General features: G+C 49.0%; 52 protein-coding genes and 2 pseudogenes (1 of these 54 running past the window's edge). 19 read left to right on the forward strand and 35 right to left on the reverse strand.

All coding sequences use genetic code 11. The features are described from left to right. Positions 1 to 138: 138 nt before the first annotated feature. Positions 139 to 669 (reverse strand): DinB family protein, encoded by a 531-nt coding sequence (locus FPL14_RS00005; protein WP_182301100.1) that lies wholly within the window; start codon positions 667 to 669, stop codon positions 139 to 141. Between the two features lie 209 nt (positions 670 to 878). Here FPL14_RS00005 and FPL14_RS00010 point away from each other — a divergent pair, with 209 nt between their 5' ends. Continuing rightward, on the forward strand, positions 879 to 1,268 hold the full coding sequence (locus FPL14_RS00010; protein WP_182301101.1) for a YmaF family protein: 390 nt from the start codon (positions 879 to 881) through the stop codon (positions 1,266 to 1,268). A 198-nt stretch (positions 1,269 to 1,466) separates the two neighbouring features. Here FPL14_RS00010 and FPL14_RS00015 read toward each other — a convergent pair whose 3' ends face one another. Then, entirely contained in the window at positions 1,467 to 1,574 is a 108-nt protein-coding gene (locus tag FPL14_RS00015; RefSeq protein WP_182301102.1) for a sporulation protein YjcZ, read from the reverse strand. Positions 1,575 to 1,699: 125 nt separating this feature from the next. Beyond that, the gene (locus FPL14_RS00020) at positions 1,700 to 2,833 is read right to left on the reverse strand and encodes a serine hydrolase domain-containing protein (protein WP_182301103.1); all 1,134 of its coding nucleotides are present in this window, start codon (positions 2,831 to 2,833) and stop codon (positions 1,700 to 1,702) included. Between the two features lie 298 nt (positions 2,834 to 3,131). Here FPL14_RS00020 and FPL14_RS00025 point away from each other — a divergent pair, with 298 nt between their 5' ends. From FPL14_RS00025 to FPL14_RS00040, 4 genes are all read left to right on the forward strand, one after another. Next, positions 3,132 to 3,647: a hypothetical protein gene (locus tag FPL14_RS00025; protein ID WP_182301104.1), complete on the forward strand. Its 516-nt coding sequence runs from the start codon at positions 3,132 to 3,134 to the stop codon at positions 3,645 to 3,647. 186 nt (positions 3,648 to 3,833) lie between these two features. After that, on the forward strand, positions 3,834 to 4,343 hold the full coding sequence (locus tag FPL14_RS00030) for a hypothetical protein (RefSeq protein WP_182301105.1): 510 nt from the start codon (positions 3,834 to 3,836) through the stop codon (positions 4,341 to 4,343). A 283-nt stretch (positions 4,344 to 4,626) separates the two neighbouring features. Continuing rightward, the gene (locus FPL14_RS00035; RefSeq protein ID WP_182301106.1) at positions 4,627 to 5,262 is read left to right on the forward strand and encodes an SCO family protein; all 636 of its coding nucleotides are present in this window, start codon (positions 4,627 to 4,629) and stop codon (positions 5,260 to 5,262) included. Between the two features lie 24 nt (positions 5,263 to 5,286). Continuing rightward, positions 5,287 to 5,649, forward strand: coding sequence for a c-type cytochrome (locus FPL14_RS00040; protein ID WP_182301107.1), 363 nt, complete (start codon positions 5,287 to 5,289; stop codon positions 5,647 to 5,649). 179 nt (positions 5,650 to 5,828) lie between these two features. Here the strand turns inward: FPL14_RS00040 and FPL14_RS00045 are convergent, their stop codons facing one another. The 10 genes and pseudogenes from FPL14_RS00045 to FPL14_RS00090 all read right to left on the reverse strand — a co-directional run bounded on the left by FPL14_RS00045 (position 5,829) and on the right by FPL14_RS00090 (position 14,688). Beyond that, the gene (locus tag FPL14_RS00045) at positions 5,829 to 6,476 is read right to left on the reverse strand and encodes a response regulator (RefSeq protein WP_182301108.1); all 648 of its coding nucleotides are present in this window, start codon (positions 6,474 to 6,476) and stop codon (positions 5,829 to 5,831) included. Positions 6,477 to 6,499: 23 nt separating this feature from the next. Continuing rightward, positions 6,500 to 7,042: a TlpA family protein disulfide reductase gene (locus tag FPL14_RS00050; protein WP_182301109.1), complete on the reverse strand. Its 543-nt coding sequence runs from the start codon at positions 7,040 to 7,042 to the stop codon at positions 6,500 to 6,502. After that, positions 7,039 to 7,752, reverse strand: coding sequence for an ABC transporter ATP-binding protein (locus FPL14_RS00055; RefSeq protein WP_182301110.1), 714 nt, complete (start codon positions 7,750 to 7,752; stop codon positions 7,039 to 7,041). The genes FPL14_RS00050 and FPL14_RS00055 overlap by 4 nt, the downstream gene beginning before the upstream one ends. After that, positions 7,745 to 8,566 carry an ABC transporter permease gene (locus FPL14_RS00060; protein WP_182303769.1) on the reverse strand — a complete coding sequence of 274 codons (822 nt, stop codon included), beginning with the start codon at positions 8,564 to 8,566 and terminating at the stop codon, positions 7,745 to 7,747. Before FPL14_RS00060 ends, FPL14_RS00055 begins: the two co-directional genes overlap by 8 nt. A 2-nt stretch (positions 8,567 to 8,568) precedes the next feature. Beyond that, positions 8,569 to 9,129 carry a nitrous oxide reductase accessory protein NosL gene (locus FPL14_RS00065; RefSeq protein WP_182301111.1) on the reverse strand — a complete coding sequence of 187 codons (561 nt, stop codon included), beginning with the start codon at positions 9,127 to 9,129 and terminating at the stop codon, positions 8,569 to 8,571. Further along, positions 9,126 to 10,367, reverse strand: a complete 1,242-nt coding sequence (locus FPL14_RS00070) for a right-handed parallel beta-helix repeat-containing protein (RefSeq protein ID WP_229263723.1) — start codon at positions 10,365 to 10,367, stop codon at positions 9,126 to 9,128. Before FPL14_RS00070 ends, FPL14_RS00065 begins: the two co-directional genes overlap by 4 nt. Positions 10,368 to 10,474: 107 nt before the next feature. Beyond that, on the reverse strand, positions 10,475 to 10,870 hold the full coding sequence (locus FPL14_RS00075) for a hypothetical protein (protein ID WP_182301113.1): 396 nt from the start codon (positions 10,868 to 10,870) through the stop codon (positions 10,475 to 10,477). A 111-nt stretch (positions 10,871 to 10,981) separates the two neighbouring features. Beyond that, complete coding sequence (locus tag FPL14_RS00080; protein WP_182301114.1) at positions 10,982 to 11,431, reverse strand: disulfide oxidoreductase; 450 nt, start codon at positions 11,429 to 11,431, stop codon at positions 10,982 to 10,984. 220 nt (positions 11,432 to 11,651) lie between these two features. After that, positions 11,652 to 13,981, reverse strand: a pseudogene (locus tag FPL14_RS00085) (FtsX-like permease family protein). A gap of 2 nt (positions 13,982 to 13,983) precedes the next feature. Continuing rightward, complete coding sequence (locus FPL14_RS00090; RefSeq protein WP_182301115.1) at positions 13,984 to 14,688, reverse strand: ABC transporter ATP-binding protein; 705 nt, start codon at positions 14,686 to 14,688, stop codon at positions 13,984 to 13,986. A gap of 154 nt (positions 14,689 to 14,842) precedes the next feature. On the opposite strand from FPL14_RS00090, the gene FPL14_RS00095 reads away from it, so the two are divergent. The 3 genes from FPL14_RS00095 to FPL14_RS00105 all read left to right on the forward strand — a co-directional run bounded on the left by FPL14_RS00095 (position 14,843) and on the right by FPL14_RS00105 (position 16,777). Continuing rightward, positions 14,843 to 15,211, forward strand: a complete 369-nt coding sequence (locus FPL14_RS00095) for a GntR family transcriptional regulator (RefSeq protein ID WP_229263724.1) — start codon at positions 14,843 to 14,845, stop codon at positions 15,209 to 15,211. Positions 15,212 to 15,275: 64 nt separating this feature from the next. Further along, positions 15,276 to 16,088, forward strand: a complete 813-nt coding sequence (locus FPL14_RS00100) for an ATP-binding cassette domain-containing protein (RefSeq protein ID WP_407644690.1) — start codon at positions 15,276 to 15,278, stop codon at positions 16,086 to 16,088. A 5-nt stretch (positions 16,089 to 16,093) separates the two neighbouring features. Beyond that, positions 16,094 to 16,777 carry a hypothetical protein gene (locus tag FPL14_RS00105; RefSeq protein ID WP_229264034.1) on the forward strand — a complete coding sequence of 228 codons (684 nt, stop codon included), beginning with the start codon at positions 16,094 to 16,096 and terminating at the stop codon, positions 16,775 to 16,777. Between the two features lie 68 nt (positions 16,778 to 16,845). On the opposite strand, the gene FPL14_RS00110 is transcribed toward FPL14_RS00105, so the two are convergent. The 5 genes from FPL14_RS00110 to FPL14_RS00130 form a co-directional block, all read right to left on the reverse strand. After that, positions 16,846 to 17,448, reverse strand: coding sequence for an ABC transporter ATP-binding protein (locus FPL14_RS00110; protein WP_182301119.1), 603 nt, complete (start codon positions 17,446 to 17,448; stop codon positions 16,846 to 16,848). Beyond that, positions 17,408 to 18,268 (reverse strand): ATP-binding cassette domain-containing protein, encoded by an 861-nt coding sequence (locus tag FPL14_RS00115; protein WP_182301120.1) that lies wholly within the window; start codon positions 18,266 to 18,268, stop codon positions 17,408 to 17,410. Before FPL14_RS00115 ends, FPL14_RS00110 begins: the two co-directional genes overlap by 41 nt. 11 nt (positions 18,269 to 18,279) lie before the next feature. Continuing rightward, entirely contained in the window at positions 18,280 to 18,969 is a 690-nt protein-coding gene (locus FPL14_RS00120; RefSeq protein ID WP_229263725.1) for an ABC transporter permease, read from the reverse strand. Between the two features lie 148 nt (positions 18,970 to 19,117). Then, positions 19,118 to 20,086 (reverse strand): ABC transporter permease, encoded by a 969-nt coding sequence (locus tag FPL14_RS00125; protein ID WP_182301121.1) that lies wholly within the window; start codon positions 20,084 to 20,086, stop codon positions 19,118 to 19,120. A 6-nt stretch (positions 20,087 to 20,092) separates the two neighbouring features. After that, the gene (locus tag FPL14_RS00130) at positions 20,093 to 21,745 is read right to left on the reverse strand and encodes an ABC transporter substrate-binding protein (RefSeq protein WP_220471197.1); all 1,653 of its coding nucleotides are present in this window, start codon (positions 21,743 to 21,745) and stop codon (positions 20,093 to 20,095) included. A 220-nt stretch (positions 21,746 to 21,965) separates the two neighbouring features. On the opposite strand from FPL14_RS00130, the pseudogene FPL14_RS00135 reads away from it, so the two are divergent. Beyond that, positions 21,966 to 22,342, forward strand: a pseudogene (locus FPL14_RS00135) (IS1595 family transposase); the annotation flags it as partial. Positions 22,343 to 22,427: 85 nt separating this feature from the next. Next, positions 22,428 to 22,694, forward strand: a complete 267-nt coding sequence (locus FPL14_RS00140) for a DUF4190 domain-containing protein (protein ID WP_182301122.1) — start codon at positions 22,428 to 22,430, stop codon at positions 22,692 to 22,694. A gap of 234 nt (positions 22,695 to 22,928) precedes the next feature. Here the strand turns inward: FPL14_RS00140 and FPL14_RS00145 are convergent, their stop codons facing one another. From FPL14_RS00145 to FPL14_RS00160, 4 genes are all read right to left on the reverse strand, one after another. Then, complete coding sequence (locus tag FPL14_RS00145) at positions 22,929 to 23,957, reverse strand: serine hydrolase domain-containing protein (protein WP_182301123.1); 1,029 nt, start codon at positions 23,955 to 23,957, stop codon at positions 22,929 to 22,931. Positions 23,958 to 23,995: 38 nt separating this feature from the next. Beyond that, positions 23,996 to 24,820 carry a MerR family transcriptional regulator gene (locus FPL14_RS00150; protein WP_182301124.1) on the reverse strand — a complete coding sequence of 275 codons (825 nt, stop codon included), beginning with the start codon at positions 24,818 to 24,820 and terminating at the stop codon, positions 23,996 to 23,998. 363 nt (positions 24,821 to 25,183) lie between these two features. Continuing rightward, the gene (locus FPL14_RS00155) at positions 25,184 to 27,808 is read right to left on the reverse strand and encodes a zinc-binding metallopeptidase family protein (RefSeq protein ID WP_182301125.1); all 2,625 of its coding nucleotides are present in this window, start codon (positions 27,806 to 27,808) and stop codon (positions 25,184 to 25,186) included. 122 nt (positions 27,809 to 27,930) lie between these two features. Beyond that, positions 27,931 to 28,314, reverse strand: a complete 384-nt coding sequence (locus FPL14_RS00160; protein ID WP_182301126.1) for a tautomerase family protein — start codon at positions 28,312 to 28,314, stop codon at positions 27,931 to 27,933. Between the two features lie 110 nt (positions 28,315 to 28,424). On the opposite strand from FPL14_RS00160, the gene FPL14_RS00165 reads away from it, so the two are divergent. Next, a complete protein-coding gene (locus FPL14_RS00165) occupies positions 28,425 to 29,330 on the forward strand; it encodes a LysR family transcriptional regulator (RefSeq protein ID WP_182301127.1) in 906 nt (301 codons plus the stop codon). 64 nt (positions 29,331 to 29,394) lie between these two features. Here FPL14_RS00165 and FPL14_RS00170 read toward each other — a convergent pair whose 3' ends face one another. The 9 genes from FPL14_RS00170 to FPL14_RS00210 form a co-directional block, all read right to left on the reverse strand. Then, positions 29,395 to 30,621 carry an epoxide hydrolase family protein gene (locus FPL14_RS00170; RefSeq protein WP_182301128.1) on the reverse strand — a complete coding sequence of 409 codons (1,227 nt, stop codon included), beginning with the start codon at positions 30,619 to 30,621 and terminating at the stop codon, positions 29,395 to 29,397. A 61-nt stretch (positions 30,622 to 30,682) separates the two neighbouring features. Further along, positions 30,683 to 31,096 (reverse strand): MarR family winged helix-turn-helix transcriptional regulator, encoded by a 414-nt coding sequence (locus FPL14_RS00175; protein ID WP_229263726.1) that lies wholly within the window; start codon positions 31,094 to 31,096, stop codon positions 30,683 to 30,685. A gap of 92 nt (positions 31,097 to 31,188) precedes the next feature. Further along, complete coding sequence (locus FPL14_RS00180; protein ID WP_182301129.1) at positions 31,189 to 31,794, reverse strand: pentapeptide repeat-containing protein; 606 nt, start codon at positions 31,792 to 31,794, stop codon at positions 31,189 to 31,191. 127 nt (positions 31,795 to 31,921) lie between these two features. Further along, positions 31,922 to 32,407, reverse strand: a complete 486-nt coding sequence (locus FPL14_RS00185; protein WP_182301130.1) for a DUF2798 domain-containing protein — start codon at positions 32,405 to 32,407, stop codon at positions 31,922 to 31,924. Positions 32,408 to 32,595: 188 nt separating this feature from the next. Beyond that, positions 32,596 to 33,609, reverse strand: coding sequence for a hypothetical protein (locus FPL14_RS00190; protein ID WP_182301131.1), 1,014 nt, complete (start codon positions 33,607 to 33,609; stop codon positions 32,596 to 32,598). After that, the gene (locus tag FPL14_RS00195; protein WP_182301132.1) at positions 33,596 to 33,961 is read right to left on the reverse strand and encodes a PadR family transcriptional regulator; all 366 of its coding nucleotides are present in this window, start codon (positions 33,959 to 33,961) and stop codon (positions 33,596 to 33,598) included. Before FPL14_RS00195 ends, FPL14_RS00190 begins: the two co-directional genes overlap by 14 nt. A 161-nt stretch (positions 33,962 to 34,122) precedes the next feature. Beyond that, positions 34,123 to 35,601 carry an Lsa family ABC-F type ribosomal protection protein gene (locus FPL14_RS00200; RefSeq protein ID WP_182301133.1) on the reverse strand — a complete coding sequence of 493 codons (1,479 nt, stop codon included), beginning with the start codon at positions 35,599 to 35,601 and terminating at the stop codon, positions 34,123 to 34,125. A 321-nt stretch (positions 35,602 to 35,922) separates the two neighbouring features. After that, a complete protein-coding gene (locus FPL14_RS00205; protein WP_182303772.1) occupies positions 35,923 to 36,567 on the reverse strand; it encodes a formylglycine-generating enzyme family protein in 645 nt (214 codons plus the stop codon). 36 nt (positions 36,568 to 36,603) lie between these two features. Then, a complete protein-coding gene (locus tag FPL14_RS00210; protein ID WP_182301134.1) occupies positions 36,604 to 37,269 on the reverse strand; it encodes a TetR/AcrR family transcriptional regulator in 666 nt (221 codons plus the stop codon). Positions 37,270 to 37,521: 252 nt separating this feature from the next. Between FPL14_RS00210 and FPL14_RS00215 the strand changes: the two genes are divergently transcribed. The 7 genes from FPL14_RS00215 (at position 37,522) to FPL14_RS00245 (ending at position 44,954) form a co-directional block, all read left to right on the forward strand. Continuing rightward, positions 37,522 to 38,523, forward strand: a complete 1,002-nt coding sequence (locus FPL14_RS00215) for a beta-ketoacyl-ACP synthase III (RefSeq protein WP_182303773.1) — start codon at positions 37,522 to 37,524, stop codon at positions 38,521 to 38,523. Continuing rightward, positions 38,513 to 39,754: an ATP-grasp domain-containing protein gene (locus FPL14_RS00220; protein ID WP_182301135.1), complete on the forward strand. Its 1,242-nt coding sequence runs from the start codon at positions 38,513 to 38,515 to the stop codon at positions 39,752 to 39,754. The genes FPL14_RS00215 and FPL14_RS00220 overlap by 11 nt, the downstream gene beginning before the upstream one ends. Beyond that, positions 39,751 to 40,749 carry an NAD-dependent epimerase/dehydratase family protein gene (locus FPL14_RS00225; RefSeq protein ID WP_182301136.1) on the forward strand — a complete coding sequence of 333 codons (999 nt, stop codon included), beginning with the start codon at positions 39,751 to 39,753 and terminating at the stop codon, positions 40,747 to 40,749. The genes FPL14_RS00220 and FPL14_RS00225 overlap by 4 nt, the downstream gene beginning before the upstream one ends. Further along, positions 40,746 to 41,609 carry an MBL fold metallo-hydrolase gene (locus FPL14_RS00230; RefSeq protein WP_182301137.1) on the forward strand — a complete coding sequence of 288 codons (864 nt, stop codon included), beginning with the start codon at positions 40,746 to 40,748 and terminating at the stop codon, positions 41,607 to 41,609. Before FPL14_RS00225 ends, FPL14_RS00230 begins: the two co-directional genes overlap by 4 nt. Then, positions 41,606 to 42,736, forward strand: coding sequence for a F390 synthetase-related protein (locus FPL14_RS00235; protein WP_182301138.1), 1,131 nt, complete (start codon positions 41,606 to 41,608; stop codon positions 42,734 to 42,736). The genes FPL14_RS00230 and FPL14_RS00235 overlap by 4 nt, the downstream gene beginning before the upstream one ends. Before the next feature lie 187 nt (positions 42,737 to 42,923). Then, positions 42,924 to 44,078 carry a GNAT family N-acetyltransferase gene (locus FPL14_RS00240; RefSeq protein WP_182301139.1) on the forward strand — a complete coding sequence of 385 codons (1,155 nt, stop codon included), beginning with the start codon at positions 42,924 to 42,926 and terminating at the stop codon, positions 44,076 to 44,078. A 27-nt stretch (positions 44,079 to 44,105) separates the two neighbouring features. Then, positions 44,106 to 44,954: an SDR family oxidoreductase gene (locus tag FPL14_RS00245; protein WP_182301140.1), complete on the forward strand. Its 849-nt coding sequence runs from the start codon at positions 44,106 to 44,108 to the stop codon at positions 44,952 to 44,954. Positions 44,955 to 44,986: 32 nt separating this feature from the next. On the opposite strand, the gene FPL14_RS00250 is transcribed toward FPL14_RS00245, so the two are convergent. After that, entirely contained in the window at positions 44,987 to 46,063 is a 1,077-nt protein-coding gene (locus FPL14_RS00250) for a glycosyltransferase WbsX family protein (RefSeq protein WP_182301141.1), read from the reverse strand. A 36-nt stretch (positions 46,064 to 46,099) separates the two neighbouring features. Then, positions 46,100 to 46,825 carry an ATP-grasp fold amidoligase family protein gene (locus tag FPL14_RS00255; RefSeq protein WP_267875451.1) on the reverse strand — a complete coding sequence of 242 codons (726 nt, stop codon included), beginning with the start codon at positions 46,823 to 46,825 and terminating at the stop codon, positions 46,100 to 46,102. A 291-nt stretch (positions 46,826 to 47,116) separates the two neighbouring features. Here FPL14_RS00255 and FPL14_RS00260 point away from each other — a divergent pair, with 291 nt between their 5' ends. Continuing rightward, positions 47,117 to 48,769, forward strand: a complete 1,653-nt coding sequence (locus FPL14_RS00260; protein WP_182301143.1) for a glycosyltransferase family 2 protein — start codon at positions 47,117 to 47,119, stop codon at positions 48,767 to 48,769. 278 nt (positions 48,770 to 49,047) lie between these two features. Here the strand turns inward: FPL14_RS00260 and FPL14_RS30250 are convergent, their stop codons facing one another. Next, positions 49,048 to 49,275 (reverse strand): condensation domain-containing protein, encoded by a 228-nt coding sequence (locus FPL14_RS30250; RefSeq protein WP_182301144.1) that lies wholly within the window; start codon positions 49,273 to 49,275, stop codon positions 49,048 to 49,050. Next, positions 49,242 to 57,671, reverse strand: the 3' portion of a protein-coding gene (locus FPL14_RS00270) for a non-ribosomal peptide synthetase (protein ID WP_182301145.1). The gene runs 1,773 nt beyond the window's last position; 8,430 of the gene's 10,203 nt are visible here — the last part of the coding sequence; its start codon lies off the right edge, out of view; the stop codon is at positions 49,242 to 49,244. The genes FPL14_RS30250 and FPL14_RS00270 overlap by 34 nt, the downstream gene beginning before the upstream one ends.

Below are 57,671 nucleotides of genomic sequence, written 5' to 3' on the forward strand. Positions count from 1 at the left end.
AATGCTGAGGTAATTCGACATTTGTACATCTATTGTACCAATGCGAACGAGCCATGAGAAGAAGGAACAGGGGCTTGCTCGTGTACGAAACGCAATATATACGAAAAATTAAAAAATAGTCGGTACCGTTCCCCTCGTTTAGTTTGACGGAGAATGTTCTTTATACCACCTTCTAAGCTGATTCATTTGAGCTTGATGATAGCGGCTATGGTCTGCTATATGCCATATGCCCCAACGTATAGTTGCTTTCTTTTCATTTTCGTGACCAAAAGCGACAACTTTATCTAGATCGGCATCCTTTAATTGCGTACACGAATCATTTAACATCATTAATACACCTTCATATGTAGACATAAGTGAGTTCCAAGGCACCCCATTGACCATCGGAAGCCTATTATTTTCGTCTATCATGGGGCCGTGTTGGTCTTTTAACGACTGAGGAAGCGGTTGTCCTTTTATTTTATAAACCCAATTCAGATCAACATACATGATGTGTTTCATTAACTGAGCGGTACTGTTAAAACTGTTATTAGGCCCCTTGTAATCTATCTCATCTTGCGACATGCCATTCGTTATTAATTTCAGTCGTTGACTATTCTCTTTTACTGCGGAATATAACATTCCCACGATAGGCGACATATGATCTTCGCCTTTTAAATCGTATAGCATCCTAATTTATCCTCCCAATACAAACGTAATGCTGCCTAGTTTAAATGAAGTATAAACTTCAACATGCCCATTGTCGACCAACTGCTCGATACGAATCATTTCCAAGAACATTAGCTGATCTTAGGCATTAACCGTGGTCGGACAAATCGGTAATTACATAGGCTGAAGCAGGATCAAAAATAATTCGTGAAGGGGACGGTTCTTGATTTATGGAAATCGCCGTATCTGGTTTTGTCGTCCATTCGGGAGATTCGGACTCTAATCATTCCCATAAACTCTACATCACTTCATGGGATGGCAATCCCGTACACGTACACGCTTTTTCAGGGGATACCTCTTTTGACGATGGACATTCGCACCCCTATGCGGGCTGGACCGAACCAGCGCCCACCGGGGTACCGCACGTTCACAGATACTATACGGATACTGCCGTCGTTAATGGACATTCACATGTGATTAGGGGTGTCACCGGCCCTGCCATACCTATTATGAGCGGAGGCCATTATCATCTATTTGAAGGCGTCACAACCGTCAACGGCTCCCGCCCTCATTCCCACTCCTATCGAGGAAGTACCGGAAATGAAGTAACGCCAATGTAATGTTGTTCCAAAAGCCCGCTCAGAAAGAGCGGACTTTTGGGATCGTTATCAGGTTTCGAAAGATAAGTACAAATATCAACAAGATGAAGATAACCATTACGACTAAAGCAATAACGGATAAACCCAGTTATATCGCCACCTTTGATTCAATTTTCAATTAAAAGACCCGCCACTCTACTAGAATGGCGGGCGAAGCTATCAGTAACCGGCTCTCAGAATAATGACCAACAAAATGAAAAGCACAAGTGCGAATGCGGCAGCGCCCATACCCTTACCGTATCCGCCGCCAGAAACTTCGTAACTCATGTTTCACACCGCCTCATTTTTATTGTGATTATTCATCACCCGTCATAATATGGTTTGAATTATTGAATAGACAGTGTGGTTACCTACCGCATTTAATCATTTTTTTATTCGCCTTAGTAAGCAAATTACAAGCAGGAGTAAAGTATATTTTTTAATCGCGGATGCACGTATGATTCCTGACTATTCAGCAAATGCTGAGCATACATGACGGTCAGTTGCGAATCCGGATCGATGATCGCCAGGCATCCTGCCGCGCCGCTCCAGCCGAATTCGCCGAGTGGACTCAACGAACCGCTGCCGGATTTGGAAATATGGGTTCTAACGCCCAGCCCAAAGCCGTAACCGGCAAGATGATCCCAGGAGTAATCGTCGCGCATACTCTTGGTCAAATGGTCTGTTCGCATCAGGTTCACCGCGCCTGGCGACAGAATTCGCGCGCCGTCCGCGCTGGTTCCTCGATTAGTTAGCGCGTTTAGAAACAAAGCGTAGTCGCTCACGGTAGATAACAACCCTGCCCCGCCGCTTTCGAATTCAGTACCGACCCGGAACCCGTTACCGTCCTTGCGTACGGGCTTGCCTAGCTCGTCAATATATTCATATTGCGGAACCAAACGGCTGCGCTGCTCCTCCGAGAGATCGAAGCCCGTGTCGCGCATGCCTAGCGGACCGGTAATTTCTTCCCGCACGTACTCGCCGAATCGCCTTCCGTCCACAACCTCGACGAGAGCCGCGAGAACGTCATGGCACAGGCTATAGTTCCATCGGGTACCCGGCTCGAACAGCAGAGGCTCCTTCGCGAGCGCCGCCGCAAATTCGCGGGTCGGCACCCTGCCATTCGTGAGTTTCACGACTTCCCGGATGGACGGCGCTCCAAGGTCATAGGAAAAACCGGCGGTCATCGCGAATAGATCACGCACTGTGATAGGTCTCTCCGCCCGTTCCAGTACGATTTCGCCGTCCGGCAAAATTTTCCGGACCGTCATTTCGGCGTATTCCGGCAAATATACCGATAACGGATCGCTTAGAAGGATGGCGCCTTTATCAACGAGTTGAAGTGCCGCCGTACATGTCAGGATCTTTGTCAACGAGTAGAGATTAATGATCCGCCGGTCGTCGATCAAGGTCTTCTCTTCCAGATTGCAGTAACCGTTACGGTAACGGAAAACCGTTTCGTTGCGGTACATGACAAGTACCTCCGCCCACGGGATGCGCCAGGAAGTTATGCGGTCGATAAATTGGGATACCGGTTGGAAGTCCACGATTCCTCATCCTTTATGTTGAGTAGTTTTAAAATGCCGCAATTGAGGCGTGTAAGCCTAGCGTCAGAAGGCCCGAACCACCCTGACTTACGAGTCCCTCCTTCATTATTATGTAGCAACGCCGTTCAAAGCAATAGAGAAATCGCAAATGAATACTATGTAGGATCCAAAATAATTAATGACACTAATTATATGAAAACGCAAGGATGCGGCTTCGCGTTTACAATCATTGAAAACTGCGGTAATCTAGCTTTGGGAATGGATATAAGGAAGATTTGCCCAAGGAGGATTAACGGAAATGGCGATACGGTTTGGCCGCTGCACGGACGACAACGATTATGCCAGAGTCGCTCTTTTCATGGTGGAACGCAGGAGAGACCTTCATCCTTCTTTGTGTACGATCGACATGGTCACTATGCTATATGCGTACATGACGGAAGGCCAATTGCATTACAGCGAGGATGAGAACGGACGGATCGTAGGCGCGGGTGCCTATTACCTCGGTACGCCCGAGGAGGAATTCCGGGATCGAAGCTTTGCGCTTCTCGACGTGACAATCGTGGACAAAGCCCGCAGGGGCACTAGATTATTTCTCAAAGGCCTGCAGTACATGATTAACCACATCGCCGACAGTCATCCGGAGATAGAAACCGTGCGGTTATGCGCGCTCTCGGACAATACCTACTTGTGCAAGTTATATGCGAAATTTGCGCGATTCGAGGGGACAAAAGACGGCAAAGTAGGACAAGAATCGGTGTTTTCCGGACAAATACACCATATTAGGTATATATTAAACCGACTTCTTCCCCTATAATATAGAGGAAAATACTTACTTTCTCGCAAAGGAGGACAAGCCCATGTATCCAGCTAAACCTGACGTCAAGGAAATCAAAAAAGGATCCGGTTTCGGCAGAATCGTACAAGTGAATGATTCGCTTCGCGCTCAGCCTGTCATCGCGACGAAGTAATGTCGTTTCTCTTCCGGACATGCACGTTCGACATGGACCACGAAGCCTATATGAAGTTCGTCCTGGAGAACCACGAAGGCTTGAACCTGCCGTACCCGTTCGCCGTTAAGCTTAGCTTCGCCGGTAGTCCGCTCGTTCTAGGCAAGGCGATGCTGGTCATTAGCGAGGAAGCTTACGAACTGGTCGGAGCGGCAGGTTTCGTCTTCGGCACCGGTACCCATGATCATGAAGACCGCGACGTCTGCCAGGCGGAAGTCGCCTTCCTGCTGCCGGAGTATCGGGGGACCACCTTGTTCATTCGCGGGTTGCTAGCGCTGATCGATTTGGCTGCGGAAGAAAATCCGGACGTCGAATGGTTTCAGTTCTGGGCACCCAACGACCGGCCGGAGCTGACAAAGCTCTTCTCCAAGTTTGCGGCGTTGCCCGGCGCATGCCTGCAAACCGTAAACGAAGTAACGTTGTACCGCATTCCGTTCGCACAACTTGCGGCGTATGCACGGTCGTTAAGCAGCATTCGCGAGGTCGAAGCCAACTGCAAATAAGCAACATAAAAACACTGAAACTAAATCAGTGTTTTTTTTTGTTGTTTCGTACTCGAAGCTCATTTGAGTAATCTAGTTTTCGTTGGTATGTTCGACTCTTCTGCTCCAAGTCCAGCGCCCTCTCTTGTTGTATATAAAAGTCAAGATTCTGTCATAAACCGCACGGTTTATAGCTACAACGAGTTATTTAGTAACTCATCCTTGCCGTCGTATACTTTAAGTGATTCCGAATCTGCCGTTCTCGTCTGAAAAGGCACACTATAGCAAAGGAGGATTTAGATATTTGAGCACTAAATTAAAAAGCTATTTATTTCCGTCAGTCCTTTTCGTGTTCGTTCTTGGTTTGGCCGTATATTTTGTTTATCGTTCCTTAAGCTCGGAATCAGCATTGCCTATCGTAAAAGCTGCGCCCGATTTTGTATTGCAAAACATAGACAATACGCTCATGACGGCAAGCGTCAACAAAGGAAAAGTCGTATTGATGGAATTCATGTTCACGAGCTGCCCTGATATTTGTCCTCTTACGACCTATAAGATGGTACAGCTACAAGAGCAATTAAAGCAAAAAAACATGTTCGGGAATCAAGTCCGGTTTGTTGCCGTAACCTTCGATCCTGAGCGCGATACTCCTGAAGTCTTACGAGATTATGCGCAAAGAATGAATATGGATAGTTCAGGCTGGTACATCCTCCGGGGCGAAGAAGAACAAACGAAGAAAATCGCTGCCGAATATGGCATTATGGTGCAAAATTTAGGAGACGGTCAATTCGTACATACGGTCACTTCATTAAATCTAATTGATTCCGAACAACGCATCCGCAAGGTATATGCAATGGGGGAGGAAATGAATAGCGAAGAGATCATGAAGGACATCGAGTCTCTTCTCGCCGAACAATCGAAATCCGATTCGAATGGATGATATTTACTGTTAAGGAGGGAAAAAATGCAAAAACGTATAATGGCGACGCTGCTTATCATAGCGTGTGTCTTCGGAGTGTATTTATTAAGTTCGGGGCTTCCAGACAAAAAAGAATCCGAAGTTAGCGGTACTAAATTTACGGTACCGGAGAGAGCTGTGAACGCTGCGGCATCAGAGCAGTTATATCAAAACATGTGTATTTCTTGTCATGGGGATCAGTTGCAAGGTTCTGTTGGTCCGGAGCTCGCGCATATTGGCGATTCGATGACCATAGAACAAATTTTCAAGAAAATATCGGGCGGCGGCGGAGGAATGCCGGCCTTTGAAGATCGTTTGACCGAAGACCAACTGATTACGATAACCACCTGGCTGGCCTCCAAAAAGTAATCAAAGGAGGCTGTCTCAAAAGTATGTAATCTCGCTTAAGAGATAGCTCCGTTTAACCAAAAACCATTTGAAAATGTAGAAATGGCGACACCAGGGTCATCCCTATGTCGCCATTTCTCGATTCCGGTCCACTGCAGCTTTCTTAATTAGATAATCAACCAAGACGCGATCCCTGACGACTAGTTTTGAAAAAAGCCCTTCTCGTAAGCGTAACGGGTTAACTGTACGCGATTGTCCAAATGAAGTTTGTGAAGTATATTTTTGAGATGGTTTTTGACCGTGTGCTCGGAAATATCCAATGAAGAGGAAATTTCTTTATTGGATAATCCTTTTGCAACCCATCTCAATATTTCCTGTTCCCTGGCCGTTAATGGACTATCCAGCGTTTTTAACGTTTCCTTCTGCGAAAATTCAAGCAGAATCCGTTGAGCCAACTCCCTTGATAACGGCGCTTGGTCATAGACGACTGCCCGCAAATATTCATGCCATGCCGACGGATTTAGATTTTTCAGCAAATAACCTTGCGCGCCTTTCTTCAGCGCTTCGAATAAGTGCGAGATGTCATCGGAAACCGTTACCATGACGATCTTAACGTACGGAAATCTAGACTTGATGCTTTTGGTCGCTTCAAGCCCGTCCATTTCCTTCATACTGATATCCATAAGGATAAGGTCTGGCATCCACTCCTCCGTTAATCGGATAGCCTCATGCCCGTTATTCCCTTCAGCCACGATCTCGAAATTAGGGTCCGAACTAAGAATGGTTCGAATTCCTTCTCTAGCATGAGCATGGTCATCTATGATAAGTACTCGGATGGATGGATTCACGCGCCCCTCCTCCTTCGTCGAATTTAGGTTTGCAACATAGACAGCAATTGCTCACGGGTTGTTATTTCCCCGATTCCGACTTGACGAAGCGTCCCGTAGGCATCGATCACGAATGTTGCGGGGAGACCGACTATTCGATACAGCGTCGAGACCTTCCCCGCAGCATCGATGATGACGGGGAAAGATATGCCCTTTTGCTGGAGAAATTCGTTAACCGTCCCTCTTGCCTCGCCTACGTTAACGGACACTAACTGAAAGTCTATATCCTCGGAACGGAAGACCTCGTCTATTAGCGGCATTTCCTTAACGCAAGGCACGCACCAGGACGCCCAGAAATTCAGTAGCACGGTCCGATCACGAAGAGCATGAAGACTCACCCTCTCTCCGTTTGTATTCACCCCTTCGAAGTTAGGCGCTTCGAGTCCGATTGAAATATTTCCTTTCACAGGCAAGCTCTCGGAACGGTCCGATGGTATAAACAGTCTGACCACGATGATAAGAGCAACAAGAGCGATCATAGCGGATACGGCTCTTACGAGATTACGATGTAATAATCTTTGTCTCATCTTAGTGCCTCTTGGAAGGCGGCATGTAAAGGATGATCGCCAAAGCGCGCGCGGTAGTGCTCTATGCTGCCTTCTCCACGGTTCTTACCTTCATTGAGAAAGATAACGTGATCCGCGACATCTTCCGCTACCGGAAGTTGATGCGTGGAGAAAATAATGGCATGCCCTTCCCGCTTGATAACTTTAATCAATTGAACGAACTCGTTCATCCAGTACGGATCAAGTCCGTTGGTAGGTTCGTCCATAATCAATAGCGGCGGATCGGCCAATAGGGATTGAGCGAATAACAGACGCTGTCGCATTCCTTTGGAGAACGTATGCACTTTATTGTTTTTTTTGTCCTCGAGACCTACCATGGCCAGCGTTTCCAGAACGCGTTGTTTGGGAACGGCTCGCAAAGCAGCCCAAAAGGACAATGCTTCAAAGGCGGATAAACCGGCGTTGAATTGATAATCGTCCGGCATATAACCGATTTGCTTCGCGAAAGCGGTTCTGTCCTTTTTCCATACTTGGCCGTTTACGCTAATCTCTCCGGTTGTCGGCCGTAGAATTCCTGCAATCATTCGAAGTATCGTACTTTTTCCTGCCCCGTTGCCTCCGCAAAGCGCAAGCACTTCCCCTTTTTCGATCTTCAAATCTATTTGTTCTACTAGCGTTTGCTTCTTGATTGTCTTGCTGATACCGGAAACGATAACGAGAGGTTCATCCACGCGATCTCCCCCTTTCCCATATCCGATAGACTAATCCGGCAGACAAAGCAATCCAAGCAACGCAAATAACCAGGAATAGAAGCGTACCGGAAGATTGTCTCACCCAATTAACCCATTCGTAATATTCCGGTCCGAGAACGGATCCGCCTCCGAGCTTGATTACAACGAATAGCCTTACCAACTCCGCAGGATTACAGATCGTCAAGAAAACCAGGATTGGTTTTATCCACAAATACGGCATGTTTCCTAATAGCGCAATCAGTATCGTTGACCACCCTACGACAAGGAAGAACCATATGGCAACGCTGTTAGTCATTGCTTGCCATCGGTTCCGCGAGAACGAGCCCACGATCATGGCAATAGCCAAGAATAATAAAACCAATCCAATCGAGAACGCCAAGAACAATAAGAACGTTTGGGATTCGAAACCGGTACCCGTAATTTGACTAACTATCCCCATCAGGCCATATCCAAAGGCGACGATCGTAATCAGGACAATGGATAATCCAATATATTTACCCGCAATGAACGACAAAGTCCCGAGAGGATAAGTGGATAGTAATTGCCAACTCCCCTCCTCCTTCTCCGCGGTTAAGGAAAAAGAACCCAGAAACAAAGTCATTAAAGGCAGCAAGTAAAGAATTAAACTTAGCATTGACCCCGTCGTTCCGGAGTAACCTTGTACAATGTTCTTCGCGTTAATCAACAGTAAGCATAGACTGAATATGGAAAACAGGGCCAAGAAGGAATAGGCCCATGGATTCCGAAACCCGATTTTAATTTCTCGCTTGGCGACCTGCAGCATATCGCTCATCATTATTTCTCCGTCTTTTCCATAGAATCGCCGCTCATTCCGCCGTCCATGTGTTTTTCGCTCGCTGAACCCATTTCCCCGTGCATGTCTCCCATGTTCATGCTCTCCTTATTTTGAGCCCATGTATGGGAGGCCAAATCGTCGGCGCTCATCAACTTCCCGACTCCCTGCTCCGTAATGAACGCTTCCGCTGACTTCTTGTCTTTGAAGCTCACGATCCCGTAAGCCATAGGCGTGCGAAGCGATTCGTCGTATACGTAAGTTGCTTTCTTAAACTCGACCCATTCCTTGTCGTTATAGTCGCGAACGTAATCCATCCCGATGTTCTCCGTCCCGTTCGCTTTCTTCCATTCATTCATGCAGCCAATGTCATCGAATTTATAATTTTTCCCATCTTTCGTCGTGAGCTGCGTCGCATATGCATCATCTTTAACTTGCATTTTACAAATGACGCATACATCTACGTCTTCATTAATGGGAACCGCTTCGTACTTCTTTCCTCCGCATGCGGTCAATACAACAATCGTCATCACGAGAATTAAACCCAAAGTCCATTTTTTCATTTACTTACTACCCCTTTGTATATGATGGTTGTTGATGCAATGAGGAGAATCAAACTTACAATCCATACGTAAGATCGAGCTTCCTGCGGGAGGGTCGTTCTCTCAGCCGAGACAGACGGTAAGTTCATTAGAGGAGAAGCATCCGTCGCCCAATTGCCCTTTTCATTCATAAACAGATTGCTTAGGTAAACCATGCTTGGAGATTGAAAGAATAGCTGATAGGCCGGCGTCTTCTGAATTAAGAGTTGATATAAGGGGTTAATCGCATACGGGATTTCGCTTAGTCCGTCTTGATTCAAGTCCAGTCCTTGAATGGCATCCCAATAATTGCTCTCCATAAGATTGCCGCTGCTTTCCAGTGCTTCGGCTTCGATCACGTTAGCAATGAATCGATTGTTATGGAATCGATTATTTTCGGATTCGAGAAATTGGATTCCCATGAAATTTCGCAATACGGAGTTGTTTCTTAATTTGTTGTCCGAGGACAGTTCCATATAAATGCCAACCCGATTGCCCTCTACGACATTGTCCTCGATCAGTGACGTCTGGACATCGAATAATAATATGCCTTGAGAATTGACGTTCTCGCTTTGTTTCCGGAAAGAATTGCTGGAAACGATAGCGTCACGCACCCCCATAACCATCGCTCCCGTAACGTTGTACTCTCCCTGATTGCCAATAACCCGGGTTCCGTCCGTATACATACAATGAATTCCGTATCGCGATCGGTAAATCCAATTGTCTTTGACGTTCGAACGATGGCTATTCTCGAGATAAATTCCGTCTCTCATGTCCGATATTTCATTCGATTCGATTTGGTTCTCATGAGAATCGTAAAGGTCGATGCCATTGTTCTTCTTGCTAAGGTTTGCTGTTTCGTTATGTTTAGCTCCTGACCAGCTTATCCGGTTATTTTTGATTATTCCTTGGTCCGCGTTCCGAAGCATAATTCCGAACCCTCTCGTCTCGATCGATAAATCCTCTAGCATGACGTGGTCCGACTTCACCGTAATCGCCGACGATTCACCCGCTAACTGTTGAACGATCGATATGCCCTGAACAGCGACTTGGTTCGATCGAATTTCTAGTATCGATTGCTTGCCTTCAGCGGTAACGACTGCATCGCGACTCCCTTTAATCGTCAGTTTCTTATTTATTATGGCCGGGCCTAGGTAATTTCCATCTTCAAGTAGAATCGTATCGCCAGGCATCGCGTTATCTATCAACTTCTGCAACACTGTTGAAGGCAACTCTGTAGTATTCGCATAAGCTGAGCCTAGCAACGAAGCTAACGAAATGAAAAATATTACATTTATTAGGCAGAATATCATTATGAGTTTGTTTTTCATTCACTCACTACCAATGGTTTCTTTTTTGTTATATGAATATCTTGATTGTATAAATGGATGTACACATCGTACTTCGCTGCTTTCTTAAATATATACGGAGCCTTAAACTGTCCCTCCCCCTTCGTTTCGACCTCTTGAATCAGATCGGGTAAGCTCTTGTTATCCGAATTACGGATTTCAAACTGCACTTCGGTGTTTTCCTCATCCACTAAGCCCGTGACGGTGATCTGAATCATCGTTTCTTCACCCGAACGAACCTGTGCCGGATCCGTATCAAGCTCAACTTTTACATCCTTGGGATCTTGGCCTCTTTTGTTCGAGGGTGATGCGCAAGCCGTTAATAAAACCAAAATCACGCTTAAAACCAGCAGCAACTTACCTAATTTCCCCATATCCTCACTCCAATCCAACAACTAGTTTCACTTCTATTCTAGATCGGCTCCCATTTTATTACATAACTCGATAGGGCTATAACCGATGACGTTCTTGTGACAGTTTGTTCATTACTTGGCGGAGTTATTGGAAATTTTCTCTTTATTTTCATGATGCTTAACCCGTACAAGGGCTACGAAAATGAGAATAAAAGCAGCTAGCGCTAGCATGGGAACGGTTAGAAATCCGAAAGCATTCAGGACGTCTTCTTGACAGGATACTGGTCCGCATGAAGCAACTGTACTATCGTGCGGCATCTCCTGGATAAAAATATGATAAGACGAGATGAGACCGCCGATACCGACTAATGGTATGGCGAAGGGAACAATAAAAGTATGATTGCGAGCGGAAGCAATGCCTAACAGTATGGTTAAGGGATACATAAATATCCGCTGGTACCAGCACAAGCTGCAAGGCGTAAAATGCAAATATTCGCTTAGATATAAACTTCCTAAAGTCGCGACTACGGAGATTGCCCACGCGTTAAACATCCACGAACTTTTCTTGGTTTCGCTTTTCATTCCATTCCACCCCCAGTTTATTTTTCAATTACATGCTAACTATACCGTGCTTCAATGGAGGTTAATATGACTCATCCGGGCTATTCTTCTCCCAGTCGTTGCCTTGTAATGGCCAGTAAACGGAGACGCTATCATTTCGCACAACATGCAAAAAAGCCGCGATTTACGCGACTTGTTTGGGACTATGTTATTGACTACCTACACCCGAAACCGACTCGGCTTATTCCACGCCTTTCAATGATTCGATCATATTGATTTTGGTTACTTTTCTACTCAGTAGCAAGTTTGAAAGATGGTAAGTAAGTATGAGAGAATAACGGATATCGATATGACAATAATATTTAGCTTATCAGGGATTTGTTGATGGGTACTAGACAGTGCGCTAACGATAAACGTGAAAACATAGCCGCTTATAGGCAAAGCTACAATTACAGCGAACGTGGTCAGTACGATGTTTTCCAAAAAGATAAGCCGGTTTATTTTATTTTTTTGATAGCCTAATACCTTAAGCGTTGCAAGCTCGCGATTCCTTTCATAAATGTTAATGGAAGATATCGTATAGATGGCGCCAAAAGAGAGTATAACTGCGCTGATGATAAACATGATGAATACAAAATTGTTTTGTTTCAAAATATATTGAGCCGATTTCTTAAGATCGTTCTTATCCGCGATTATATCTACATGTTGGTCTTGCTCCAAGAAGTTACGAACGCTTGTAAGATCCGTAGAGCTATTGGCTTCAACTAAAAGCGAGGTTGGACTATAGTCTATGCCAAAGCTCTTTAAATAGACAGGCGTGGCATAAAACGACGGATTCGAATACTGCGTAGATATTTTTAAGACCTTCATCTCTACGGCTTTATTAAGCAACTCTGGCGCGGTGAACTTTAATTTGATGATATCCCCTTCACGAATACGATATTTGTCGGCGTAAGATTTGGGTACCAGCACGCCATCGTTTTCTAACGATATCCTTTTGTCATTCTCGTCAAAAAAATGAATGAGATTGTTTTCTTGTTCGGTAATTACTAATGTGGCATTTTCATTTTCAGCTTCTTTAATGAATTCAACAGGAAAGGCGGATAAATAGTAGCTGTTTTTAATACCTGCCGGCAGCTCGATCGAATTGGGAGGCGTTCCCAGCTTGTAATCTATTCTTAGGTCATAGGAATAAACTTCTTCTACTTGACTAGCGACTTTGAGCAAGGCCGTTTGAGTGCCAAACGCCGTGATCAATAAAACAGTGCTAACTACGACGCCAATCGAGCTCGCCATAGCTTTTTGTTTATTTAGAAATATATTTCTCAAAATGAGTTTGTAACTGTAGGAAATACGGCTCCATAGCCCCGGAATTCTTTCGATTAACAGCCGTTTCATCTTCTTCGGCGGTTTAGGACGCATAGCTTGAGCCGCGCGTTCTTTTAATATTGATTTACCGCTTAAGTAACAAGCCAGGAGTCCGAAAAGACTGGAAAAGAGGATCGGAGGAATCATCGAATACAAAGAAAGCGAGAAATTAATCCCCGGTAGAGAGTATGCCCTTGCATTCGACTCGGTTATTAATGGAATAAATACAAGATTCGCAAGAACGCAACCTAAGATCGATCCGAAGATGCCTACCAGTACGGGATATCCCATGTAATGAAGCATGATGTTTCTGTTTTTTACGCCCAAAGCCTTCATAATCCCTACTTGATTTCTTTGAGAATCAATCATTCTCGACATCGCTAGAAATAGGATAATCGCTTCGATCAAAAAGAGAACTAAAGGGATAACTGCGCTCATCAATTTATTATTCGTTATCGTTTGAGTGATTTGAGAATAATTGAAAGTCCGTTCTTTGCTTTCTTGGTTTAGATAAGCAAGTTGCTTTTGTTTGGATCGTGCTTCGACGGATTTGGCTAATCGGTCAATATCGTAGCCTTCTTTAGCATCGATCATGATTTCATTATAGTTATGACCGTCTGAAATTTCGGGAATTGCCTCTTCGGACACATAAGCGATTCCGTAGGCCTTATGGTCTTGTATTTCGTTCTTTTTTGCATGTTCGACGTTCTCGCCCAACCCGCTAATGATAAACTTATAGTCTCTTTCATTCGCGCTGATCGTGATTTGATCGCCGACGCGATATCGATGTTCTAGGGCATAATGGGAATCTAATAAGATCTCGTCCTTTGTCGACGGTATTCTCCCTTCGATCATTGTAGGCGTATTGATTTCATTGTTTACGGGGATCGAATGGATTTTTAGCGAAGCTTTATAGTCGTCAAAGGCTTGCGTGGCATCGAAGGAATAACGCCCTTCTATTTTCCTTATCTCCCCAATTTCGCTTAGTCCGGCTACGTCGCCTTTGGAAATTTGACTGTAATATACATTCAAATCGCTTAAATTATGTTCTTTAAAGTAAACGTTGGTATAAGCGCTTAGATTGTCGCTATATGTCACGAGTCCCGCATAGAAAAAGGCTCCAACGGCGACAACGATAACGAAGGCTATAAATTGCCCGATCGATTGTTTAATGTCCCTAAATAATTTCAGCAATAATTTCATGATCACCACTCAATCCCTTCAACGCTTTGTTTCTCCTCGTTTATCGTAACGCTTTCTATCTTTCCGCTTTTCACCTTAATGACTTTGTCGGCCATTGGAGCAATGGCAGAATTATGCGTGATCAACACGACGCACTTTTTCGTTTCCTTGTTCAAATCTTGAAGAAGTTTTAAGACGGACTTGCCCGTAACGTAATCCAAAGCTCCGGTTGGCTCGTCGCAGAGTAAAAGCAGAGGATTTTTCGCAACGGCTCTAGCAATTGCGACTCTTTGTTGTTCGCCTCCGGAGAGCTGCGATGGGAAGTTTTTAATCCGATTGTTTAACCCGACTTTATCCAACGTATCTTTAGCATCCAGATGGTTTTTACATACTTCAGTGGCGAATTCAACATTTTCTAAAGCGTTCAAATTCGGAATTAAATTATAAAATTGAAATACGAAGCCGACTTTCTCGCCGCGATATTGCGTTAATTTCTTCTCGTTGTATTTTGTTAATTCTTGATCGCCAACGAACACTTGACCTGAGCTAACCGTATCCATACCGCCAAGAATATTCAAAATCGTACTCTTTCCGGCACCGCTTGCACCTAAAATAACGACGAACTCTCCTTCCGAAACGGTGAAATCAACACCGTCTAGGGCCTTGATTTGCACTTCTCCGATTTTGTATTCTTTCGTTACATTTTTGAATTCGATTAGCTTATTCATTCCTTACATCTCCTCGTATCGAATTAATTGCCGTATTAGCATGTTAGTATGTTACTCTTGTAGCACACTATAATTCGTGTTCGAATTATTGTCAAGAACCGATCAATAAAGTATGCTGGATAGGTAACATACTAATATGCTGAATGGTGAGGCAATGAACGTCACTTTCGACGATAAGCAACCGATTTTCCAACAGGTAGCCGACTTAATCGAGGACGATATTCTGAACGGCACTTTCCGCGTGGACGAGCAAATTCTTTCCGTGGCTCAATTTTCTCAGATGTTCCAGATCAATCCGGCGACCGTAGTGAAGGGAATCGGCCTGCTCGTAAATGAAGGCATCCTGTACAAAAAAAGAGGGCTTGGCATGTATGTCGCGACCGATGCCAAACAGAAGATTCAGATTAAGCGAAAAGATCGTTTCTACAAGGAACTGTTGTCCAATCTGCTGAATGAAGCCGACAAACTCGGGCTGGCAAACGAAGATATCATTGACAAGATCAGACAGCTGAGAAAGGAATGAACGAACCGTGAGCTTGGCATTGACTTGCGGCAATTTAACCAAAAAATTCGGTCGAACTAACGCAATTCGGAATCTGGATCTGCAGTTGGAGGAAAACGTCATTTATGGCTTGCTCGGGCGAAACGGCGCCGGCAAAACGACGTTGCTTAACATGATCGCAGGCGGAATCTTCCCGAACTACGGCACGATTGAGATAAGGGGACATAAGCTGGGCAGAGGAGAACTTCCGAAGGACTTCTGTTTCGTACGTGAGAATATCAAACACTTCGGAGGAGCGCGGGTACTCGAGGTTTTGCAGTTTGCCGCGAATTTTCATCCGAATTGGGACTGGACGTTTGCCCATGAGCTGCTAGCGACGTTTCGGCTCGATCCGAACAAAAAAATCAAACAGCTTTCCAGAGGAACGGAATCGCTCGTAGGAAACGTCATCGGTCTGGCCAGTCGGGCGCCGCTGACGTTTTACGACGAGCCGGTGCTCGGACTAGACGTCTTGATGCGCGAAAGGTTTTACAAGGCGCTTCTCGAGGATTACGCCAATCACCCTCGTACGATTTTATTGTCTACGCATTTGATTGATGAAATCGTCCCGGTCGCGGAAAGAGTTTATATCATAGAAGCCGGCTCCCTCCTGCTTCATGACGAGATGGAACAGATACGTATGGCGGCTCATCTGATCCGGGGGAATTCGGAGTCGGTGGCTTCGTTTACAGCCGGAAAGCGAGTATTATATACGGAAACCTATGGGCACGGCACCCTTGCCGCTATTTACGAAAAGTTGGACGCCCGGGACAAGCAACAAGCGCGCGAAATGAACATTTCGATTGAAAACATGACGCTTCAAAAGTTTTTCTCGTATTTGATCGAAGGAGGTCACTAGGATTGATGGCGTTGGCCGTTCATTTAAAGGCAACCTATTTGCAAATGAGGATTTACATCTGGTGCTTAATTATTCTAATTCTGCTTGGAAGGCTGACGGATTTTATAGTTAGTCTCTTTATCGACAGCAGCGGCCCAAGCACTATCCTTTCGGACGGAAACATGCTGATTCTCGTTTTGCCCATTATCGCTATCTTGCTGCCGCTCAGTTATTACAAACGAATCGTATATTTGGGCGCAAGCCGAGAGCAATATTTTAAGGGACTTCTATTCGTCTTTGCCGTCTACGCGGCAGCCATCGCTTTGTTCAATTCTTTATGGTTCGCGCTTGAAGTGAGCGTGATCCGGAAGTACACGAACACTATCGATCTTATCGAAGCGTTTCATTGGGATGACTTTGGCTTTGCGGGTTCTTTCCTTTACCAAACCGCGTTTTACTTGATGGCGATGGCGCTCTTGAGCATGCTGATCTCCGGTTACTATCACCCTATCGGTTGGCTGCTGTGGGCGTTGCTCATTGCGGCGATTCCGATCGGAACGGCGATTCCTTCGTTGCGCGTTCACGTCGTCACTTTTTTCAATGCCCTGTTAGCCAACGAATCGTTGGCGGCGGGCGTCGGATTCAACCTTATGCTTTTTATAGTTTTCGTTGCCTGCGGTTGGCTTTTTACCAGGGGAAGAACGCACTAATATACTCGTTATCAGGAAAGAAAACGGAAACCGGATTAATCCAATCCGGTTTCCGTTTTAGTATTGCTTTACTGTACGCCTACCTTGTATACATTGTCGCATAACCGATTCAATAGACTGGTTTCATGGCTGACCACGATAACGCCGATTTCTCTGCGCTTGCAGATTCCGATAAACGAATTCCAAATTTTCGCCTGCGTAATCGCATCCAACATGGTGGTCATCTCGTCGGCAATGATATATTTCGTGGAAGGATTCAATGCGCGTACGATGCAGAAGCGCTGCTTCTCGCCGCCCGAAAGCTCGATGGGCCAGCGGTTCATCCATTCCTCTCGGATTTCGAAAGCGTCCAAAATATCCTGCGAGGGCGCGTAAGATTCCATCAATACATCGCGCATGCGCCACATCGGGTTAATCGCTTTTTCCGGGTGCTGGTAAACGAGTTGTACCGGACGAAAAGTCCGCGGCTCCATAGTCTTATTGCCTAATGTGACTTTACCTTCACGGGGAGAAATATAGCCGGCCAAAATTCTGGAAAGCGTCGTTTTTCCGCATCCGCTGTAGCCGGATAGACCGAACACCTCGCCTGGAGCGACAGAAATGTTAATGTCCTTAATAATCCAGCGATCTTTATGATAATAGTGACCCAGATTCTCTCCGTTCAGATGCATTGTATCTCTCCCCCTTCCCCTTAAACTCCAAATCAAAATCATTTTGCGGCAATGCCCTCCACAACCTTCGGGCATACTCGGTTTGAAGTCGTTCGCCCTTGCCTTGAAAATCCGCCGCTTCCGAGATTTCCACCGTCGTTCCGTCTTTGATGACAGCCACCCTGTCTGCGATTTCCAATGCCGACATCATATCGTGGGTAATGAGCATGACCCCAGCGCCGTCATTCGCGAATTTCTTCAATTGCCTTAAAATTTCGGAAAGCGCCTCCGGATGAATTCCGGGCGTCGGCTCATCCGCTATGACAAGTTTGACGCCATCTCGTACGCTTGTCGCGAACAATACCCTGCGGAGCATCCCGCCTGACAACTCAAACGGGAACAAACGTCCATCGCTCTTCTTCAGGTCATATTGGGCAAAAAGTTTCTCTTGCTCTGCCTGAGCTGATTTCCTGTTAAGCCCTATCTGCACCTGCCGTCCCACTCGCATTAGAGGGTCCAGATAATTTACGGACTGGGGAATGAAGGAAATCTCTCGACCTCTGAGCTGTTCTTTTCTCTTAGCCGTCAGTTCTTCTCCTTGGTACGCGATACGCCCGCTGCAGACGGCATTCCCTGGCAGTATCCCGAGCACGGCATGCGCCAACAAGCTTTTGCCCGAACCGCTGGCTCCTACCACTGCCACGATTTCTCCTTCATTAATTTCCACATGCATTTCGGTTATGGGACGGATCATGCGTTTTTGCGTGCCCTTAACGTATTGAGAAAATTCGATCGACAGGTTTTCCACCTGCAATAAAGTTTTTTTCTGCGCGGTACTCATCAGGCACCCCTCTAATCATTGGAGCTGGAAGGCTCCATCAAAATACGAACCTTCTCGCTAATACTATCGAAGCTTTTTACGACAACCACTAAAAGCAACCCCGGAAATACGACCAGCCACCATTTTCCGGTAGAAATATGGTTCATGGCTTCGGAAAGGATAATTCCGATGGCCGGAGTTTGCGGAGATAGCCCGAACCCCAAGAAGGTCAGTGCCGCTTCATGCAAAATCACATGAGGAAACATCAACAGAAAGCCGATCATGATTTGCGGGAAAATAAACGGCAGGATATGCTTTCTAGCGATATACCACGCGGATTTCCCATAGCTTCTGGAAATTTGGATGTATTCGGCGCTTTTGATTTGCAGCACCTCGGAGCGAACCACCCTAGCGAGCGCGGTCCAGTGGGTAAGACATACGCCCAAAACGATACCCTTAATGCCTCCGCCTACAATGAAGCAGATCAAAACCATAAACACGAGATGAGGCATGCCGATAAACAAATCGATAATCCAGGAGATAGCGGCATCCACCGCTTTGCCGAAGATCGCCGCGCAAATTCCCATTACGATTGCGATTAGAACGCTTAGCAAAGAGGCAAATGCGCCGACAGCCAGAGAGAGGCGTAAGCCTTTGATGGTCCGCGTGAACATATCCCTTCCAAGCCAGTCCGTTCCGAATAGATGTTCAACACTTGGCATAAGGTTCTTGCTCCCGGTCCCGAGGCGAAGATTGTCATTGCTTAGCCAATAGCTGAGAATGACGATTACGAGCAAAAAACATGTTGAAAACGTAAGCAGCCAAAGCATTTTTTTGCGTTCATTGAAACCATCTTGTAGGGTCTGCACCTTAGTCCTCCCTCTTCATACGAGGATCTACAACCTTGTTCAGAATATCGGCGATCAAATTTCCCGCAAAAACAAACAAGGAGCTAATCAAAATAATGCCCACCAACAAGGGAAGATCCCCCTTTAATCCCGCCGTGGTCAAGGTGCTGCCAAGCCCCGGATAGGCAAATACTTGTTCCGCGAGCATGGAGCCGCCGAATAGCTCGCCGAAGTATGCGAACTGCAACGTAATCGCAGGAATGATGGAGTTGCGCAAGCCGTGATTTTTGAAAATTTGCCACTTGCTTTCACCCCTTGCGTTGGCGAAGACGATGTACTCCGCGTTTAGAATATCGATCATTTTCTCGCGGGAGTGCATCGCCACATTGGCCACCCCCAAAATGCTTAACGTCAGGGCCGGCAATACAAAGTGATGGACCCGGTCTATAAACCGCACTTCGCTTTCCAGCACCCCGGCAGGTACCGATAAGCCTACCGGGAACCATTTAAGCGACACGGCAAAAACAATTAAAAGTATGAGCCCCATCCAGAATATCGGGGTGGATACGAGCGTGTAGCTGTACCATTTAATGATTTTGTCAATCGGCTTACCTCGGTTCATAGCAGCCGTCACGCCAAGCAAGTATCCGATAACTCCCGATAGAATCCATGCTGTCCCCATTAGGGCAAGCGATGTTAGAAAACGGCTCTGGATAATGTCCATGACTGGACCGCGATAGAGCTTAGAAGTTCCGAAGTCGCCCTGCAGCAGCGCTCCGGCCCAAGAAAAGTATTGTTCCACGGGGCTTTTGTCCAGGCCCCAGTAAATCTTCAATTTCTCGATTTGCTCCGGCGACGCCGAGCCGTCGCCTCCGATATAAGCATTGATCGGATCTATCGGTGACAGATAGATCAGAGAAAAGGTCAGGATGGATAATCCGATCAGCAAGGTCATAACTCGAATCAGGCGAATAACGATACTTTTGGCCATGATAGACTAACTCCATGTCCATTCTGTTACATTGCCGAACAATGCCCATTCATGGCCATGCGAGTGAACCGGTTGCTTCCCGAGATTCAACTTTTCATTTGCCAGGTACAAGTGGTCCACGCGCACAAGCCATACGATCGGCGCATCGCCGATTCCGCTGAAGCCGGTTTGTCCATCCCACTGCGCAAGCTTCCAGTACTTGTTGGCTTCCTCCTGAGACGTAGCCGTGAGCGCTTTATTCAAATACTCATCCACTTTTGGATTGCGGTAGTTAGGCATATTATCGATGCCTTTGTTCATCCTCAGAGAGGAGTTCATAGAGTACAACTGATGAGCGTGATGCCTGCCGCCGCCCCATGCCACCGCCGCGGTTTTGCCTTTGACATAAATTTCGTCCCATGTAGATCCGATCAGGTTGATCTGGATACCGAGTTCGCTCGCCTGATCTGCGACAGCTAAGGAAAGATCGCTGCGTAGCTGATCGCTGGAGCTGAAGTACATTTCAAACTCGGCTTTGCGTCCGTTTTTTTCCAAGATACCGTCCGAGTTGCTATCCGCCCAGCCGCCATTAGCAAGAATTTCTTTAGCAGCCTGAATATCTCCGTCCTTGACAACCGTTTGCTCGTTAAACCACGGCATATTGTCGCAGAGGCAATACGCTTTTTTACCATGTCCGTCTAACGCCACATCCAGAAGTTTCTGGCGGTCTAAACCGACATTGAGAGCCTGTCGGATAGCGAGATCGGAAGTCACGTCGTTGCCGATATCTACTTCTTTATCATTCGTCTTCCCTTTTCCGCCGCTTGGCACGGTTGGCAACATAATTCCACGGGAATCGATGCTCTCATATGTACGCAGCGACATTCCTTCCACCTTTTGCTCCGCGAATGTCGGCGGAACATAGACGATATCGGCTTCACCGGCCTTTGCGGCTGCAAGGGAAGCATCTTCCGCGAGGAGTAGGAACGTAAGTTTTTTGAACTGGGGTTTCTTGCCGTACCAATAGGGATTGTATTCCATGATCACTTGCTGCCCATCGTCGTACTGAATCACTTTGTACGGGCCGGAGCCTATGGGATTATCGGAATAATGATCGTCATAATGAGCTTTGGGAACGATTCCGATCTCCGTGAGTTGGCTTACGAAGGTGGAGCGCGGCTCGTTAAGCTTGATGACGACCGTGTTGTTCTCAGAAGCTTCTATCGATTTTACAAAAGACAAATCGAATTTAATGCCATCCTCCTTGAGCATTTCATAAGTAAATTTGACATCCTCCGCGGTAACTTGTTCGCCATTGGAGAATTTGGCATCGTCGCGCAATGGGAAAGTCCATGTTAAGCCATCCTCGCTTGTTGTATATGATTTTGCCAGATCCCCGACAAAATTAAGATCGGAGTCGATAGTCAATAGCGAACTATGGGTCAGACGAATTTGCGTCATTCCCCAACCCTTCTTCGGATCAAACTGTCCGCCGTCCATTTTACCCACGGCAAGTACCAAATCTTCTTTTACCGTTATCGGGTTCTTTGAGCTGGACGCAATTTCGGATTCGGGAGAACCGGTATCGCAACCCGCTAAGAACAAAAACACTGTCAATGCCATTACTAAAGACGATAAAGTGAGCTTTTTCGAGATGATTTTATTTCCGTTTCCTCTCATGATATACCTCCGCAGTATGATAGTCGTTCAGCCAATCGTTCCCCGTTTCGTTCATCTCGGTCGATAGACAGACTGTCAAGCTTCTAATCGTAATAAATACGATTAAACAAGTTTAATTGTAATAATAACGATTAAAAAATGTCAATCCTTTCTTTTTCAGTCCCTTGGTTAAAATTAAGGCTTTGTTAAACTTTGTTGTTGATATTTGATAATTACGAACAAATTGGATGAGGCGATTGGTGGTCATTTATCCGACTCAAACGTGCTATGCACTGATTCGTGGAGGGCATTCAGTTCCTATGCGAATTCAAAAGGCTTGGATCATTACCGTTTCAAGTCCGCTGGAAAGCAACGTGTAAAAGGCGTGTACCATATCCAAAACGTAAACAGCTACCATAGCCGCTTGAAGAAATGGATGGATCGCTTTAATGGCGTTGCAACCAAATATTTGCAACATTATTTGGCTTGGTTTCGTTACTTAGACAGCAAGGAATATGAGAATACCGCATCGAATAAGAAAATATGTTGGTTAAATCGTGCCTGTTTACTGTGACCGATACAAATACCAAACTTCGGCTTTCTGCTTATTTTTGCTAAGCTAACTGGCAGTTTAATTAAAGAATGAATCGGATTTTTATGGAAGAATAATATATAAAGTGAATGTTTAGGGAGGGGGTTGCCGATGAGAAACGAGGGAATATTAGAGAGAAAAGTTTTAAATAAAAAATCTGTAATTTCTTTGGTTTTAGGGGTTCTATCAATTGCTTTATATTTTTTGGTTGGATTTATTTTAGGTGTTATTGGTTTAATAATTGGTATTGTAGCTCTAAAAGAAATAAGGCTTAACGAACAAAGTGGAAGAAAAACTGCAATCACTGGTATCGTTTGTAGTTGTTTAGGAATTATTATTCCAATTCTTTTGATGACAATTCTATATGTAAATGCATAAGTGATTGTAAATTGGGATTGAATATTCAATTGGTACAACTAAGTGTTCTTAAACGAACGGGTGCTTTAGGTTTATAGTAAGGATTGAACTAACGGATACGATAGCTCAATAAACCGCCATTCAACCAAGGCGGTTTTCTTATGGTCAAATATCAACATTAGAATTTAACATAGCCAAAATTAAAAGGACACCCGTAATGGGCGCCCTTTTACTCAATCAACCGGCGAAGAAATATTATTTCCGGTCGATTACAGCCGGTATTATCCATTCCTTTATCAAGTTCCACCTGTCACGAGGGTTAAACATGAATTCCGATGCAATGGCTACGACCAGGTCTTCATCCGGTAGGCAACAAATGACATTACCCCCATCGCCCAGCGCCAAGTTCGCCTTAACCCCGTCTTCTTCTCGTAACCACCATAAATAACCGTAATGATTAGGGTTTATCGCAGTCGACTCGTCGATCCATGTCTTGGATAACACCTGGCGATCGTCCCACTTGCCTCCATTCGCATAAAGAAGGCCAAAACGCGCCATATCATGAGGCGTTAGCGTAAGTCCCCAACCTCCCGTGGAGTTACCGTTCGGGTCTTGCACCCATCCTCTTACTCTTTTCCCGAACAAATCGTCAAACTCAAATGATGTCATCTCGTAATCCGGGATTTGTTTCATGCCGACGGGTTTAAATAAGCGTTCGTTGGCAAACTCGCGGGCGCTCATTCCCGTGCTGCGAGTGATGATCGCCGACAGCAGGTGCGCTCCCGCCGTGGAATACTTAAAAGCTCCGATATCCCCTTTATGGCCTAGCATATCCAGCGTATACTTCACCCAGTCCGGTTGCATGCACAACTTGTCCAGCGGTTCGTGCCAATCCTCGAACGGATAGGGAGCCGTCATCGTGAGAAGATGTCGGATGGTAATTTCTCGTTTCTGCTTATCCTCTGCATTCGGAACGAATTCGGGAAAAAAATCCAGCACCTTCTGGTTTACGCTATTTATATAATTTGCTTCTATGGCAATTCCGACGAGAGCAGAGATTATACTTTTCGTTACGGATGCCACATGTTGCGTAACTTTCGGGCCATAACCGTTAAAGTATCTTTCATAAGCCAAAAATCCGTTTCTCACAATGACAATGCTGTTAATATTGCCGTACTCGGATTTAATCACAGGTTCAAGCATTGCAAGCTTTTCGGTATCCATTCCCAAGGTAGTCGGATCTGCGGCTTGCCACTCTAAATGCGGCCAGTTATTTCTCTTCATTATCGTTCCCTCTCTAAATGACGTTTTTAGTCTCGCTACTATTTTTTCTTAACGGGAAAATAAACTTCGGTAACAATATCCTCAGGTACGTCAGCTTGAATAGGGTCGGTTATATACACTTCATATGGCGGTTTCACCAATTCAAATCCTTCATTCTCCACCCATTCCCTCAGCTTGGCATATACCGATGTCAATTCTGAATAGGAGCCCTTCAATATTGATTTCGCGCAAAGGTCTCCGGGCAAATCTCTCGTTCCTTTTACAGCTTCTTTTATCGGGATGGCAAACTCCGTTTCATTGCCGGCGGGATTGTATTCAGGACTGTGATAAATAGTCATTGGCGAACCTAGCAGAGTCAGCTTTTCTGAAGCAATCCTTTCATATAACCTGCCGAAATACTTTCCGTATCCTGCAACATAGTCGTCACTGCTGACCATCTGACGCGTAATCAGAATGTTCATGGGCTTGGTTTCAACAAGCTGTACTTCTATCTCGTCAATGTATGACATTAGGGGTACGCCCTTCTCCAAACTAAAAATATCATTACTCATTTGTTGTAGCGTATAGTCTAGAGCATTTAACTGTTCCTGAATTTCTCTTCTCTTGCGATTAAGCGCCGAACATAGCTTTTCTTCCGACTGATCGGCTTCCCATCCCAGAATGGCTTTGATTTCTTCCAGGGAAAAGCGATAGGATTTCAACCGGTTGATAAGGAGCATCTTCTTAAGCTGTCGGATGGAATAATAGCGATAACCGTTTTCGGGATTAATCTCATCCGGATTAATTAATCCCGTTTCATCGTAATATCGCAGCGTTTTGGTAGACACTCCGCATATTTTCGAGAATTCTCCGATCGATAACACTAAGTCGCCTCCGTACATCCGATTTTTTTATACGGTCTACATGTATTAAGTATCGATACTATCTACAATTCTACATATACACCTTCCCCTAAGGGAAAAGTCAACTGCAAAACAAAACAAGCCGCGATTACGCGACTTGTTTTGTACTATGTTCGCGGAGATAGCCTCAACGAATAGTGTCTAGAAATTCAATTTGAAGTTCGTAATTTCAAGTGTCCCCGCTTGTACCGTATCGCCCGTTCCCGCGTACACCTTGTACATGAGCGCCCTTATGTCGAATGGCTTGGATATAGCGGCGCTATTCACCCAGTTTGTCGCGGCGGATTTCCAGATTGCTCGCGAGCCTGGTTTCTGCGGTTCCGTTCACTTCAATATTTTCAAATAATCCGCGCTCCTAACAAACGCGTAATCTTCGCCTTCGCCAAACCGAAGAGTGATCATAGGCAAATTGCGAATCGTTTTTACTTCCGCGTTATTCAGCTTCACAATCGCCTTGCCTTTGCCAGAGGCGATCGCATTCGCCTTAAACAGCTTTATCTTGTCGCCATCCGGAGGATTGAACAAGCTGATGAAGCGGTTGGCATTACTTTCATAGGCGATTTCAATGCTAGCTCCATCCTTGGTCTTGTACAAGTTCAACGAAGTGATTTTCAGATCTTTGCTCGTTACGCGAAGGCTATAACGAACCGTCCCGTTCGTAATCGTCTTGCCAGCGTTCGAACTTTCCTGATTCGGCGCTGCCGCTTCCTCTTTCCGCTCTGGGTTCGTATAGAGCAGCATGTAATCGAATCCGTTATTGTCCGGCTTGCGGATCGCGGAGCCAGCAGTCGAAGATGATGCCTCTGCTTGCAACATCCAACTGCTCCATTTTTCCAGGAATGCGTTCAAGGAAAGTCCCGTTTCTTGTATGAGATTATTCTGGATGTTGGAGACGTCCATATAATTACGATACATAGCCCGTCTGGCCACATTCACTCCATACTGGTCTTCCAAGAAAGTATACATTGAGCCCATCAAGTAGTAAGTATAGAGATGGCCGTTCGGATTCGTAGTCGCTTTCGTAAACCACGACCAATCCAATTCGGTTTTATATTTGGAGACAAGCTCCCTTAGCTTAGGAACTTCATGATGGGCCAAAAACTTTTGCTCGATGATCATGCCGATATCGTTCGTATAAGAACCTTTGGGCTGCAAATACTGCACGAAATGACTCTGTCCCTGCCACTCTTGAAGCATAGAAGAATCAGGTCCGGCAAAACCGTTCGCCGACGCAAGAGCATGATTCAATTCGTGGGCGATCGTCCCGTAAAAAGGACCGCTTCTCATGTAAATGTACATTTTGCCGTCAACGTAATTAGCGAATCCCCCGCCGGCGACCTCGGAATTGTCCTCTAACTCTTTTCTCCCCGAAATTTTCGCGGCCATATTGCCGTCCGTCATGAATAGGGCCGCGACTTTCGCTTGCGGAAGCGGATAATAATTATATTTGGCAACTCTCTTATAGATAGACTCCATTTCTTTCAGCACTTCGGGAGTGATTTCTTTAATATAGACGTCATCTGCGTAAACGTCATAGTGTCGGGTAGAGATATGATTAAGCGTCACTTTAGGATTTTGAAACGTCGCTTTCGAGATCGGCAGATTGGAGTAATCAGCCGGTATTTGATCTTCCTCCAACAAACGTTTCATCATTCGGCCGGAAAGAGTGATCAGCGATTCTACTCCGCTCGCATAGTGGTCCCGGGATATATTAGCGGCCTTATCCGATAAGGAATCGTCCACCCACGTATCCCGATCACGGATGAGAAACAGCTTGTTCGCCTTCGTCTTAAGCACGGAGGACAAGGAGTTGCCCAAATCGTTATTGAGCATAGGCGTCTTCGCCACGGCTTGAGCAAAAGATTCTACAGAAGGGTTCGTATAGTTAATAAACATTTCGTCTAGTTTTCCGTTACCGCCCATCGCGTACAAATCGATCGTAAGGGCAATTCGGTCAAAATCGATTTTCTCCGTCAACGCCTTAATGCCTTCTTGCGCCTTCCACTTGCTGCCTACGAATGCGAATATCATCGTGTATTCGGGTACATTTTCTTTATAATAGCTAGCCATATCAAGCATCATAGCGGCAGAAGCAGCCCCGGATTTGGCGCTCTCGAACCAAGTCCCGTCCGGCAAGCTTCCGAATCCGTCTATATTGGTCACCCAGAGAATGGCCTTCTCTTCGGATTTTCCCGGGATTACGCCTACAAGGTTATCTGCCTGTTGAGTCGAACGATCAATAGACAAGTCGATCTGCATTTCGAATTTGTTCAGCGAAGCGGGTACGAAATTTCGGGGAACTCCGGCGTTGTTGGCGGCAGCCTCGGATAAGTAAAGGACGGGTACGTTCAATTTCTCGGCACTAAGCGGATGCTCATAATTACCGACCTTCAACTCTCCGTTCGTAATGATCGCGACGCCTTTTGCCCCATTCGTTATAGCCCGTTGGATACGATCTAGCGCTCCTTCCGGAAACTTCCCGTTCTTGTCGAACCAATGGAATATCACCAATCCGTCCACTTTCGACGGATAATCCGCGGACAATCCCGCGCCCGCATAATACGCGTTGCGGAAGGTTACTTTCCCCGCTGCCGATCTAGCATAAGGCATGTAATCTTGCATGAGCTTCAACGATTTATTGTTCAATGTTACTTTCTCGTTGGTTAGGTTAGCCGTACCTACATTGTAATTTTGTCGATATTGCCCATCTCCGAAGAACGGAACCATTCCGACGGAACGAATTCGTTTTTCCAAATCGTCTACAGCTTTTCCGTAACCGGTAGTTCCGGCTTGTCTTCCTTGATATACCTTCTTGCCCCACTCTTCGATCATGGTTATGCCGTCGACGCTTACGGAAGCGGATGCCTTTGGACTAAATATGAATATCATGTTCCCTGCCATCAGCAGGGAGATAAGAAGCAAAAAAATGTGATTAACCCGTGATCTCATTCGTGACTCCTCCATCGTTGTTGGGAAATATATCTATAACATTCGATTATCCTAACATATCCCAGATGAAATTTCGACTAGAATTGAGGGCCCCTCCTTGAGGGGATTCTCGTAAAATCATCTTACAACATCTGGGCGAATCCGTTGCCGAACGACCAATCCTCATATTCCGTATCGACGAGTACGATGAACACGTCTTCTTTTCTCATCGTAAGCTCCTTCGATAAATGTTCGGCCAGAGCCTCGTAGAAGCTAGTTTTCTGCTTCACCGTTCTACCCGATTTGAGCGTAATATGAATGTAGAGCAGCCCGTCGCTTCGCTCAACGTTCAAATAACTTCGACTGTAGTAGAACTCTTCCGGTCTATGTGAATGGAACACCTGGAATAGGTCATCCGCCGGCACATTGAAGTGTAGGACCAATTCATTCATGATGGTTTGGCTGATACGTTCCAGTTGTCTGGCTTCATATTGTTGCTCCAAGTAACTAACTCTAATGAATGGCATTTCTACTCCCCCTCCTCGCTTGAGTACTCTTATTGTACTCTATCGATTTTAATTTATATAATGGAATTAAATCATAATCTTTATCAATTTATTCGATCGAGGTGATCGGAATGGACTTAAAAGAACTGACCGCTTTCCGTACGATTCTTCAAGAGGGTACATTCTCGAGGGCAGCCGAGAAGTTGAATTACGCGCAATCGACCATAACGAATCAAATTCAAAGACTGGAAAAAGAAATAGGCGTTCAGCTTTTCAAGCGAGGCTGGGATGCGGAACTGACAACCGCAGGGCGAATATTCGCTTCGGAGATCGATAAACTGATTCGTCATTGGAACGAAGTATCCGATCTAGCCAAGGCGTTGCAACGGGACGAGATCGGCAGTCTGCGCATCGGAGGTATCGAATCGGCGATGGAAACCGTGCTTCCGAACGCCTTGCGACTATTTCACGAACAAAAGCCAAGAATCGCCTGTCAGGTCGTATTGGGGAATACCGCCTCCTTGTCGCAATCTATTCTTCAAGATGAGCTCGATTTCGCTATCTGCGGCGAGCCATCCGATCCGTCTTCTTTTTATTTCGAGCCGCTTTATCATACGAAAATCGTTTTTGCCGCGGATTGCAATCATCCTTTACGCACTAGAAATGAAGTTTCTTTCAGGGAGATTCTAGAGTACCCCGTCATCGCAGGGGGACCTACTTGCCTTTATTACTTACAGTTAACCAAGGAGCTTGCCAGATCCGAAGTAGTTCCCCCTCTTCTGCATACGGTTAACCAAACCTCCGCCATCCCCCATTTCGTTAAACAGACTCTTTCCGTAGGCGTCATTCTGGATTCGACTCCCCTGATCCAAGAAGTGGAGACAATCGATGCGGAGTTGAACGAACCTTTCATTCCAATCGGCCTCTTGCAACCTCGCGACCGCTACGTACCGCACGCCTCCTCCCTTCAGCTACTCTTACAAATCGTCAAGGATGAAATCGAACGGACCGGATTGAACTTAAAGAAAAAGCCCTGAGTGCAATGAATAGCACTCAGGGCTTACTGAATCGAGATCGATTGGATTGTCCCATACAATTCGCTTATCGGCTTCCACGGAAGGTGCGACGCAAGTCGTCAACCCATTTGTCCGGAATTTCCCAAGGGATGAAGTGACCGCCTCGGTCATGAACCGATATATTGATATGGTTGTACCATTGCGCGCGGTCACTGTCCAGAAAGCTCTGAACTCGCTGTTCCGTCGTTATCCCCGGCGGATTCTCGTAGCCTACGAAGGTGATTCCGGTTGGCGCTTCGACGGCTGGCCATCTATCGTGGGAAGGAATCCACGGATAACGGTTGGCGTTAGCATATACGCGTATCGAGGTTTCGATAGCATTATTAACCCAATAGATCGTCGCATGCGTAAGGATGTCGTCCTTGGAAAATACGCTTTCGACGTTCCCATCGTTGTCGCTCCATCTCGCCCATCTTTCAAGGATCCATGCAAGCATTCCTGCCGGAGAGTCGCTTAGCCCGAAGGCGAGAGTACTCGGATCAAGTACGTGTACGGCCAGATGAGACGCGAATCGGCGATCAAGCTTCAGAATGTCGGTCCGAATGCTCTCGGGAATGTTGTCGGGAATGGGCCGACCGCCTGAGAAATCCCATGCGCGATCTCCGTTGAAAAAGCTTAGTTTTTGCGCAGAACCAATATGGATCGCGTGGAGCTCTTCGCTATATTTGTGCCCGAGTTGACCTGTCACTAGGGCGCCTACATCGCAGCCTCCTGCGGCGTACTTCTCATAACCGAGGATTTCCGTCATAAGTACGTGCCATAGATCGGCGACTTTCCAGAAGTTCATGTCCGGATTGTTAACCAGAGGCGTCGAGAAACCGTAACCAGGAAGCGAGGGCACGATAACGTCAAAGGCATCGGCCGGATCGCCTCCGAATGAGCCGGGATCCGCAAGCGGATCGATGACCTTCGACCAGTGCCAAAAAGTCCACGGCCAGCCGTGAGTCAGAATAAGCGGAATCGGATTCGGTCCAACCCCTGCCTTGCGCATAAAGTGCACAGGTACGCCATCAACGCTCACTTTGTAGTGTTCGTAGGCGTTGATCGCAGCCTCTGATTTGCGCCAATCATATTCGTTGATCCAGTAGTCTACGAGACCTTCAAGGTAATTTCGGTTGACTCCGTAAAACCAGTCATCGTTACCGGCATCGATGGGCCATCTTGTAGATTCCAGTCTTGTTCTGAGATCTGCGAGCAGATCGTCTGGAACGTTGATAGGAGTCGGTTTAAGCGCGAAAATTGATCCTGTCACGGCTTCGCCTCCAGGGACGATATGAATGTGGGTTAAGAGTTCCCAAGCTTAGCAAGTTTCTTTAATGCAGGCAGTGCGTCAGCAATGGATTTTTTTTCCTCGGGGGCGAGCCCTCGAAGAGTTTGGCGATCTGCGTAATCCGATCGAAACGGCGTGAATCAATGATTTCCGCGCCTTGAGGCGTGATGTGGACGAGAACAGCTCGCCCGTCGCTCGGATCCGGTTGGCGCTTAACGTACCCGTCTCGCTCGAGTCGGGTCACCAATTGCGTAATGGCGGATTGCGTTACCTGTTCGGTAGCTATCAACTCGGTCAGCCTCATAGGGCTTTTACGCGATAGCGTGTGCAGCACGGACAGCGTGGTGAAACTTAGCTTTTCAATGGAAGGCAACCGAATGAAAATCCTCGTTAAATCTTCGATTGCCCTGGCGAAGTCGTTAACGTCCAGCTCGTTAAAGTTACGTTTAGGGTTCATGAATGATATTATATCACTAACTTATATAAGTTTCTAATGTAAATTGAAAAATGTACCCTGTCCATTTGACTGTACAGGGTATATGTTACTCATTAACCTATCTTAGCTCCGTGGGAAATCAAAAACAAAACCGCTTGTTCTCTATCCATTTTCATCCCTGCAACGCTGAACGCCTTGAAATCCACTCCGTCCATTTTAGCCCCCCTGACATCGGCCCCTTGCAACTTAGCTTTAGCCATAGACGCCATAGTCAGATCGCTATCTCGCAAATCCGCTTTTTCCAAATTGGCTCCCGACAAATCCGCTTCATGAAACTTTACCCCGCGCAAGTCCTGCCTAATCAATCTCGTCAGTCTCAAATTCGTATATGACCAATCGCCTTGAACGATAGTGATCCCATCCATATTCGAGCCGGAGAAATCCGATCCGGTCATTTTGCAATTATCGAATTTCGATACGAATAGATTAGCTCCGTTAAAGTTACAATTTTCAAACGCGGATTCATTATGAATAGAGCCATTTAACGATGCTCCGCGAAAATCGCATTCAATGAATCGGCATTTGCTAGACATTATCTCCTCTAAAGTTCCGTTGGAGAAAGAACAACGATCAAATGTACAGCTTATTAGCTCCCCGTATCTTAAATCTTGAGTGCCGAAGTTTATTTTTTCATAAGTCTGATTGCTATACTGAAACATCAAGGTGCCTCCTATGTCCGGTGGAGAAACTCGTTCTCCTAGAAATCGTCCCTTTTAATATAGCATACGGCTGTCAAGCCCCCGTAAAATCCCGCTTGTAAGTCAAGCGCTTTATTTTTCGCGATCCTTATTGGACGAGCGTAAACCTTCTCCCTTTCACGAACTTACCGAATAAATACCGTACAAGCGGTCCCATTACCATAAGTTGCAGCGGGAAAGCGAAAATAAAGTTGTTAATAAATATGGAAAAATAACTAGAAAGCAACGATTCTCCGTTCAAGCCGTCAGAAAAATACGTCATCCCCAAACCATAAAGAGACATACACGTAACCATTCCAACCACCATACAAAAGGAAATGGATACAATCACTAAACCCTTTTTAGATTTATCATAGGGTAAGGAAAAAGCTACTTTCTTTACAACAGGACCAACAATAAATAATTCCAATAAGAATGCAACAATGAAACCTAGAAACAATTGAATAAGGATTTCATCCCAAGATATCGTTCCTATCAAGTCACTTCTAACGAGATTATAGAACGTCATTACTACAACCATGCCACAGACCATCATGAATCCAAAATAAAAATCTTCTCTCTTATTCGTCGGCACTTTCTATCATCCTTTCTTTTTACCTTTGTTATTATAGGGATAGAGATAATCCCCTCATAAGTGACAAGTTTGTGAACTCTTTTTTTCTGACGAAAATTAAAAACGGCCAACGCTGTACATCAGTAATGACACCTGCAGAAATCTAAGAGGGGAGAACGCAGTTTTGCGTTGTCCCCTCTTAGATTTCATTATGAAGATGTTTTTGCCCGGTACCACCTATACGTTTCGGACAGGATGTCAATCAGTGCGTACAATACAATAATATTGATAAGCCAATCGGTCACGCGGGTCCATATCGATACGACCGTGTCGTAACCCTCGCCGCGGGCGGACAAGATCCCTGCCGCTTCCAACTGCTGAATGAGATCGGGATTCCAGATGGCTGAATCGGCCAGTACGATGCATACGAGTACCGTTGATGCGACTGAAATCGCGACGTGGAAAGCAAGTATTTTGCCCGTCCTTTTACGCACGATGATTCTGATGCTTTCTTTCAAGATCCCGAGAGCGGCAAGGATCCATATTATCGGCAAATAGTCTTGGAAAGCATCGGCGTTCAGAAAAGGAATGACAACCCGTTCTCCGTCGTTGAACCTCCAGATGCCGAGCAAATCGATCGAATATAAGCAAATCACCGTAAACAGCACTATGAAGATGATGCTAGCAATCGGATCGCTCATTTTAATATGCGTATTTCTACTCGGTATTTCAGGCAAGTCTGACGGCTTCCACTCTTTTTTCTCGGCACTGCCATTGCCTACTTTGTGCTGTCGGTAATCGATCAATGCGAAAATGACAGTGACCCAACCGAAGCCCTGGGCTACGGCCGTAAATAGAGATACAAGAAAACTCGTGAAATGTGCCATAATTTCAGTAGGCGAGAAGATCGTCTCCATTGCAAACAACACGGTCATGGCAACGGAGATCGAAATCAGTACGATTTTGAGCGTGGTCACGTACGATTCGAACATCATCGGACTGATCAAATACCGGTCATACCCCCGGTATTTGGCAGCTAGCGCATTCGGATTCCCAAGCTCCAGCAACACGCTTTCCACGTCCTCCCGGGAAGCCTGCCCCGCCGGTGCGCGTTCTTCAAGCATATCCTCGATTAAACCCTGAAGTTCTTGCCGGATATCCCCCCTCTGTCGTTCGGGCAATCGTTGCGTTACCGCATAAATATATCGATCAACTACTTCCATCCCGTTCTCCTCCTTCGGCTTCTTCCATGATGGCATCCATGCTGATGATCAGATTGCGCCACTCCCGACACAATCCCGCATAAACTTCCCGTCCGAACGGGCTAAGCAAGTAGTATTTGCGGGGACGCGTTTCATTCGTATCCCATTTGCTTTCAAGCAGTTCTTGTTTCTCCAGTCGTCGCAGCAACGGATACAAGGTGCCGGGATCGACGGCCACCCCCTTCTCCTCCAATACCGGGACAAGAGAGTATCCATACTGCGGTTCGGACAATTGACTGAGCACGCCGATGACGATCGTACCGCGCCTCAGCTCGCTCAACAAACCGTTAATTGTTTCATTCACATCCGCCATATGATCAGCTCCCGATCTCAGTATACTGTGTGACGCACACTATTGTAAAGTTTAAAGTAATATAAATAACCTATTATTAATGTTTCCCTTCTCCTAATAAAAAAAAAACCGCGATTTACGCGGTTTTAAGCTTGCAATCTCCGAAGAGGAAATCATACCCGTTAGAGTTGAACGGTCTTGGTTGCGATATTTTTGCAAAACTCGCTGTCATGCTCCACAAAAAGGATCGTTGGCGAGTATTCAAGCAATAACTGTTCAATTTGCATGCGAGAAAGAATATCGATGAAATTAAGCGGCTCATCCCAAATTAACAAATGAGATTTTTCGCAAAGGCTTTTTGCGATCAGCACTTTCTTTTTTTGGCCGCCGCTGAAAGAAGCAATATCCTTCTCGAATTGAACTCTGGAAAAATCGAGTTTTCTTAGAATCGCTTTGAAGAGGCTTTCCTCAATCCCATGGTTATTTGCGTAGTCCGTTAAACTGCCCTGCAAATGCGAGGTGTCCTGCGAAACATAAGATATATTAAGCTGGCTTCCCTTTCTGAAAGCGCCGGAATATTGAATATTCTCGCCGCAGATCAGTTTAATAATGCTTGATTTGCCCGAACCGTTCATGCCGATTAACGCAATTCGATCGCCTTGCTCGATCGTAAAGCTAATATCCTTGCAAACCGTCTTCTCGCCGTAATGAATCGAAACATGGTCAAGCTCGGCAAGCTGGTTCTTATGATAGGTTAGTTGAGCGATTTTTAAGTTGTCGGAGTTTTCGATATTTTTAAGGAGCTTGGACTTTTCTTCCATGGCGGATTGCTGTCTATTTTCAATGGACTTAGAGCGTTTCATCATTTTAGCGGCCTTGTGGCCGACATACCCTTTATCGACCTTGGAACCTGAATTCAACGTTCCGTTTTTCGTTTTTTCCACTTCGTGCGACCAATTGCTTGTTCGCTTGGCGGATTCCGATAAGCGTTTAAAGTCCTTCCTTAGCTTTTCGTTCTCCGCAAGCTCAAAGTGATCTTGTCTCGTTTTATTTTCCCACCAATCGGAGAAATTGCCTCTTTGTATGTCTATGTTGGTCTTATTGATTGAAAGGATGTGATCCACGCAATGATCGAGAAAATATCTGTCGTGGGAAACGAGAATGAATCCGCTTTTGGCGCGCAAATAATGACTGACGACGGATCTCGCATTCATGTCAAGATGATTGGTCGGCTCATCGATTAACAGGAAACTATTTTCCTTAAGGAACAAGGCAGCCAGCAACACCTTCGTTTGCTCTCCGTTGGACAAGGACTCGAACGGCCGATACAAAACATCTTCAGAAACCTTTAGCAAGGATAGCTCGCGCATGAATTCCCAGTGAACATAGTCCGGAACAATGTCGTTGATGACATCAAGGGTGTTCAATTCCTTGTTCTCGACAGGGTAAGGGAAATATTCAAATTGGACATTTGCTGAAATTTTACCGCTGTACTCGTATTTGCCAAGCAACAAATGGAGAAATGTCGTCTTTCCTCTGCCGTTTCTCCCCGTAAACCCTAGTTTCCAATCGGTATCGATTTGGAAATTTACGTTTTCAAAAACATTATCATAGCTGCCGTCATAGGCAAACGTCAGGTTTGTCACGTTTATTAATGACATAAAATTATCCTCCTGTATTAAAAAAAATAAAGAGCCACAAGAAAGTTACTTTCCCGTAGCTCAAATAAATACAGTTAATCCAACCCTCTAAAAGGAGTTAGATAAGGATATATTGTTTGAGTGAAAAGATAAGTAACTTTCTTGCTTATAAAGAATAAAACATGCGCAAAACAATGCTCGCATTAACGTTTTATTGATCTTTATTCTAAGCAAGAAGAATCACATTATCCGCTTCACTCCAATCCGTAAATTAAATGCATCTTACCATACCCGTTTTTGGATTTCAACAATGAAATCAAGGAATATCGATGATTCACCCCCTTATACAGACCTTGCAAGACGAAAACCGAGATCGTCGATACGGAACGTAGGATGGCTCCGGCGCCGGCAAGTCGCTCCGCATCCCCTTGCCTCTTCCGCCCAGCTTCCCCCGCGGAATACTCTATAGGAGCCGTATACTTTCGCGTCGTATACATCCCAACACCACTCCCATACGTTTCCTAACATATCATAAAGTCCCCACTCATTCGGGAGCTTCTTGCCGACCTCCTGTACCTTGCTCTCGGAGTTTTCGTCATACCAAGCGATCTCATTTAGCTCGCCGTAACGGTACCCATCCGTCCCGGCTTTACACGCATATTGCCATTCCGCTTCCGTTGGAAGACGATAACCGTTCGCCTCCCAGTTGCATGCGACACTTTCGTAATCATCGCTTACCGAGTAACATTCTTCCAGGCCCGACTGCCGAGAAAGCAAATTGCAAAAGAGAATGGCATCGTTCCACGAGACGTCCACGATCGGAGCTTGGCAATTGCCGCTTGGTTCAACTGTCTGTCGTACTGTCGAGAAATATAACTCTTGCGTAACCGGAACCGGCGCAAGCAGGAAAGAATTCACCTGAGTCGTCCAAAACTTTTTTATGCGATCGTCCCTTAACGCTATTTCGCCTGCAGGGATTTTCACCATCGGATACTCGGCATGGATACGCGGGATTGCCGACACTTATCTTCCTCCATTTCCATCAACGAAACTTCTCACGTACTTGTCGCAAATGTATCGGTTATCTTCGCCGTTCGTTGGCGGAATGTTCGTTACTCTAAAAAAACTCAGGCCGACTACCATCGCCAGCAGCCCATATGCAGCGCTTGGAGAATCTTCTACTGCCATTTGTCCCGTCGTCTTACCGTAATCGAAAATTTTCGCTATACCTTGAAGATCGGACAAATAACTCTTCGAGACGACTTCCTGTAAATTACGATCCAATACGGCTTTCGAGAAAAACTGTATAAAGAGCCTTGCTTGATCTTCATGCGGAATATACATCTTTTCAATTCCATCTAGCTGCGATACGTTAATCCTCATTTTCGAATCGTCGCGGAACGGCGGCAGGATGTGTTTCAACGTAACGTCCATCATTTCTTCGGCCGTCATGGTTTTATCGATATCCGACTGTATCTTAAGTCCATAGTAGGCCATGAAAGACTTGAACGCTTCGATCGTCAGATTATCTTTATTTTTATAGTAATAAGTCACTACTCCCTTGGAACAATCGGCGTATTCGGCAACCTTATCCAAAGTCATGCCATCGATCCCGTGAATGCTAATGCAGGTCAGTGCTGCGTTAATGACCTCTGCTCGGCGTTTAGGTTCCATTCCTAATTTGGGCATCGTTTCACCTATTTCTCGTTTTATTTATACTGAACGGTCGGAATAAAAAAAGTATACACAATACTTTATTTGCGGTCAAATGCCGTCCGGTATTATTTATCGTAAAGCACAGGAAATTCATACCATTTGTCGAATAGGAACAGTTGCGGTCGAAGACCGGCGGTACTACGCGAAATTGGTACTACCCGGTCGACGTTCTCTCCGTCACAATGGATATGTGAGAACGATGCGCATCGGAAAGGAGATTGAACCCTGAATACGCGAAAAGTCAAAATATATGGAACCGGTAAATATTTGCCGGGCCAGCCGATATCGGACTTAGACATGGACGAACGTCTCGGAACCGCTCCAGGCTGGACGCTTCGAATGACGGACGTCTCTTTCCGTCATTTTGCGGGCGACGGCGATACGGCGTCGTCGATGGGCGCCAAAGCCGCATTCGAAGCTCTCAAAGAGGCGAATCTGCAATTCTCAGATCTGGATTGTCTCGTAAGCGCGAGCGGCACCAAGGAGCAGGCTCTGCCCTGCTCGGCTGTATTCATTCAAAAAGCGATGGGAATGGAGCATTCGGGCGTACCCGCCTTCGATATCGATTCGACTTGCCTAAGCTTTCTGGCCGCGCTCGATGCCATGTCCTGCATGATCGCAGCCGGACGGTACCGTTACGTGTTGATTGTCTCGTCCGAGATCGCCTCCGTCGGACTGGATTGGCAGCACAAGGAAAGCGCGGCCCTGTTCGGCGACGGAGCCGCCGCGGTCGTTATCGGCCCGGCGGGAGACGGCGAAAAGGCCGGAATCGCCGGAGCTTCCTTGCGAACGTTCAGCGCCGGAGCGGCTTATTCCGAAATACGAGCCGGCGGCACGAAGCATCACCCGCTTGGTCCCGCTCCCGCTCAGCCGAACGATTATTTGTTCCAAATGGACGGACCGGCTATTTTCAAAATGGCTTCTCGCCTTCTTCCGGCCTTTACGGATGAACTTCTAAGAAACGCAGGCACGAGAATGTCGGACCTTAAAGCCGTTATTCCCCATCAAGGCAGTGCGATGGCCGTCCGTCTTATGCGCAAAAAATTGGGTATTTCGGAGCGGCAGCTCGTATATATCACGCCTCATCACGGCAATACGATCGCCGCTTCTATCCCCATGGGCCTTCACGAGTCGATTCGAACGGGTCGGATCGCAAGAGGCGATCGCGTATTGCTGATAGGTACGGCTGCGGGACTTACGCTGGGAGGGCTCGTCCTTGACTATTAGAGCAGACTCGGGTTCTCTGCGAATTCTCCTCACCGGAGGGAGATCGCCGGCAGCTTTGGAATTGGCCCGCTTATTTCATGCATCCGGACATCGGGTATTCGCGGCCGAGTGTGCCCCTTACCATTTGTGCCGGGTATCCCGGTCAGTCGAGCGCAGCTTCGCCGTACCCGATCCGGTTGGCGATCCGTCCGGATTCGTTCTGGCGCTGCGAACGATCGCGGAGACGAACGACATCGACGTACTGATCCCGACCTGCGAGGAAATTTTCCATATTTCCGGAGAACTTCACCTGTTCGACGGCGTCTGCCGGGTGTTCGCCGCTTCGCTCGACGAGATAGAGCGCGTCCATCACAAAGAGAGCTTTATTCGCTTCGCCGAGAGCATGGGCTTGCAGGTTCCGGTCACGAAGCTTATCGAATCCCCGGACGGTTGGTTGCCTCTTCTCGGCGATCCTCGGTTTCAACAAGGTCTCGTACTCAAACCGGCTTATTCCCGATTCGCTTCCCGAACGCTTTTGATAGATTCGCGCCACGGTTCGCTTGCCTCTAGTCAGCGGCAAGCTATCGTTTATCAACTAGCAAACGCAAAAGCGTCGCCTAACCGTCCTTGGGTTGCGCAAGAGCTGCTTCGGGGCGTAGAATGGTGCACCTATAGCGTAGCTCACGACGGCGTAATCGCGGCGCATGCCGCATACCGCAGCCGATTTCGCGTCGGGCGCGGAGCCAGTATTCATTATGAGCCGGCTAACCAACCTCAACTACTGGAGTGGGTTAAGCGCTTCGTTAGGCAAAGCGGGTTTACCGGCCAAATCGCGTTCGACTTCATGGTATCGCCGGACGGTGCCGTAACGCCGATGGAATGCAACCCCCGCGCGACGAGCGGCGTTCATCTGTTCCGATCGGACGGAAGATTGGTGGAGGCAATGCTGGCACCATCCGGCTTAATAGAGTCTGAATTCATCACTACCCCTTCGTCCGGAACGGGACGCGGGGCCATGCTATCCGCCGCGATGTTGTCGTTTGGGCTCATTCAAGCGGCCAGACAACGCATGCTTCGCGATTGGCTGCGAGCCTATAGGAACAGTCGCGACGTCGTCTTCCGATGGGATGACCCGAAACCGTTCGCCGAGCAATTCCGGCTCCTTGCATGGACTAAAAGGATTGCCAAAAGTCGGGGCATCTCCCTTCAGGAGGCTTCGACATTAGATATAGAATGGAATGGTGAACGATGACAAAGGCGCTTGTAACCGGCGCGACGGGATTCCTCGGGCGGGCGACGGCCATTCGTCTTGCAGAACTGGGTTGGGACGTTACGGGCCTCGGCCGCGACGGGCATGCCGGACGGCTGTTAACCGCGCAAGGAGTTTCCTTCCTTCAAGCGGATTTACTCGACAAAGAAAAAATGGCGGCTGCCTGTGCAGATCAGGATTTCGTTATTCACTGCGCGGCATTGTCCTCGCCTTGGGGGCGCTACCGGGATTTTTACGCAACCAACGTCACCGGGACGGAACATGTCGTCTCCGGCTGTATTAGCCATGGAGTGAAGCGGCTAGTACATGTCTCGACGCCAAGCGTTTACTTCGATTACACCGATCGCTTGAATATTACCGAGCAAACGGCGCTTCCGCGGAAACCTGTTAACGCCTATGCCGCCACTAAGCTCATCGCCGAGCGTATCGTAACGGATGCGGCGGTCCGGGGCTTGCCGTCGGTCATCTTGCGTCCGAGAGCTATTTTCGGGCCAGGCGATACATCGCTCTTCCCCCGTCTGCTGCGCGTGAACGAGTCGCGGGGCATTCCGATTATCGGCGGAGGCCAAGCGCAGCTTGATCTAACCTTCATGGACAACGTCATCGACGGGCTTGTTCAAGCTTGCACCGCGCAAGATAGCGCCACCGGACAGATTTACAATCTCACGAACGGCGAACCCGTCAAGCTGATCGAGCTGCTGCAGAGATTGTTTGCTTTGTTGGAATTGCCGCTTCGGACCAGATCCGTCTCTCGTCCGGTCGCGTTGGCAGCGGGGCGAGGAATGGAATGGCTATACCGAGCCTTCCCTTCGCTTGGGCAAGAACCGCAGTTCACGAGTTATACGGTTGGTTTACTCGCTTATAGCCAGACGCTTGATATTTCCAAAGCTCGTCGATCTCTTGGTTATGAGCCGCGAATCCGTATAGACGAAGGATTACGACGTTTCGCGGACTGGTGGAGGAATGATCGTGCATGACTTACTCTCCACAGGAAACGGTCGAGCTTCTGCTCATGTCCGCCGGCTATTGCCTGCATCCCGAATTCGTAACGCTTCGCGGCGGTTCGATTCGTTCCGCGGCTTATCCCGCCGGCTTCGTTTGTATCCGTCACCCGTCGCGCGGCTGGATTCTATTCGATACCGGCTATTCCTCCCGTTTTCTCGAGCTGACGAAGTCGCTGCCTTATTCGCTATACCGCTGGCTAACCCCGGTTCGGCTGCAAGAGGAAAATACCGCCGTTCGCCAGTTGGTTAAGTTAGGTATAAAAGCTGAAGATGTCCGTTACGTGATTCTCTCCCACTTTCATGCCGACCATATCGGCGGCGCGCGGGACTTCCCTTACGCCCGGTTTCTCTATCCGCAGGCGTCCTATGAAGCCGTTCGGACGCTCGGCCCCGTCCGAGCGACTCGCGCCGGCTTCATCGCGGGATTGTTGCCGGATGGTTTCGCCGAAATCGGACAACCGATCGAGCGTGAGGGTAAGAGCGTATCTCTCCCTGACGGCATGCCCTTTAACGTCGGCCTCGATATTTTCGGAGATGGCAGTCTGATCGCGATTCAACTGCCGGGACATGCCGCGGGCCAGATCGGCCTGCTGCTCCGCACGGCTAACGCGAGAGTATTGCTCTGCGCGGATGCCGCTTGGTCTAGCCGGGCGATTCGCGAGAATCGCCCGCCTCATCCCGTAGCCGGCTTCGTGATGTCCGATCGATCGGCGTACCGCGATTCGTTCGAACGACTGCGAAGATGGCAAGCCGCAGATCCCGGTTTAATCATCGTACCTAGTCACTGCCGTGAATTTTTCGATATCGACAGCAAGGAGGTTCGCCGTCTATGAAGAACGCAATTGCTTTTATCAAACATTACATGGACGGCAAAAGACGAGGGAGATGGGCCGATCGAGCGTCGTTCGAACGTTGGCGCGAAAGCCGGGTCGTCCGTCACGTCGATTTCGTCCGCGAACGATCCGCTTTTTATCGAGAATGGTGGGGGACGATCCCTTCCGCGCAGTGGCGGTCCTTTCCCCTAATCGACAAATCGGTTATGATGGAGCATTTTGACCGTTTGAATACGGCTGGCATTACCAAAGCGCAAGCTTTTGGCTTGGCGGATGCAGCCGAACGATCGCGAGACTTCAAGCCGGCACTGGGCGAAGTGACGATCGGCTTGTCCTCCGGCACGTCCGGCAACCGCGGACTGTTCCTGGTCGGCGCTCGCGAACGGGCGGGCTGGGCAGGCGCGATGCTTGGCAAGATGTTGCCCGGCTCCATCCTCTCCCGTACGTCTATAGCTTTCTTCTTGAGAGCGAACAGCAATTTGTACGAATCGGTGCGTGGCAAACGGCTTTCATTCGCCTTCTATGATCTGCTCGATCCGATGTCGGATCATCTTGAGAGACTCGGGCGTCAGCAGCCGGACGTGATCGCGGCTCCTCCTTCGGTGCTTCGCGTGCTCGCCGAAGCGCTCCGAACCGGCAAGCTGGACATTCGGCCTCGGCGGATACTCTCCGTCGCCGAAGTACTGGATCCGCTGGACCGTGATTATATCGGTCAGGCGTTTGGTCAAACCGTCCATCAAGTTTATCAATGCACGGAAGGATTCCTCGGTTGCACCTGCGCGCACGGTACGCTCCACTTGAACGAAGATTTGGTCTATATCGAGAAGGAGTACGTACCGGGAAGAACGAGAACGTTCGTTCCGATCGTCACCGATTTCTCGCGCACGACGCAGCCGATCATCCGCTATCGGTTGAACGACCTGCTGACCGAGAGCGAACTCCCCTGTCCTTGCGGTTCTCCTTTTACGGCAATCGAACGAATTGAAGGCCGTTGCGACGATATTTTCTATGCGACCAGAGACGATGCACACGGGGAGCTCGTGACCGTATATCCAGACTTTGTGACGCGCGCGATCATCGGAGCCTCTCCAGCCCTTACTCAGTACCGGGCGTTCAGACGAGGCTGAACAAGTGGACGGTCGAGCTTGAAGTTTCGGAAGATCAGCGCGCGGCCACGGAGGAACTCGTCAGCCAGGCAATCGCGGCTTTATGCGAACGACTGCGCTGCCGAGCGCCGGAGCTTGACTTTGCCGCTTATTCGTATAGTTCCGCCGGGCTGAGGAAGCTGCGGCGCGTCGAGAGGAGATTCCAGCCGTGAGCCCGCGCGTGGAACTTTTCGATTCATCGAACGTGAATTCCTATGCATGGCCCGATACCGAATACGGCCGCTATGCCAGGAGCTATCTTCTTCCGTTGCTGGAGCAAGGCTCCGAACGGTTCGTCCGGAACGTCCGCACGCGGATTCTTGTTCTCTCGGTAGACGGGATTCCGGTCCCCGTCACCGTTAACGATGCCGAGTACGACAATTCCTATGTTTGTTCGCCATATACGCACTATGTCAGTTACGCCAAGCAAGAGCTTGTCCTGCTTCGCAATCGAGCTCTTATTACGTGCTTTAGCGCGATGTTATCGGGGATCGGGTTATCTCTTAAGAGCTCGCGCTTTAATCGGATCGTTCACGTCAACAACTGGCTATTATCGACCAACCTCTACCCTGTGCTTGACGAGAAACAATGGGACGCCGCGCTGGACAAGCTTCTGTTCGCGTTTCCCGACCACGCTATCGCCTTCCGGTCGCTCAATCCGTCTCTTAATGCGCGGGAGCTGGATCGGTTGCGTTCACGGAAGTGTCGACTCGTCCCAAGCCGGCAGATTTATTTGCTGTGGACAAATGATGCAAGTTTCGGTAATGCCAAGGCGCGATGGCTGCTTAAACGGGATGCAAACTTGGCCGACACTCACGGTTATTTTAAGGTTAGCGCAAGCGAAATGACCGACGCCGATATTCCTCGGATCGCGGAGCTGTATCGAATGCTCTACTTGGAGAAGTACTCTTTCCACAATCCTCAGTTCACGGAAAGATTTTTGGCCGAAGCGCTGCATGAAGGAACGCTGGAGCTGTACGGCTACCGCCGCCATGGACGGCTGGATGCGGTACTCGGATTCTATGCGCGGGACGGCGCCATGACGACGCCTCTGTTCGGATACGATACGTCCCTCCCGCAGGAGCTTGGCTTGTACAGGATGCTTTCAGCGTTGCTTATCGGATTGGCTCGCGAACGAGGTCTGCTGTTGCACGAGAGCTCTGGTGCGGCCCAATTCAAAAGGAATAGAGGCGCTATTGCGGAAATCGAATATACGGCGGTTTATATTCGGCACTTGCCATTGCGCCGCAGATGGAGTTGGTCGGCGCTCGAATGGCTGTTGGCGAGAATCGGCGTTCCTCTATTGCGCAAATACAAACTTTAAGCTAGAGACGAAGTAAGGAGCCAAACCATGCCGAATAAAGAGAAGATCGCGCTTGTAACCGGCGCTTCCAGCGGCTTTGGCCTGCTGATCGCAGTCGCATTGGCGGATAAGGGATATCGGGTCATCGCCACGATGCGCGACTTGGATCGGCAAGCGCCTTTAAGGCAAGAAGCCGAACGGTACGGCGTCGGCGCAAAGCTCGAGATCATGAAGCTTGACGTTACGGACGCTTCATCGATCGATGAGGCCGTGACTCGCACGGCCAGCTTGTTCGGTCGAATTGACTTATTGGTGAACAACGCCGGGTTTGCCGTGGGAGGTTTCATCGAAGAGGTCCCGATGGAAGCCTGGCGAGCGCAGATGGAGACGAACTTCATGGGGGTCGTCGCCGTCACCCGTGCCGTCTTGCCTTTAATGCGCCTGCAAAGAGAAGGCGCTATTATCCAGATCGGGAGCGTCAGCGGCAGGGTCGGTCTGCCGGGATACGGGGCGTATGCCGCCTCGAAGTTCGCGATCGAAGGCTTCAGCGAAAGTCTGCGCCATGAGGTGGCGCCTTACGGTATCCGGGTATTGCTAGTGGAGCCCGGCGCCTACCGGACGCCGATCTGGAGCAAAGGCTTCGCAAGCCTATATAAGCTGCCGAATTCTCCGTACGCGGAAAGTTTGGCATCCGTGCTCGAATATGCCGCCAAGACGGCGGACGCGTCGCCGGATCCTCGGGAGGTAGCAGACCTCGTCGTCCGACTAGCCGTGCAAAAACGCTCAAAGCGGCTGCGCTACCCGATCGGGCGGGGAGCCCGGCTGCTGATTCTAGCCGGGAAATTGCTTCCTTGGCGCTGGATCGAGGCGGCCGTCCGCCGGACGCTTAACAAATAAACCGCGACGAATTGCGATTCGTCGCGGTTTCATCAATTATTGGCGTCCAATGCTTTTTTTAATTCCTCGAGGTAGCGGAACCCATATTTCTTGTCAGCCTCCAGATATGCCCCTTCACCCCATTCGTTCCACGCATTAAAGAATATAAAATCGGGGTGGAAGCTTGCCTTGGCTCTCTTGATTGCCGCAGACATATAAGCTCCGAACTTCTCGGGGGAAGCATTGCGCAGCACCATGCCGCTATATCCCCTTCTCGGGGAATTATCCCAGTCGTTGAATGCGCCCAATATGATGCTTTTTCCCTTTCTCTTTATCTTTCTTTCCAGAATACGTTTCCAGACTTCATCGTAATCAAACATCTTCAGTGCTCTCCCGGATAGCGGATTCGGATCATTCACTTCCGTGAATCGCCGTTTATTTCCTAGGTCAAGACGCATCGTATAGTTTGGCTCAAGTACTACCGTAGCATCGAATCCCGGGATATCCGCATCATAGAAAGCATTGATCGTTTCGATGAAATAAATGCCCTTCAGACCATTTTCTCTAGCCAACCTTTGCCAGTAATTTAATTTCTCCGCGCAAGCCGGAATGCCCGCAGAGTTATGAATTACGAAAATCGGTTTCCCTTTATATCGAATATATCTGGAGTCTTTGAAACAACTAAGCAGATAATCAAAATGTTCCTTCCACTCCGCTTCCTCCCCATATTCTTGTCGGAGAAGAAGCTTATCTTTGGCGGCTTTTCCCGGTTCGTTCCACTTTATCCAATCGTGGTTGGCCCAGCATAGACAGAAAGGAAAATCCGGCTTGCCCGATTGCAATACTTCGTTAAACGGCCTTTCGAGCAACCTTCTGCCTTGAAACCAATAATGGTAGTAACAAAACCCGTAAACTCCGTATTTCTTCGCAAGATAAGCTTGCTGCTCCCTTACGGAAGGATCCGTTAAATCATAATATTGGCTCCGATAAGGCTGCCTAGGCTGATAATGTCCCGGAAATAAAGGCTTTGCCTTGCGGGTAAAAGTCCATTCGGTAAAACCGTTTCCCCACCACTTGTCATTCTCCCGAATGCGATGAAATTGAGGCAAATAATACGCGATTACTTTCAATGACTCCCCTCCCCCCGGGCCGAGGCGTTTCGGCCGTCAATTGTATTTCGATAAATCAAGCAATCCGCTCAATAACATCTCGTACTCCATCGGGTAATGTTTAAATCCGCTTTCGGGGGTAAACGTCAATTCTCCGAAATAAATCCGGTTATTCGTGTAATAGAGATCAACGCGTACCATAGCGAAGCCCTTGGCCAATCTCGCCGCTAACGCGGTCATTTGATCGAGAGCATCCGGTCTATGGACAAGCTGGGGAAAATTAGGATAGGCGGCCTTGAAAGGAAGTCTGTTCCAGTTCAAGTCGTAAATATCGCGTTTGTGGTTCTTGTAGCGATCGCCGTCGACCTGTACGTATACCGGCTTCCCATGAAAGCAAAAAAACTTATAGTCTTTCAGGTCTCCCGATGGATCTTCAAGCCGATGTTCGATCAGAATACGTCCCTTTAACGGCTTATAGTTGGGCTCCCGATACAAATCATAATAATTGCTTCTCAACCATTCCTTTAATTTTGCGCTCGTTTTCTCCCAATCAACCTTCGTTTTGTCCTTAACGTTTATGTTCCAACCGGATCCATGGGTCGCCTTCATAACGAACGATTGCGGGAGCGATTCAATGGGAATTTGGCTAACTTTCTTATAGATGCCGATGATTGGCACAAGATAGGACTCTCCGATTCGTTTCGACACATAACGGCGTACCTTGAACTTATCAACGTATTTCGCGAATCTCTCCAAGTTTCCGTTTAATTTGATCCATTGTATTTTCTCCGAGAACGTTCGCGGTTAGCTAAATTCGGCGAGCATCCATGGTACTTTTCGAAAGTCGACTTAATAAAGCTTACATCCTCATCCATCTAACCATCACTTCCATCCCAGAAATGTTTTAAGCGACATTAATATTCTATGTAGCCGAAGCATTGCTGGAATTAGGGTTATGACTGTTTTTAGCGTTAAAGGCCGACCTATCCCGAACATAATGGAAGCGCCCATAACATTTGTCTATTTCTTCACATATACTTGTCTTAGCACATGGAGAAGGAAGGCTAGAAATGTATGAAGACCAGGAATAACAATCCTGTGACGGATATGGACAGCTTTCGGACGATGAAAAAAGAGTTGAAATGGACAATCATCGATAAATTTTTCAGGCCTGTTCAAGATAAGAACAAAGATCCGTTCTTTAGAAAAATGAAAGATCTCAAGCGCCTCCTTATTCGGAAATACCGGTCTAAATCCCAGCGCTCGTTGATCTCCGTTATTATGCCGACGTTTAATCGCGCTAAAGTGATCCCTTTCGCGATCCGATCCGTTCTGCGGCAATCCTATCGAAATTGGGAGCTCATCATCGTGGACGATGGCGGACAGGACGATACGGAAAGAGTCGTTCAAGCATTCAAAGATCCAAGAATCAGATATTTCAAAAAAAGGTTCAATAAAGGCGCAGGCTCAGCTAGAAACGCGGGACTGCGAATCTCTTCCGGAACATACTTGGCTTATCTGGATTCCGATAATGAATGGGATCCCGACTACTTATTATTAATGGTCAACGCATTAAAGAACTCTCCTTCGCACGAATCGATCTATTGCGGACAGGATATTTACCGCAGTTCGAAGAGGAGTCCCGACATGAAGTTCGAAGGCGTACGCGCGGGACTTTTCAATAGATCGATGCTGGAAAATAAAAATTACATCGATCTTAACGTCTTCATGCACCATCGGAGTTTGTACGAGAAGCATGGCGGTTTTGACGCGAAGCTAGTTAAACTGCTGGACTGGGATCTCCTGTTACGCTATTCGAACGATAGTTTCCCCTTCTTCCTCCCCTGCAGATTAGGCACCTATTATTTCGGAAGGGCCGACAATCAGATAACCTTCAAGAAGAGGGTAAAACCAATGGCTCGACTCCATGCCAAATTGATGTCCGCCCCGTTAATCTTAGAATCGGCGCCGAAGTTGCAATCCGTATTGAAAATCTCATCCTTCTTCTCGATCCCGAAGGCAAATGATAGGCTCGATTTAAGCAGAAAAACGACGGTTATTTTTGTTCCGAATTCAAAGGACCTACGGCTCGTTCGACTTAGCGTGGAAGCATTATTGAAAAATACGGATAGAAGAGCTTATTCATTGATCGTCATCGAACATCATTCCTCCCGGGATTTCGCTCGCTATCTTAAATCTCTTGAATCCGCCGGACATGCAACAATCATATGGACAACTAGCAATTCAAGCCTTTCGCGGAAAGTTAATCTAGCGATTAGCGCAGCGGAATCCGACCACGACATTGCGATCGTTAACCACGCGACATTGGCGACGAACGGATGGCTTGGCGGCATGCAGCAAGTGATAACGGATATTCCGAACGCAGGCATAGTCGTACCCAGACGTGTCCTGCCGCGTAATTCTAGTTATATTACGCAGCATGTTCCCTTCTGCTCCCGAAATTTCGAGGCTGATGTGAGCTTGTCTATGCATAATAGGAATATTGTCGACCCTTTTCTTATGCTCTCCAAAGGATATGTGGAACTTTCGTATGCCCCTTTAATGGGCGTGCTGTTATCCCGTGAGTGGTTGAAAAGAAACCGAAGCAACCTCGTTTTTGGGAAGAACGACTATAAATCGAATCTGAAGATGTGCGAGCAAGCGGTTAAAGACGGGTTTAAGGTCGTATACACACCTCATTCGAAAATTTACTACGTGCACAAGTGATCTTGTGCCAGCAAACAGAAAAACCCGCGATTTCCGCGGGTTTGAATTTATCAAGTAAGGGTACCGAAACCTTCGATAAACTCGATTACGCCGTTGTCGGTTTCCTTCGTTCTAAGCTTGTACATAATCGACTAACTCCTTCTCTATAAGTTTAGATCAGTCAGATCGATCTCTTCGTCTTCTTCTTTTTCAAGGCAAATCTAATAAAAAATCGTATACAAGGGCAGACACCCTTGTATACGATAATTAACAACATTAAACTTCATAGAGTATATTACCTAAAACTGAAATCCCGAGCCGAAGAGTGTGTCTTCCGTATTCGTAGATTCGTGCAACTCATCGATTCCCGTAAGCTTGCCAAGACTCTCCGACGGAGAAGCCGCAACTTTCTCTAGCAGCTTCAGCAGCTCGTCGGCCATTTCGGCAACGGTCTCTTCCCGAAACAAGCTGGAACGATAGTCAAAGGCGAGCTCTAACGCTCCATGCTTTTCTTCCGCCTGAAGCACGAGATCAAGCTTCGCCGCAGCGAAGTTCCACGGCAACGTCCGCCAAACAAGCCATCCCCATGGGACGGCGCAGGGTCCATGTTCTGCATCACGAACATCGTCTCGAAAAGCGGATTACGGTTCCCTTCCCAACGGACAATACCCTTTTCGCTCAACACATCGGTAAGATCTTCCGCGGATACCCAAGGATGCTCGAACGCTTCCATCAGGCTTACCTTAACCTCTCTTAGCCAGTCTTCGAACGTAAGCGTAGGCTCGGGACGGTTGCGGATGGCCCAGGTTTGAAGCAACAAGCCGGCGGTCTGCGCCAGATCGGGATGATTTCGGCCAGCCGATGGCACGCCGGTCACGATATCCGTCTTCCCGGACCAGCAACCGAGCAGCGCTTGATAGGACGCAAGCATGACCATGAACAAGGTCGTTCCCGTACGCGTGGCAAGGTGCTCCAACTCGGTTTTGATAGAACTATCTACGAGAAACGAATATCGGTCGGCTTTGTCCAACTCGGATAGATCCGACACCGACTTTCTTTCCCGGTCGTACGGCAATTCGAATTCCGGTATCCCATCCGCGAACTTCGAGATCCAATAAGCCTGCTGCCGATCCCACTCCGCTTCGTTCCGAAGGTTAGCGATCCATGCGCTATAATCTTTGAGCTGCGCCTTCACCTCCGGCAATGGCCGATTCTCGTAGAGCGCCAGCAAGTCGCGAACGAGAATGCCCGACGTCACCCCGTCGGATACCGCGTGATGGATGTCGAGGAGCAAGAGATGTCGCTCCGGCCCCATCCGTGCGAGTCCGACTCGGAAGAGCGGCGATTGCGTCAGTTCGAACGGGCGAAGCCACGCTCGCGCCGCAGCTTTCCAATTCCCTTCGACCCCAGAGAAAAAAGCCTTCTCTTCCAACGTTTCCAGTTCGACGTTCGTCTCCGCGTGAACGATCTGAACCGTTTGACCCTCCGATTGGCCGAAGGAAGTACGAAGCGATTCATGCCGGTCTGCGAGCCGGATTAACGCTTCCTTCAGCCTGTCCGCGTCCAGCTCCCCTTCAAGCTCCAGCACCGACGGCATATGATAAGACAGGCTGCCGGGATTTCGATATTCATGCAGGAGCATTTGCTTCTGCGCGGGAGTAATCGCGTAGTGCGGTTGGTTCGGCGCCCGGGGAATGGAGAACTCTGCGACTTCGGTTTGTTCGGTCGCATCTATTCTTTGAGCCATCTTGCGTATCGTCGGATACAGGAACATATCTTTAACCGAGACTGGAACGGAGAATCCTTCCCCGATGCGCGCAGCCAACGTAGCGGCTTTCAACGAATGACCGCCGATGGCGAAGAAATCGTCGTCGATGCCGACTTTGTCCCGTTGCAGCAGCTCCTCCCATAACGCGGCCAATCGTTGCTCCGTCGCCGTGGTCGGCTCGGCGTACGCCACCCCAGTGTCCATCTCCGCTTCCGGCGCCGGCAGCGCCTTCCGGTCGGCCTTTCCGCTCGCCGTCAGCGGCATCCGCTCCAGCTGCGCGAACAGCGCAGGGATCATATAGTCCGGCAGCCGCTCTCCGCAATGCTTGCGCAGCTCGCCCGACGTGCAGGCGCGGTCCGCCACGATGTACGCCACTAGACGTTTGCCGCCCATTCCGTCATCCGCCGCCACGACCGCTGCCTCCGACACCGCATCATGCGACAGCAGCGTTCGCTCGATCTCGCCAAGCTCGATCCGGTACCCCCGGATTTTCACTTGGTCGTCGATTCGGCCCAAGTATTGAATCTGTCCGTCCGTCGTCCAACGGGCCAAATCGCCCGTCCGGTACATGCGCGTCCCCGGCACGAACGGGTTCGCCACGAATTTGTCCGCCGTCAGTTCCGGCTGGTTCGCATAACCCGCCGCCAGCTGCACGCCCGCGATGCACAGCTCCCCGGGCACCCCGATCGGCTGCGCCTGATCGCTTTCGCCGACGATATAGATCGCCGTGTTGTCGATCGGCTTGCCGATCGGCACGTAATCGAGTTCGCTGTCCGGCTCGCAGACGTAAGCCGTCACGTCTACCGTCGCTTCCGTCGGGCCGTACAGGTTAACCAGCTTCGTTTCGGTCAATCCAGCTTGGCGCATTAACGCGTAGAATTTCTCGACGTGCGCCTTATGCAGCGCTTCACCGCTGGCGAACACGTGCCGCAGCGTGCCCAGCTTCTCCCGCAGCCGCTCCGGCTTCTCGCCCTGCGCCGCTTCCAAGAACGCCGCCAGCATCGACGGAACGAAGTGCATCGTCGTGATGCGGTTTGCTTCAATGGCTTTCAGCAGTTGTCCCGGGTCTTTCTCCGCGCCCGGGGCAAGGAATGCCACGCTGGAACCGGATAACATCCACCAGAACAGTTCCCACACCGACACGTCGAAGCTGTACGGCGTTTTCTGCAAGATGACGTCCCGCTCGCCGAGCGAGTATGCCTGCTGCATCCAATGAATCCTGTTAATAACGGATCGGTTCCGGATCATGACGCCCTTCGGCCGTCCCGTCGAACCGGACGTGTAAAGAATGTATGCGTTTTGCTCAGGGGAGACAGCGACATCGGGTGCTTCCGCGCTCCCTTCTCCGTCTAAATCCAGGTCGATAAGCGCGGCATCCGAGCAAGCCTCCGCGGCGAAGCCTAACCAGTTCGCTTGCGCGCAGACTAGGCGAAGGCCCGCATTGTCGGCCATATAGCGCAGCCGATCCGCCGGAAAGTCCGGAGGCAACGGTACGTACGCGCCTCCTGCCTTCAATATGCCGAGCAGCCCGGCCATCATCGCCGGAGAACGCTCGGTCATGAGTCCGATAGGCTCGCCCGACCGAAGGCCATGCGCGAGCAAACGATGTGCGACGAGATTCGCACGCGTTTCCAGCTCGCGGTACGTGAGCCGCTCCGCTCCGAACACGGCGGCGACGCGCTCCGGCGTCTTCTCGGCCTGACGCCGGAACAGCTCCGGCAGCGTCAAATCCGCCGGAAAAGGCGTTTCCGTGGCGTTAAACGTCTCCGCCACTTGCCGCAATTCTTCTTGTGTCAGAAGACTTATACGCGACAATTCAACTTGCGGAGCTTCCGCGATTCGTTCCAACAGCGTAACGAAGCCGTTCACCCATCGCCGCATTGACTCTTCACGGAACAGTCCAGTGGCATACTGGACGATCAGAGTCACACCGGCATCTTCTTCCATCGCGTAGAGACCGACATCGAATTGCGAAATGCCGTAATCGACGACTAGCGGCTCTACTATCAGGTCGGATGCGGTCAGATCGGCATGCGCCATATTCAGCATCGAGAACATGGCGTCGAACAACGGATTGCGGCCAAGATCCCGATCCGGTTGCAACCGTTCCACGATTTCCTCGAACGGAGCTTCCTGCCTTTCTAAAGTGCCTAATACCTCTTGCTTAACGGCTGCCAGCAGTTGTTCGAACGTCCATTGAGAATCGGGAGAGATGCGGATCGGCAACGGATTAACGAACACGCCGATCAGCCTCTCGGCATCAGGGTGATTTCTTCCCGCCACCGGCGTGCCTACGACGAAGCTCTTCTGCCCCGACAGCTTGGACAGCCATACGGCATAGGCGGACAGCAGGACCATGAACATCGTCGAATCCGTTCTTCGGGCCAGACTTTTCAAGCTTCCTGCCAGCGCCGCATCCAGATGGACGACCGTCTGGGCGCCCTGCGTGTCCTTGACGGCGGGACGGGCGTAATCCGAAGGCAACTCCAACTTCGGAACCGGGGTCGCGAATCGGTCTACCCACTGGTCTACTTGTTTCGTCAACCTTGCGGCTTCATGATCCGTTCTTTGCCACGAAGCGTAATCCTTATACTGTATCGGTTGAGCGGGAAGCTCCCGTCCTTCGTATAACGCCATCAGGTCGTCCGTAAGCACGTTTACCGATACTCCATCGGCGATAATATGATGAATATCGAATGCCAGCACGTGCCGATCTTCGGACACTCGGAACAAGCCTACCCGAAACAGCGGCGCACGGCTCAAATCGAACGGCCGGACGAACTTTCGCAGCTCTTCCTCGAGCGCCTCGATGTCTTGGGGGGCATCGCGCTCTTCCATGACTTGCGCGACCTCTCGGTGAATCCTCTGAAACGGTTCCCCTTCCGACAGCTCGAACGAAGTTCTGAGCGCCTCGTGCCGCTCCATCAAGCCCTCGATGGCTTGAGTCAGCCTCTCCCTCTCAAGCTTCCCGGTCAATCGAAGCGCCGACGGAATCTGGTAAGCAGTACCTTTCGGTTCGAAAAGTTGCAAGAAGTACATTCTTCTCTGCGCGGGCGATACCGGATATAGCTCGGCGAATTCCGCCCGCGGAATCTCGCCGGTCCGCGCGAACGAAGATAGTGGCACCCTCGCTATGTCCACGAGTGCCGCCATCTCCCTAAGCCTGGGATGATCGAACAAGTCGACCAGCGTCAAGCGAACGCCAAATGACCGTACGATCAGTGAGACGAGCGAAGCGGCTTGCAGAGAATCTCCCCCGGCGTCGAAGAAGTGGTCTTCGCGGCCGTAAGGTCCGCCTCTAAGCAGCTTATCCCATAAACCCGCGACCGCGGATTCAACCTCGCCGACCGGCTGCACGTATAGGGAAGCGATTCTTTCATCAGATACGGCCCCGGGTATACTTTTCTTCTCCATAGCGGCAATGCCGGAGGCTTCCGGGAAACGCAACGGCAGCAAATAGGCTCGATGCCGCAAAACGTCTTCGCGATCGTTCGGGAGTATCCAATCGCTGCGATCGACCGACTTCGAAGATTCGGAGAACAAGCGGTTAGATTCCGACCTTTCCGCTCTCGGCGCTTCTGCGGAAGCCGCCGTCAATTCGATAGCTTCCTCCGGTTCATAAGGCTCGCCGTCATAGAAAATCACGTGGGAAGGAGCCTCGGAAATCCGATTCAAGAAGATTGCGCAGTCGATCTCTTCCCGATTGTCTTCTCCGGTTCCGTGCCAACCGGTCTGCTCCAGGAATTGTTCGAACGGGCGATTTTTCGCCGTGCGGCGAAATTTGGCCAACAACTCGGTACATCCCCGGGTCGATGCGAACCGCTTTAATCCGGCGCAAATCGTATGCTCGACGCCGCGGCCAAGCACCCGGCAGCTGAGGAGGAACGTATGGATTTCCAGCGTCTGCTCCCGTACAACGCCGGACACGTAGCCGATTCTTCCGTAATCCCCGAATCGATCGGCAGCTTCCACGATCCAGTGGCACTCCGCTGACAGCGAGAGTCCGAGACGGATTTCGGCGGCCGACCTGCGGATCCCGTTCAAGTTGAACTGATTCGTCCTAGCCGATAGTTGCGCTGCCCGTTCTGCTTCCTCGGGAGATAACGGACGGAAGCTTACTTTCATACGGAGTCCGCGCAAGTAGTCCTCCAGCGATTCGCCCGGCCGGTTAGCCGCCTCCTTGCGCTGCCGTTCGGCTTCGTAGCTGCTCGCCCGCTTGCGGTCCTCATCCGTGACGCGATGCCGATCCCAAGCCCATACGTGCTCTAAGAATGCCGTCATCGTCTCTTCCTTAGGCATTCTTAACGTCAACACATCCGGCTGACGAGCCATGACTTCTAAACATTCCGCAGCGTTATCGTCGACGAAGATCAAGCTGTCCAGTCCCAGATTCAACTCTTCCGCCAGCTCGCGGAGATTGTCGGACTTCGGCTGCCAATTGATTCTCCACGCGGCGAAGTGTTCTTTCCGCAGAATCATGTCCCCATTGCGCTCGAATACGTCCCATAGATCGGATTCGTCGTTTTTACTGCAGAGCGCCAGCAGCATGCCTTCGTTTCGCTTGCGAAGCAGCAATCGCTGCCAAGCCGCGAATGCCGGCGTAATCCGCACTCCCGTCGCTCCGTCTTCGCCGGCGATTCCGCGCCACAGCGTATTGTCCGCATCGACGACGATTACCTTAAACGGGCTTTGCAGCCATCCCACCAATGCCCGGGCCGTTTCCGTGCCGATAGCCGCGAAATACTCCGTCGTATACGGGATTTGGCCCTCCTCGTTCGCGACCTTGTCTTCGATCTCTCCGACCAGGTACCGCTCGGCAACTTGAGAGAAATCCAATGCCGCGATATGATCGGCGGCAATCGCAATCCGCGCGGACCAGCGTTCTCGGAACGCTTGCTCCGCCGACTCGGACAAACCGCGCAGCGGTCCGTCCTCGGAGAACGGCAACAACCCGACGAAGTAAGCTTCCCCGCCGTCTTTGGCGTCGAGCAGGAGCAACAATCTCTCCAGCTCTAACTCCAACGCGGATAAGCGGTCTTCCGCTGCCGACGTTGCCGGAGACAGCCAATCCTCGGGACGAATCAACAACACGGTAGCGCCGGATTGACTAGGCGATTCTTCTCGGTCTTCCATCAAGTATTGGAAGATTTGATTGTACGGGGCGAACGATACTTTCGTCCGGCAGCCGAATGCTTCAAGCCAATGGCCGATGGTATCCGCTATGGGCTCCGAAGTGAACGTGGAAGCGACCCGAACCTCGATCGAGCGTTCCGGTGCGGCCAGCCGAGCGGTGTCGTTAAGCGCTCTCCGACGCTCCAACCCGGCTTCTTCCTCCGGCTCGAACAGCGACAGTTCGCCGATCGTTCCGGCGTTCCCGCTTGCCGCCCATGCGGCTATGCCAATGAAATGCTCGGCCATTCGGGCAATCGATTCTTCCCGGAACAGAATGGAGTCGTATTCGAATACGCCGTTCAATTCGCCCTCCGCCCCGGGGAACAAGTCCAACTTGACGTCCAACGCCGAGGTCGTTTTATCCAATCCATACTCGCGAAAGACAAGGTTGCCGGCTTGCAGCCGGTCGCTGCCCGCAGCATGATTGTGGAAAACAAGCATCGTATCATAGAGCGGGTTGCGGGAGCGGTCTCCTCGCGCCGCGACCGCTTCGATCATCTCGTCGAATGGGAACTGTCCATTCGCGTAGGCATCCCGAGTGACCTTTTCCACCTGATCAAGCAAGCTGGCGATAACGATGTCAGCCGGCACGGTAACCCTAACGGGCAGGAAGTTGATCATGACGCCGACCAATTGCCGGAATTCGGTGCGGTCTCTGCCGCTCACGAGCGATCCGATGACTAAATCTTCCTGTCCGGTATATCGCTGCATTAAGACGGCATAGAGCGCGTAGAGCACGGTGTGCAGCGACACTTGCCGTTCCTTGGCCAGACGTTGCAGCTCTTCCGTCAGCCTGCGAGGCACTGTAAACCGATAAACCCGCCCTTCCCCGGAGCGAGTTCTCGGCCTCGCTTCGTCAAGCGGCAACCGAAGCGGAGCGACCGGCGACGCCAGCACTTTGTCCAGCCAGTAGGCGCGCTGCGCCTGCCAGCTCGGACTGTCGGTCTGTTCTTGCTGCCAAGCGACATAGTTCCGGTAGTCTCCCTCTTTCGGCGGCAACGAAGCGCCCCCGTATAACCCTTGCATCTCCTGGAGCAGCAAAGCGAGCGATGAGCCGTCGGCGATCAAGTGGTGGGAATCGAGCAACAACAAATGCCGCTCGGCGGAGACGCTTGCCAATCCTACCCTCAATAACGGCAATCGGGACAGATCGAACGGGCGGACGAACGAAGAGGCATATGACGGCCATTCGTCCTCTCCGCTCAACATCTGCGTCTCTACCCGCATGACCGGATCTGGATGGACGATTTGGCGAGGCACTCCATCGTCCGACCAGTCGAACGTCGTGCGCAAGCTTTCGTGCCGTTCGGCCAACTTCCGAAACGCTTCTTCCAGCCGGGCGGCGTCCAGCTTGCCTTCCACGACATACGCCATCGGCATATGATGATGCCGCTCCGCTCCGGGAAGCTGCGCTCCTAGGAAAATGCGAAGTTGCGCTCGCGACAACGGAAATTCGCGTTCTTCCGTCAGAAGAGGATCGCGCGTCTCCTCATTGACTCCAGACCATTGGAGGCCGCTCTGATCCAAGTGCGCGGCTAACGCTAGAACGGTCGGATAACTTAGCAAGTCGGCCACGCTTATTTCGCGGCCCATTCGGCTGCCCAAATCATCGACGATCGTCAAAGCGAGGATCGAATCGCCTCCCAGCTCGTAATAATGCTCGTTAATGCCCAAGGACGAGAAACCCAATCCGCGACCCCAAGCATCTGCGACCGTCTGTTCCGTCTCCGTGTAACCGCCGTTATCCCGACCCGTCAGGATAACGCCTTTCGACGTCGTAAGCGCCCGGTCTGATTCGGTTACCGCATCGGTTCCGAACGGGTAAGCGTAATCCGAACGAGAGGCTCCCGTTTCTTCCAGCCAGCAACGCGTCCTATCGAACCGGTAAGCGGGAATATGGATTTTCCGTACGTCACGATCGCGATAATACGCCTCCCAATCCCAGTTCCCGCCCTTGGCGTATGCCAGGCAATGCGCTTCAAG

Source organism: Cohnella cholangitidis, assembly GCF_014107495.1.
Classification (GTDB): Bacteria; Bacillota; Bacilli; order Paenibacillales; family Paenibacillaceae; genus Cohnella; species Cohnella cholangitidis.

Bases quoted from the DNA above. Each gene is read 5' to 3' on its own strand.
- FPL14_RS00235 (WP_182301138.1), top strand. From the start codon at position 41,606: ATGAAGAACGCAATTGCTTTTATCAAACATTACATGGACGGCAAAAGA.
- FPL14_RS00140 (WP_182301122.1), top strand. From the start codon at position 22,428: ATGAGAAACGAGGGAATATTAGAGAGAAAAGTTTTAAATAAAAAATCT.
- FPL14_RS00230 (WP_182301137.1), top strand. From the start codon at position 40,746: ATGACTTACTCTCCACAGGAAACGGTCGAGCTTCTGCTCATGTCCGCC.
- FPL14_RS00145 (WP_182301123.1), bottom strand. From the start codon at position 23,957: ATGAAGAGAAATAACTGGCCGCATTTAGAGTGGCAAGCCGCAGATCCG.
- FPL14_RS00190 (WP_182301131.1), bottom strand. From the start codon at position 33,609: ATGGAAGTAGTTGATCGATATATTTATGCGGTAACGCAACGATTGCCC.
- FPL14_RS00015 (WP_182301102.1), bottom strand. From the start codon at position 1,574: ATGAGTTACGAAGTTTCTGGCGGCGGATACGGTAAGGGTATGGGCGCT.
- FPL14_RS00095 (WP_229263724.1), top strand. From the start codon at position 14,843: ATGAACGTCACTTTCGACGATAAGCAACCGATTTTCCAACAGGTAGCC.
- FPL14_RS00125 (WP_182301121.1), bottom strand. From the start codon at position 20,086: ATGGCCAAAAGTATCGTTATTCGCCTGATTCGAGTTATGACCTTGCTG.
- FPL14_RS00210 (WP_182301134.1), bottom strand. From the start codon at position 37,269: ATGCCCAAATTAGGAATGGAACCTAAACGCCGAGCAGAGGTCATTAAC.
- FPL14_RS00050 (WP_182301109.1), bottom strand. From the start codon at position 7,042: ATGAGACAAAGATTATTACATCGTAATCTCGTAAGAGCCGTATCCGCT.
- FPL14_RS00175 (WP_229263726.1), bottom strand. From the start codon at position 31,096: ATGAACCCTAAACGTAACTTTAACGAGCTGGACGTTAACGACTTCGCC.
- FPL14_RS00030 (WP_182301105.1), top strand. From the start codon at position 3,834: ATGGACCACGAAGCCTATATGAAGTTCGTCCTGGAGAACCACGAAGGC.
- FPL14_RS00065 (WP_182301111.1), bottom strand. From the start codon at position 9,129: ATGAAAAAATGGACTTTGGGTTTAATTCTCGTGATGACGATTGTTGTA.
- FPL14_RS00110 (WP_182301119.1), bottom strand. From the start codon at position 17,448: ATGCATCTGAACGGAGAGAATCTGGGTCACTATTATCATAAAGATCGC.
- FPL14_RS00080 (WP_182301114.1), bottom strand. From the start codon at position 11,431: ATGAAAAGCGAAACCAAGAAAAGTTCGTGGATGTTTAACGCGTGGGCA.
- FPL14_RS00160 (WP_182301126.1), bottom strand. From the start codon at position 28,314: ATGCCATTCATTAGAGTTAGTTACTTGGAGCAACAATATGAAGCCAGA.
- FPL14_RS00195 (WP_182301132.1), bottom strand. From the start codon at position 33,961: ATGGCGGATGTGAATGAAACAATTAACGGTTTGTTGAGCGAGCTGAGG.
- FPL14_RS00010 (WP_182301101.1), top strand. From the start codon at position 879: ATGGAAATCGCCGTATCTGGTTTTGTCGTCCATTCGGGAGATTCGGAC.
- FPL14_RS00245 (WP_182301140.1), top strand. From the start codon at position 44,106: ATGCCGAATAAAGAGAAGATCGCGCTTGTAACCGGCGCTTCCAGCGGC.
- FPL14_RS00105 (WP_229264034.1), top strand. From the start codon at position 16,094: ATGGCGTTGGCCGTTCATTTAAAGGCAACCTATTTGCAAATGAGGATT.
- FPL14_RS00115 (WP_182301120.1), bottom strand. From the start codon at position 18,268: ATGAGTACCGCGCAGAAAAAAACTTTATTGCAGGTGGAAAACCTGTCG.
- FPL14_RS00205 (WP_182303772.1), bottom strand. From the start codon at position 36,567: ATGGTGAAAATCCCTGCAGGCGAAATAGCGTTAAGGGACGATCGCATA.
- FPL14_RS00120 (WP_229263725.1), bottom strand. From the start codon at position 18,969: ATGCCAAGTGTTGAACATCTATTCGGAACGGACTGGCTTGGAAGGGAT.
- FPL14_RS00225 (WP_182301136.1), top strand. From the start codon at position 39,751: ATGACAAAGGCGCTTGTAACCGGCGCGACGGGATTCCTCGGGCGGGCG.
- FPL14_RS00025 (WP_182301104.1), top strand. From the start codon at position 3,132: ATGGCGATACGGTTTGGCCGCTGCACGGACGACAACGATTATGCCAGA.
- FPL14_RS00040 (WP_182301107.1), top strand. From the start codon at position 5,287: ATGCAAAAACGTATAATGGCGACGCTGCTTATCATAGCGTGTGTCTTC.
- FPL14_RS00165 (WP_182301127.1), top strand. From the start codon at position 28,425: ATGGACTTAAAAGAACTGACCGCTTTCCGTACGATTCTTCAAGAGGGT.
- FPL14_RS00005 (WP_182301100.1), bottom strand. From the start codon at position 669: ATGCTATACGATTTAAAAGGCGAAGATCATATGTCGCCTATCGTGGGA.
- FPL14_RS00260 (WP_182301143.1), top strand. From the start codon at position 47,117: ATGAAGACCAGGAATAACAATCCTGTGACGGATATGGACAGCTTTCGG.
- FPL14_RS00090 (WP_182301115.1), bottom strand. From the start codon at position 14,688: ATGAATAAGCTAATCGAATTCAAAAATGTAACGAAAGAATACAAAATC.
- FPL14_RS00060 (WP_182303769.1), bottom strand. From the start codon at position 8,566: ATGAGCGATATGCTGCAGGTCGCCAAGCGAGAAATTAAAATCGGGTTT.
- FPL14_RS00130 (WP_220471197.1), bottom strand. From the start codon at position 21,745: ATGAGAGGAAACGGAAATAAAATCATCTCGAAAAAGCTCACTTTATCG.
- FPL14_RS00155 (WP_182301125.1), bottom strand. From the start codon at position 27,808: ATGAGATCACGGGTTAATCACATTTTTTTGCTTCTTATCTCCCTGCTG.
- FPL14_RS00200 (WP_182301133.1), bottom strand. From the start codon at position 35,601: ATGTCATTAATAAACGTGACAAACCTGACGTTTGCCTATGACGGCAGC.
- FPL14_RS00180 (WP_182301129.1), bottom strand. From the start codon at position 31,794: ATGTTTCAGTATAGCAATCAGACTTATGAAAAAATAAACTTCGGCACT.
- FPL14_RS00075 (WP_182301113.1), bottom strand. From the start codon at position 10,870: ATGGGGAAATTAGGTAAGTTGCTGCTGGTTTTAAGCGTGATTTTGGTT.